Below are 55,981 nucleotides of genomic sequence, written 5' to 3'. Positions count from 1 at the left end.
ATCACCGCCCTGCGCCAGGTGCAGATCCAGGCCGATAGCCGCGCCGGCGGCCTGCTCGGCTCCGGCGGCGGTGCCGTGATCGGCGGCATCCTCGGCAACCAGGTGGGTGGCGGCACCGGACGCCAGCTGGCCACCGTGGCCGGTGCCATCGGCGGCGCCGTGGTCGGCACCAAGGCCGAGGAGGCGACCAACCGCATCACCGCCTGGGAAATGGAGATCCGCCAGGATAACGGCCGGAACGTGGTCGTGGTGCAGAAGGCCGACCAGAACTTCCAGGTCGGCCAGCGCGTCCGCCTGATCGGCAGCGGCAGCAGCGTCAGCGTGGCCCCCTACTGAGGGCGGCACTGCCCGCCGCCATGAACGGCTGGCCCGGATGAGCGGCCACCAATGAAGAAGGCCCGCGGTCTCGTTCCGCGGGCCTTCCTCGTATCGTACCGGTCGTGGTCTACGGCCCGACCGGGGACACCCTCAGTGAAGATCGACCTTGTTCGTGGCCCAGCCGGCCAGCTTGGTGGCGATCAGCGCCACCACGCCGATCACGATCACCGTGAACAGCAGGTCCACGGGGCGCACGATGAAGGTGGCGCCCAGCACCGCCAGGGCCGGACACCATATCCAGCGGTCATCCTCGCTGCGCAGCACGGCAGGCAGCAGCGTGTCGAGAATGCCGCTGACGGAGCTCTCCCAGCGCTTGAGGAAAAGGGTCAGAAACACGGCGAAGGCGATCAGCCAGATCAGGGTCAAGGTCATGGCACTCTCCATGCAAGGGTCGATCGAAGGGAATCGGGAAATCGGACTCCGGCAAGGGTATCCCTGCCCGGTAGGCCACGCAACCGTCCGAACGTCGCCCCGCGTGGGGGCATAAAGGCGTGAATGCGACTCAGGCTCGACCTTCACATCCTGAATTTCCTCCATGCCCCTGACAGTCGCTTGACTGCCGCGTTACCATGTCGCGCTACATGCACTCACCGAAAGGTTCATCAATGCAGATTGCGCAGAATTCCGTTGTCGCGTTCCACTACACCCTGACCAACGATACAGGTGAAGTGCTGGACAGCTCGGAAGGCCGCGAGCCGCTGACCTATCTCCACGGCGCCGGCAACATCATTCCGGGCCTCGAGAAGCAGCTGGAAGGTCGCGCCACCGGCGACAAGCTCCAGGCCAAGGTGTCTCCCGAAGAAGGTTACGGCGAGGTCCAGCCGCAGCTGGTGCAGGAAGTACCGCGTGACGCCTTCCAGGGCGTCGACAACGTCGAGCCGGGCATGCAGTTCCAGGCCCAGACCCAGGGTGGCCCGCTGATGGTCACCGTAACCCAGGTCGAGGGCGACACCGTTACCGTCGACGGCAACCACCCGCTCGCCGGCCAGTCGCTGAACTTCGACGTGGAGATCGCCGAGGTCCGCGAGGCCAGCGAGGAAGAAGTCGAGCACGGCCACGTGCACGGCGAGGGCGACCACGAGCACTAAACGCTCGTCCGACCGCAGCGGCCACCGAGAGGCACGGCCGAATTCACGAGGGGGCAGCCAGGGGCTGCCCCCTCGTCGTTCAGGGAGGCGCTCCTTCCTGGCGCTCCTGCTCGAAGGCCCGCAGGGTGCGGTGCCCACCCCAGAGCCGGGTGGCGGTGGTCACCAGGCAGGCTCCGCCGAAGACCATCGCCAGCAGCGGGAAATGCTCGGGAAACAGGCAGAAGAGCACGAAGGCCAGCACGGTCTCCGTGCCCTCGGTCAGGCCGTGAAGGTAATAGAAGGCCTTCTGCTGGAAGCGCGGCCGCTCCAGGCCATGGCGCGTGGCCATGATGGCGAAGGCCAGGAAGGAGGTCCCGGTGCCGATGAAGGCGAACAGCAGGAAGGCCGCCGCCAGGGCATTGGCCGGCGGGTCGGCCAGGGCGAAGCCCAGCACCACCGCCGCGTAGAAGACGAAGTCCAGGCCGATGTCGAGGAAGCCCCCGGCATCGCTCGCCTCCCCGGTCAGCCGGGCCAGGGCGCCATCCAGCCCGTCACCCAGGCGATTGAGCAGGATGGCCACCAGCGCCGGCAGGGTCCAGCCGAGGGCCAGCAACGGCAGGGCCAGCATCCCCACCAGGAAGGCGATGACCGTCACCTGATCGGGGCGCACCTTGCGCCTGGCGAGGCCACGGGCCAGCACCGACAGCGGCCCCTGGGTCAGTGGCATGGTCCAGCGATCGAGCATGCTATCTCCCTCTCTCCTCGGCCCCGTCGCCACCCCGCCGCCAGGCGAAGTAGCGCGCCAGCCAGCCCAGCAGGCGTTCCGGCTTGTGGGCATTCTTCCACACCCCGGCCGTGGCCTTGACCGCCTCGCTGTGGGTCGGATAGGGATGGATGGTGCCCAGCAGCCTGTTGAGCCCGATGCCGCGGGTCATCGCCAGGGTGAACTCGGCGAGCATCTCCCCCGCCCCCTGGCCGACGATGGTGGCCCCGAGGATCCGGTCACGACCGGGCACGGTCAGCACCTTCACGAAGCCGCGGGTGCTGCCCTCGGCGATGGCGCGATCCAGCTCGCTCAGGGCGTAGCGGGTAACCTCGACCTCGACGCCCGCCGCGAGGGCCTCCCGTTCGTTGAGCCCGACCCGGGCCACCTCGGGGTCGGTGAAGGTGACCGCCGGCAGGGCCCGATAGCTCACCCGGAAGCGCTTGAGCTCGCCGAACAGCGCATTCACCGTGGCATGCCAGGCCTGGTGGGCGCTGGCATGGGTCAGCTGATAGGGGCCCGCCACGTCGCCGCAGGCCCAGACATTGGGCAGTACGCTCTGCAGGGCCTCGTCCACGGCCAGGGTGCCGTCGGGCCGGGTCTCGACACCGAGGGCCTCGAGGCCCAGCCCCTCGACGTTGGCCTGGCGCCCCACCGCCACCAGCAGGTGGGAAAAGGGCAGCCTCTCGATCAGCGCCTCGCCACGGGCGTCATGCCGCTCGACCTCCAGGGCATGGCCACCACCCGCATCGGCCACCACCCGCAGCGCCTTGGTGGCGAGATGCACCGCCAGGCCCTCCTCACCCAGCCGCGCCTCGACCTCGCCGGCCACCTCCCGGTCCTCCCGGGGCAGCAGCTGGCCGCCCATCTCCACCAGTGAGACACGACTCCCCAGCCGCGCGAAGCTCTGGCCCAGCTCGCAGCCGATGGGGCCCCCGCCCAGCACCACCAGGCGCTCGGGAAGGGTCTCGAGCCGCCAGAGGTTGTCGGAGGTGAGCACCTCGATCTGCTCCAGGCCGGGCAGCGGCGGTACGCGCGGTCGCGCCCCGCTGGCGATGATCACATGACGCGTGGTCAGCACCCGCTCGCCCGAGGCCTCGCGGACACGCACCCGCCAGGGATCCTCGAGGACGGCCTCCCCGGCGATCACCTCGACGCCGAGCCCCTCGTAGCGCTCGCGACTGTCGTGGGGCTCCACCTCGCGGATGGCGCGATGGACATGGCCCATCACCGCGGCGAAGTCCACCTCGGGCTCTCCGACGCTGACCCCGTAGCGCGGGGCCTCACGAATCTCGCTGGCGACACGCGCGGCCCGGATCAGTGCCTTGGAGGGGACGCAGCCGGTGTTGAGGCAGTCGCCGCCCAGCTTGTCGCGCTCCACCAGGGCCACCCGGGCCTTCACCGCCGCGGCGATGTAGCTCACCACCAGGCCGGCCGAACCGCCGCCGATCACCACGATGTCCTGGTCGAAGTGTCGCGGGCGGTTGAAACGGCGGGCCAACTGGCGGCGCTTGCCGACGGCCACCAGGGCACGGGCCAGCCAGGGAAAGAGGCCGATCAGCACGAAAGAGCCGATCAGCCCCGGGGAAAGGACCCCGGAGAGCGACTCCAGGTTGCCCAGTTCGCGCCCCGCGTTCACGAACACCGCCGTGCCCGGCAGCATGCCGACCTGGCTGACCCAGTAGAAGGTCCGCAACCGCATGCGGGTCAACCCCATCACCAGGTTGATGACGAAAAAGGGAAAGAGCGGGATCAGGCGCAGGGTGAAGAGGTAGAAGGCCCCCTCGCGCTCGATGCCGGCATTGATGCGCGCAAGCTGGGTGGCAAAGCGACGCTCCAGGGGGGCCCGCGCCAGGGTGCGGGCGATCAGCGCGGCCAGCGTGGCTCCTAACGCGCTGGCGAAGGAGATCAGCAGCAGTCCCCAGCCGAAGCCGAACAGCGCCCCGCCGAGCAGGGTCAGCAGGGTCGCCCCGGGCAGCGAGACCGCCGTGATGGCCACATAGATCAGGAAGAAGCCGCCGGCGACGGTCAGCGGTTCGGCCGCCAGCCAGGCTTGGAAGCGCGCCTGCTCGGCCTGCAGGTTGTCGAGGGTCAGAGCCTGGTGGGCCCCGCTGAGGAAGTAGGCCGCGACCAGCAGGGCGATCACGGCGGCGAGTATCAGGCGTCGTCGGGTCAAGGGAGCACTCCCGTTAGTCAGTGGTGGTGGCACCGCATCTGCGGATGATGAAGTCGGCTCTCTGTCGTGATGGGCAGAGATACCTTACCCAGACGTGATCGCTGCATACTGTAAGGAAACGGATCGATGATGGAACTCAATATTTGTCCTCCACTCCAAGTTACCAATCACCCACACGGAGCCATACAATGCGCCTGCCGTCCTACTCCCCCCTTCGCCACTTCGCACTGTTCGTGCCACCGATCACACTTGCCATCGCCCTATCCGGGACTTCCCAGGCCGATGGCGAAATCGAAAGTGCCGTTTTCGCCGGTGGCTGCTTCTGGTGCATGGAGGAAGCCTACGACAAGATCGAAGGGGTACAGGCCACCACCTCCGGCTACAGCGGCGGCCACACCGAGGATCCGACGTATGAGCAGGTAACGGCCGGCGGTACCGGCCATGCCGAGGTGGTCAAGGTCGACTACGACCCCGACCAGGTGGACTACGAGACCCTGCTGCACGTGTTCTGGCGCAACATCGACCCCTTCGCCGTGGACCGCCAGTTCTGCGACAAGGGCGCCTCCTACCATAGCGCCATCTTCCCCATGGACGCGGAGCAGCGCGCCCTGGCCGAGGCCAGCCGGGACGCCGCCGCCGAGCGCTTCGACCAGCCCATCGCCACCGAGATCAATGACTTCGAGGCCTTCTACCCGGCCGAGGCGTATCACCAGGACTACTACCTCGAGAACCCGGTGCGCTACCGCTTCTACAAGTCGGCCTGCGGCCGCGTCGAGCGCCTCGAGGAGGTCTGGGGCGACGAGGCCGGCGCCAGCGCGGCATCCTGACCCTCGCGGCGTTCGCGCCGCCACAGCCAGGCGGCCAGCCCCAGGGTCACCGCCAGCATCAGCCAGGAGGCCAGCGCCACGCCCTGCCAGCCGGCGGCCCGCCAGAATGGCTCCAGCCAGAAGCCGCCCAGGCTGGCACCGCTGTAGTAGAACACCAGGTAGAGGGCCGAGGCGCTACCCCGCGCCGAGCGGGCCCGGCGCCCCACCCAGCTCGAAGCCATGGAGTGGGCCAGGAAGAAGCCGAAGGCATTGACGGTCAGCCCGGCGATGATCCACCACAGCGAGCCGGCCAGGGTCACCGCCGTGCCGACGATCAGGATCAGGATCCCCAGCATCATGCAGGCCGGCTGCGACCAGCGCGCCGCCAGCCGTCCGGAGAGCGAGGAGCCGAGGGTGCCGCCCAGGTAGGTCAGGAAGATCAGCCCCAGCACCCGGGTGCCTAGCCCGAAGGGGGCATCGGCCAGCCGGAAGGTGATGTAGCTGTACTGGTTGATGAAGATCAGGAAGTTGAGCCCGCCGAGCAGGTAGGCGCCGAGCAGCAGCGGGTTGCGCAGGTGACCGCCGAGGTCGGCCAGGGCACCGCGCAGCTCGAAGCGCCGCGGCGTGAAGGCGCGGGCGGCAGGCAACAGCTTCCAGAACAGCGCCAGCCCGACCAGCGTCATCGCCCCCACCGCCAGGAAGCTGGCCGGCGCCCCACCGACCTCGGCCACGGCGCCACCCACCACCCGGCCACTGATGCCGCCCAGGGAGTTGGCGCCGATATACAGCCCCACCGCCGAGAGCAGGGCCGGGCGCTCGAACTCGTCGCCCATCCAGGCAATCGCCACCGCCGGCAGCCCGCCCAGCACGAAGCCCTGCAGGGCGCGCATCGCCAGCAATGTCTCGAAGTTCGGCGCGAATGCCAGCCCCAGTGAAAGCAGGCCGGCCGCCAGCAGGGTCAGGCGCATGATGGCGCCCCGGCCGATGGCATCCGAGAGCGGGCCGAACACCAGCAGCGAGAGGGCAAGCGCCAGGGTGGCGACCGACATCACCAGGCTGATCCCCAGGGTCGAGACCGCGAAGGTCTCGCGCAGTGTCGGCAGCAGCGGCTGAGGAACATAGAGGTTGATAAAGACCAGAAAGGAGCCCAGGCACAGGGCCAGGGTCGCGCGCCACCAGGCGCGGGTATATGCGGCGATCATGGTGTCCTCCGACTTGGCAAGCCATGATCCAACGGCGAGAATGATAAGCCAAACAGAATATCCAGATCATTATCATCTGGTTTACTTATGATTCAGCGCCCGGAGAATCGATGAGCCTGCCCTTCGACCTGCGCACCCTCAAGGTCTTCCTGGACTTCGTGATGGCCCACCGCGAGGTGCTCTAGCAGGCCTCGCCCGGCCTTCAGCCCTCGCCGGTCTCGCCCAGGCGCCGGGCCAGCAGGGTCGGCTCCAGAGTGCGCCTCGCCTGCCAGAAGTGGCGCTGCCAGTAGCGGTTGTCAAGCTCGGAGATCATCACCCCCCGGGAGGTGGAGGCATGCAGGAAGCGGCCCTCGCCGACATAGATGCCCACGTGGCGGTAGACCCCGGGGGGACGGAAGAACACCAGGTCGCCGGGGCGTAGTGCATCACGCTCGACCTCGAGGCCGGCGCGCACCTGCTCCTCGGTGGTGCGCGGCAGGTCGAAGCGGAAAGTGTCGCTGAAGACGTTCTGCACCAGGGCCGAGCAGTCGACCCCGCTCGAGGAACTGCCGCCCAGCCGGTAGGGCGTGCCGACCCAGCGCTCGTGCTGGGCCAGCAGGGCCCGGCGGATCAGCGTGGGGGGCGGGTTGTGCAGGCCGCGGGCCTCCAGGATGGGATTGTCCACGGGAGACATCAGGGGGTCGGCGGGCATCCCCGGCAGGTCCCGGGCGAAGTAGGCACCCATGGCCTCCTCCTCGATGCCGCCCGAGGCGGCACAGCCCGCCAGCAGCGCCAGGGCTCCCCCCAAGGCGGTGATACGACATACGCGTTTGACCAGCATCCTGCGACGACCTCGTTCCCTGAGCCGCACCCGGGCCCTCGACGCCCTGCGTCGTCCGGTCCCCGGATGGTGTCGCTGTGGCAGTGCTGCCGGGAAGCGGTCCGGTGTCACTGCCAGAGCGGCCTGTCGGCGGCTCGCTGCGTGGCGAAGGCTCCCGACAGGAGGAGCCATGTCATCAATATCGTTGACTATAAACCATACTTTCTTATTCAGGGCGAGCCCTCAGTGGAGGGTACGACTGTCGCCCGGCAGCGTATCAATGTGCAGCGGCGCCCAGTGGCGCGGCCGCGCCCCGGGAAAGTCGAGGCTGGCCCAGGCCCCCGCCAGCGGCGGCGCCCCCGAGAGCCAGGCCACCAGGGCCTGGCGGAAGCCGGCCAGGAAGCTCTCGCGCTCCGGGGTCTCGCCCATGAAGAAGGAGAAGCCGGCGTGCAGGCCGCGGGCATACTCTTCCCAGCCCGCATAGTGCTCGCCGGCCAGGCCATGGGCACGCTCGAGCAGGACAAGGAACGCCGCCTCTCCGAGCCACCCCAGCTGGCGGCCGGCGATGGCCAGATCCACGGCCTGGGCAATGTCCCAAGCCGCCAGGTCGACCTCGTTGCAGCCGTCCTCGTTGTCCCTGACCCGCTGCAGGCGCAGCAGGTGAGCGCCCTCCTCCTCGCTGCACTCGCCGCTCTCCAGGGTGGCGATCTCGGAGGCCAGCCGCCCATGGTTGAGCGTATAGGGGGCATAGTTGATCTGATACTCCTGGCGATCGCCAACCCCGATCAGGTACTCGAGGAACTCGCTCAGCTCCGCTTCCCCATGGAGGGCATAGTGCCCATCGACCCACTCGCGGATGGCCGCACACTCGCGCTCGCTCTCCGGCTGCGGCAGACTCCAGGCCGGGCTGTTGAGCGGCCCAACCAGCGCCATGGCGGTGAAGTGGACCAGCGTCGGACGCGGCCCGGGCTCGAGCCATGCCCCGCCCCGCCAGTCAAGCCAGTGGAAGAGGCTCCCGGGGTCCTCCAGGTGCCAGCGGATCTCGGCGACCATGGGGGGCTGGTCGGGCTCGGGCAGCAGGCTCTCCCAGTGGGCCCAGGCCTGCAGCAGGCGACGGGCATCGGGGTAGAAGCGACACAGCGAGCCCTGCAGGGCCTCAGCCAGGTCGGCCAGGCGGGTCGCGTCGAACTCCCCGCTGTCCATGGCCATCTGCAGGTGGAAGGCGAACTTCTCGGCCATATGGATGGTGGCGGCATGGCGGCTCGCCTGCCGCAGGGCATCGCGGCTCGCCAGCTCGTCCGGGACCGGGTGGCCGAAGGGGGTCTCGGCCGGCGGCAGGGCGCCGTGGGCGGCATCCGCCGCCAGCTGGTTGAGGTGGTGAGCCTGGGCCGGCAGCCAGTAGCGGGAAAGCGCCTCGACGCCCTCGTCGGCATGCAGGTCGAGGGTCTCGACCAGGTAGCGGCGCGCCTCCTCGCGCCGCGCGACCGGCAGCTCGGGCACTGGCCCCTGGCGGGCGGCGAATTCGGGCTCGCGCACCGCGGCCAGCGCCAGCGTCCAGTGGCGGGGGTCGCCACGCCAGGCCCGCAGGGCAGCGCGCGAGGCCTCGATATCCGCCTCTGGAATCAGCCCCTGCAGGGCCGGGCGCCAGGGGCTCACCGGCGAATGCAGCAGCAGCGCCCAGTCCGCCTGGAGGGCGGGCAGCAGGTTGCGCCCCTCGAACAGGCTGCGTCCTCGCTGGTAGGCCCGGGCCAGGGCCGACCAGTCGCTGTAGCGGCGCAGCGCCAGGTCGGCGCCGTGCACGGCGAAGTCGCGGGCCTCCCGCACCTCGAGCCAGCCCAGGCAGGCGCCGGCCCAGGCCAGGTCGATCAGCCGCAGCCAGTCCCAGGCGGCCCACTCCAGTGGCTCGCCCTGATCGAGGAAGCCCAGCAGCACCCGGCCGTAGTCGCGCTCTCCGCCGGCCAGGGCCTCCTGCCACTGCCGGCGCACCTCGGCGTCCGCCTCGAGCAGCCGTCCGGCATCCAGGTCCCAGGCCTGGCGGTCGCCCTGGGAGGCCAGCCACAGCAGGCTGCGCACCAGCTCCTCGCGGTTGCGGATCTGCCAGGCCTCCTCCAGCCAGGCCGCCAGCCCCTGCCAGTCGTGGGGCCCGGCGGGCAGCTCGACGACCGGCGAGAAGGCGGCGCGCAGCCGCCAGACCTGCTCCTCGGGGGCCGTCGGCCAGAGCGCGAGCGGCGTGGCATGGGTAGCCAACCACTCCTGCAGCATCTCCCAGGTCACGCCCTCCCCGTCGTGCTCCAGGGCCGAGAGGGCCTCGCAGGCGTCGAAGAAGCCGTCGTCACCACGCACCCAACCCTCGGCGCTGCGGGCGTGCAGCAGCGCCTCCAGCCAGGCATCGAGGCTCGAGTGGTGCGCGCTGACCTCCTCGGCCAGCCGCTGGGCCCAGGCCCGTGCGCGTGCCTCGTCGAGCCAGCCCGCGGCGCCGCCCAGGGCGATGACCTCCAGGCCGGCCAGCAGCCGGGCCGGGTCGACGCCGGCACCGCCGGTCCCCAGGGCCTCCAGCAGGCACCAGCCCAGCTCGCCGCGGTCGGCCACCCCGAGGGCGGTCAGCCGCTCGACGGCCGCCTCGGCCTCCACCGTCAGGGGATCAGGCGTGAAGGCCCAGTCACACAGCACCAGCTGCTGGGCCCACCAGGCATTCAGGGGATCGACCAAGGCTCACCTCGCCATAAATCCGGAACAGGAACGTACCGCGCCGCGTACCGCGGCGAGTCGGCGCCACAGTGTAGCGGAAAGCGATGCCGACGCCGATGCCCGAGGAGCAACGGATCATGCAAATCGGGAAGGCCCGGGGCTTGGCGAGTTGTTTTAAATAATGCACACTCGTCCAACAAGATGATCAACCCCGACGAGGAATCCCCATGTCCGCGGAACCCCAGCTGCTGATCGATAAGGCCTATGTGGCCGGCCAGTGGCGCGATGGCACGCGCCGCTTCGCCGTGACCAACCCCGCCACCGGCGAGACCCTGGCAGAGGTCCCCGACCTCGACGCCGAGGCGGCCCGCGAGGCCGTGACTGCCGCGGCGGATGCCTGGCCGGCCTGGCGGCGACGCACCGCCAAGGAGCGTGCCGCCCTGCTGCGCGCCTGGTTCGACGCCATCATGGCCAACCAGGAAGCCCTGGCGAGGCTGATGACCCTGGAACAGGGCAAGCCGCTGGCCGAGTCCCGTGGCGAGGTGGCCTATGGCGCCTCCTTCGTGGAGTTCTATGCCGAGGAGGCCAAGCGCGTCGCCGGCGAGACCCTGCCCAGCCACGGGGTGGACAAGCGCATCCTGGTGTTCCGCGAGCCGATCGGCGTGGTGGCGGCCATCACTCCCTGGAACTTCCCGCTGGCGATGATCACCCGCAAGTGCGCCCCGGCCCTGGCCGCCGGCTGCCCGGTGGTGATCAAGCCCGCCGAGGCCACCCCGCTCACCGCCCTGGCCCTGGTCAAGCTCGCCGAGGAGGTCGGCTTCCCGGCCGGGGTGATCAACATCGTCACCGCCTCCCGGCCGGCCGAGATCGGAGAGGTGCTGACCACCGATCCGCGGGTGCGCAAGATCTCCTTCACCGGCTCCACCCCCGTGGGCAAGCGCCTGCTGGCCCAGTGCGCCGGCACCGTCAAGAAGGCCTCCATGGAACTCGGGGGGAACGCTCCCTTCATCGTCTTCGATGACGCCGATCTGGATGCCGCCGTGGAGGGCGCCGTGGCCTCCAAGTACCGCAACTCCGGCCAGACATGTGTCTGCACCAACCGCCTGCTGGTCCAGGCCGGGGTCTACGAGGCCTTCCTGGAGAAGCTGGCCAGACGCGTCGCCCAGCTCGAGGTCGGCAACGGCCTCGACGAGGGCGTGGTGCAGGGCCCGCTGATCAACCCCGCCGCCGTCGAGAAGGTGCAGAGCCACGTGCGCGACGCCCTGGACAAGGGCGGCCGGCTGGTCTGCGGCGGCAAGCCCCACGCGCTTGGCGGCACCTTCTTCCAGCCGACGATCATCGCCGACGTGACCGAGGAGATGAAGGTGGCCACCGAGGAGACCTTCGGCCCCCTGGCGCCGGTGTTCCGCTTCGAGTCCGAGGAAGAGGCCATCGCCATGGCCAACGCCACCGAATTCGGCCTGGCCGCCTACTTCTATGCCCGCGACTATCGCCGTATCTGGCATGTCATGGAAGGGCTGGAATATGGCATGGTGGCGGTGAACGAAGGCATTCTCTCTACCGAGCTGGCGCCCTTCGGTGGGGTCAAGGAGTCAGGGCTGGGACGCGAGGGCTCGCGCCACGGCCTGGATGAGTACACTGAGCTAAAATACGTCTGTGTCGGCGGCCTGTGATCGCCCGCAACGTCTGACCAAGGAGACAGGACCCATGAACAACGCAGAACTCAACGAACTCAAGCAGCGCTACGTGGCCAGCGGCGCGGCCAGCCCGGCCACCCAGTTTGCCGACCGCGCCGAGAACGCCCTGGTGTGGGACGCCGACGGCAATCGCATCATCGATTTCGCCGGCGGCATCGGCGTGCTCAACATCGGTCATCGCCACCCCAAGGTGGTCCAGGCGGTCAAGGACCAGCTCGACAAGGTGATGCACACCTGCCAGACCGTGATGCCCTATGAGGGCTACGTCAAGGTGGCCGAGAAGCTCAGCCAGGTCACCCCGGTGCGTGGCCATGCCAAGGTGATGCTGGCCAACTCGGGGGCCGAGGCGCTGGAAAACGCTGTCAAGGTCGCCCGTGCCGCCACTGGCAAGAACAACGTGATCTGCTTCGATGGCGGCTACCACGGCCGCACCTTCATGACCATGGCCATGAACGGCAAGGTCGCACCTTACTCCACCGACTTCGGCTCCATGCCGGGCAACGTCTTCCGCGCCCCCTACCCGGTGCCCTACCACGGCGTCAGCGAGGACGAGGCCCTGCGCGGCCTGAAGATGGCGCTCAAGACCGACGCCAACCCCCGCGACACCGCGGCCATCGTGCTTGAGCCGGTGCTCGGCGAGGGCGGCTTCTATCCGGCGCCGGCGAGCTTCCTAAAGGCGATCCGCGAGATCTGTGACGAGCACGGCATGCTGATGATCGTGGACGAGGTGCAGTCCGGCTTCGGGCGCACCGGCAAGCTGTTCGCCATCGAGCACAGCGGCGTCGAGCCCGACATCATCACCATGGCCAAGAGCATGGCCGACGGCATGCCGATCTCCGCGGTGGTCGGCACCGACAAGCACATGGACGCCTCCGGCGCCAACTCCCTGGGCGGCACCTATACCGGCAGCCCGGTCTCCTGCGCCGCCACCCTGGCCGTGCTGGAGGTCTTCGAGCAGGAGAACATCCTCGAGAAGAGCCAGGCGCTCGGCGACAAGCTGGCCAAGCGCTTCGCCCAGTGGCAGCAGACCTTCGACTGCGTCGACAACGGTCGCAACATGGGCGCCATGGCGGCCATCGACCTCGTCTCCGACAAGGCCAAGCACACCCCGGATGCCGACCTGGCCGGCGCACTGTGCAAGAAGGCCCGCGAGAAGGGCCTGATCCTGCTCTCCTGCGGCCTCTACGGCAACACCATCCGCTTCCTGATGCCGGTCACCATCGAGGACGAGGTGCTCGAGGAAGGCCTCGCCATCGTCGAGGAGTCCCTCAAGGAGCTGGTCGGCAGCAAGAGTGCCGCCACCGCCTGACCGGGCTCGACCTGAAACGGCGCACGACCCACCCCGCCCGGCTGGAGACAGCCGGGCGGTTCGCGTTGGCGCCCCGGGGCGTTGACGCCATGCGGCCGAAACCCTGCTATGGTCGCAGCCTGCAGCTCGACCCCTCGCTACTCGCTCGCAAATCGGTATGGCGCCATGATCCTTCGCACGCTCTCCCTGCTGCGCTCCCTGCAGGGCGCTCATCACACTGTCACCGATGCCCAGGCCCGTATCCAGCAGGCCTGTGACTATCGCTGGCTCCGGCGACAGCTGGGCCACGGGATGGTCGGTGCCCGACAGGTCTCGCTGGCAGACGGCACCCCCGCCGTATCGGTGGTGGTGCCCTTCGTGGCCACGCCGGCGCGGCGCCGCGGGGGGCGCTGGCCGGCGGATGCCGACGAGCGCGAGCGCTGCTTCGTGGAGGGGGCCCACGCCTGTCGGGCCGCCGGGGCTCCGGGCTACCGCAAGCTGGAGAGCCTCTCCCAGGGGCTGGCCCAGGGCGGCATGGCGATATTGAAGGACGCGGCACGCTTCCAGTACCTGCTCGACCAGCAGGCCCTGCGACTCACCTGGCGCCGTCCGGGCACCCTGCCGCCCGACCTGGCCCGGCAGCTCGGCCGCTGCCTGCCCGGCGGCGATGCCGAACGCCACGGCCTCTTCCTGCTGACCCTCAAGGTGCCCGCCTCTCCTCCCGAGGTCACGCCGGACGGCGCCTGGCTGGACGCCAGCCTGGACCGCTACCGGCGTATCCTGCCCACCCCGGCGGGCTGAGGGCCGACACGAAACCGCCCGGCCGAGGTCAGCCGGGCGGTCATCTCGCCACTAGATGGTGCCTGCTGCGTCAGGCCTTCCTGACCTTGGCGATCACCCACAGCAGCACCACGGCGCCGACGATGGCGGTAACCAGCGAGCCGATGAAGCCACCGGCCTGCAGGCCCAGCAGGCTGAACAGGCCACCGCCGATGACGGCCCCCACCACGCCGACCCCGATATTGCCGAGGATGCCGAAGCCGCCGCCGCGCATGATATGGCCGGCGATCCAGCCGGCCAGGCCACCGATGATCAACCAGGCAATGATTCCCATGCTGCTCACTCCTTTTCCTTGGTGAAGAACTGAAGAGATGAAGAGGTCTCGATGGTGCCTTGCCAGGCATCGGGAGAAAAGCCTCAGAATGCGGAACCCGGCTGCGCGAGGAAGGCCAGTTCCTCGCGGGTGGAGTCACGCCCGAGCACGGCATTGCGATGGGGGTAGCGGCCGAAGCGCTCGACCACCTCGCGATGGCGGTGCGCGTGGCGCAGGTTCTCCTCCAGCCCCGGCTGGGCGAACAGGCGCACCGCCTCGTCATGGATAGCCAGCGACTCGCTGTGCATGTAGGGCATGAAGAGAAAGGCCCGCCAGGGCACGTCCAGCAGCCGGTCCGCGCGCTGGGCAACCGCCTCCTGGGCCAGCACCAGGGCCACCGGGTCCCAGGCAAAGGCACGGGCCGACCCCCGATGGATGTTGCGCGCAAACTGGTCGAGCACGATCACCTCGGCCAGGCGGCCGCGAGCGGACGCCCGCCACTGCCAGAGCTCGCCCTGCCCGGCGGCCGTCAGCCAGTCGCCGAAGCGCCGTGTGATCTCGGCATCCAGGGCCGGGTCCTTGCGGAACCACTGGGCGGGCGCGAGCTCCCTGAACCAGAAGTCGATCACCGCCTCCGGGCGACGCTCTTCCATGATGGCCTCCTCTTCGCCCCGGGGTGGAGCTGATACCATCACAGGGTAGCCGCCCCACCCCCTGCCCACCACCGAAGGGAGCCCCATGACCACCTACGACCTGCTGCAGATGCTGGGTTACGTCTTCAACATCCTCGGCCTGCTGGTCTGCATCGGCGGCCTGACCCTGGCCCGCCGCCCCGACCGCCGCCTGCTCGGCCGCAGCCTGGCGGTGCTGGGGTTCGTGATCGCCGCGGCCCCCGTGCTGGTGCAGCTCCTCGGGCTGGTCGAACCCGTGCCGGTGGGTGCCCTGCCGCCACGCTAGACGGAGTGACAGCCTCCCTCTCAATGTCGGACAATTAGACGAAAGGTGAATGGCAGTGGTGAGTCACAGGATTAGACTCGCCCCCCAACGTAGTAATCTTACCTACATTCACGCCGCCAACACCGCTTGCGCGGCCGAATTCACGTCTCACAAGGATGTTTCCGACATGCATGCCCTGACCCTGGCGTCCTTCCTCTTCTTCACGGGGCTGGTCGCCTTCATCACCTGGCGCATCACGCGCCGCGACGACCACAAGACGCCCAACGGTTTCTTCCTGGCCGGGCGCAGCCTGACCTTCCCGCTGATCGCCGGCTCGCTACTGATGACCAACCTCTCCACCGAGCAGATGGTGGGGCTCAACGGTGCGGCCTTCAGCGACGGCCTCTCCGTGATGGCCTGGGAGGTCGTGGCGGTCATCGCCCTGGTGGCGCTGGCGCTGTTCTTCCTGCCACGCTTCCTGAGGAGCGGCATCGCCACCCTGCCCCAACTGCTGGAGCTGCGCTTCGACAAGACCACCCAGCTGATCACCAACATCATCTTCCTGATCGCCTATGCGGTGATCCTGCTGCCGATCATCCTCTACTCCGGCGCCATGGGGCTGCAGGGCATGCTCGACCTTCAGGGGCTCACCGGCATCGAATCGCCCACAGTGCTGCTGTGGCTGACGGTCTGGCTGGTGGGGCTGATCGGCTCCGTCTACGCCCTGTTCGGCGGCCTGCGTACCGTCGCCGTCTCCGACACCCTCAACGGCGTGGGCCTGCTGGTCGGCGGCTTCGTGATCGTCTACTTCGGCCTGCAGGCGGTGAGCGGTGACGGCGGCGTCCTGGAGGGCTGGGCACTCCTCAAGGAGAGCGACCCCGAGATGCTCAACTCCATCGGGAGCAGCGAGCAGCAGGTGCCCTTCGCGACCCTGTTCACCGGGGTCTTCCTGATCAACCTCTTCTACTGGACCACCAACCAGCAGATCATCCAGCGGACCTTTGCCGCCAAGACCCTCGCCGAGGGCCAGAAGGGCGTGCTGCTGACCGGCTTCTTCAAGCTGCTCGGCCCCCTCTACCTGGTGCTGCCGGGGATCATCGCCTACCACCTCTATGCCGACCAGGGCGTGCGCGCCGACGAGGCCTACGGCCACCTGGTGTTCAACGTGCTGCCCGCGCCGCTCACCGGCTTCTTCGCCGCGGTGATGGTCGGCGCCATCCTGTCGTCGTTCAACTCGGCGCTCAACAGCACCACCACCCTGTTCAGCCTGGGCTTCTACAAGGTGGTGCTCAACAAGAACGCCAGCGAGGCGCAGGTGGTGCGCTCGAGCAAGATCTTCGGCTGGATCATGGCCGTCGCCGCCATGACCATCGCCCCGCTGCTGGCCGGCCAGGAGAGCCTGTTCGGCTACCTGCAGAAGATGAACGCCATCTACTTCATCCCCATCCTGGCCGTGGTACTGGTGGGCCTGCTGACCCGTCGCGTGCCGCCCCTGGCGGCCAAGGTCGCCCTGGTGGGCGGCTGCCTACTGATCTTCGCCGGCTACTTCATCCCGCCCTTCGACAGGCTGCCGGTGGTGATGCACGAGTTCCACTTCGTGGCCAGCGTCTTCGCGCTGCTGGTGGCGGTGATGCTGCTGATCGGCCGGCTGCGCCCCCGCGAGACCCCCTGGGTCCACGAGGACAGCGGCGCCGTCGACCTGACCCCCTGGCGGGGCGCCATCCCCGCCGGCATCGTGCTGGTGATCCTGGTGATCGCCATCTACGCGGCCTTCGCCGGCTGACGCCGCCAGGCCTGCCTCTCGCTGCCCCGCCCCGCGGGGCAGCGTCGTTTCATGACCCCACGCCTTGTCAGGCGCGTGCCCGACCCGCACATTAGGTCAGCATACGACCCTGCAAGGATGCCCCATGCGCACCCCGCTGACCCGTGAACTCCATGACCTGCTCGAGCGCGGACGCGACCGCCAGCTGCGCCTGGCGGTGACCGGCCTGTCGCGCTCGGGCAAGACCGCCTTTCTCACCTCGCTGGTCAACCAGCTGCGCCATGCCGGCCTCGAGGCGCGACTCGACCTGCTGCCGGCCGCCCGCGAGGGGCGCCTGCTCGGTGCCCGTCGGGTGCAGCAGCAGGACCTCGCCGTGCCGCGCTTCCCCTATGACCAGGCGATGCTGGCGCTGGACGACCAGCCACCGCGCTGGCCGGAGCCGACCCGCGGCATCAGCGAGCTGCGCCTGGCGATCCGCTACCGGCCGGCGCGGCGCGGCCTGCTCGGCGCCGAGACCCGCCAGCTGACCCTGGATCTCTTCGATTACCCCGGAGAGTGGCTGCTCGACCTGCCGCTGCTGGCGCACGACTACCTGAGCTGGAGCGGGACCCAGCGCCATGACGTCGGCAGCGAGCGCGCCGCCCTGTTCGCCGATTGGCACCGCGCGGTGGCCGGCCTCGACCCGGCCGAGGAGGTCGACGAGGCGCGCCTGGCCGAGATCGCCGAGCTGTATGCCAGGGGACTGCGGGCCGCGCGGGAGGCCGGCTTCGCCGACCTGCAGCCGGGACGCTTCCTGCTGCCCGGGGAGCTCGAGGGGGCCCCGGTGCTGCAGTTCTTCCCCCTGCCGGGCATCATGGAGGCCGACCGCGATGCGCTCGCCGCCCTGCCCGCCGAGAGCCTCTACGCCACCCTCGCCCGGCGCTTTCGCCACTACCAGCAGCACATCGTCAAGCCCTTCTATCGCGAGCACTTTCGCCGCTTCGACCGCCAGATCGTGCTGGTCGACGTGCTCGGGGCCCTCAACGCCGGGCCTGAGCGTTTCGAGGACCTCTCCCGCGCCCTGTCGAACCTGATGCAGAGCTTCGACTACGGCCGGCGCAGCCTGCTCACGCGGCTGTTCGCCCCGCGCATCGACCGCCTGGCCATCGCCGCCACCAAGGCCGACCATGTCAGCCCCGAGCAGCACGGCCGCCTGGTCGGCCTGCTCGAGGCCCTGCTCGCCGACCCGCTGAAGGACCTGCGCTTCGCCGACGTGCCGGTCCGGGCCCTGTCGCTGGCGGCGATCCGTGCCACCGAGAGCCGCGAGGTGAACCAGCAGGGGCGACGCACCCCGGCCCTGCGCGGCACCACCCTGGCCGGCGAGTCGCTGCTGCTGTTTCCCGGCGAGGTCCCCGACCGGCTACCGGGGGCGGACTTCTGGGCCCGCCAGGGCTTCGACTTCACGGCCTTCCGCCCCCTGCCCCGCGACAAGGGCGCGCCGCTGCCCCATATCCGCATGGATGCCGCCCTGGAGTGGCTGATCGGAGACAAGCTGACATGACCCCTTCCCGCGAACAGGACCCACGCCCGGGCGAGCGCTTCACCCTCGACGACGCGCCGCCCCCGGAGGCCGACGCCCTGGATCCACGGCCCGGGCAGCACTTCGAGGCCGGGCTACCGAGCCAGCCGCTGGCCGATCCCCAGGCCGATGCACCCCCCGGCGAACGCGCGCTGGGGGATGGCCTGATGCGCCCGCGCAAGCGTCGCTGGGGGCTGCTCGCGCTGCTTGGCGGCAGCCTGGGCCTGGGCGCGGTGGAGGCCGGCCGGACCCTGCACGCCGCCAGCCTCGGCGGCGACTGGCTGGCCGGCGGCTGGAGCCTGCTGCTGCTGCTGGCCCTGGGGCTCGGCGGATCGGCCCTGCTGCGCGAGCTGTGGCGCCTGCGCCGCCTGAGCCGCCACGCCCGGCTGCGCGAGCACCTCGCCGCCCTGCCCGAGGCCACCCCGGCCCGGGCGCTGTCGCTGGCCGGCCAGCTGCGCCGCGACCTCGGACTGGACGACGACCACCCCCATTGGCAGGCCTTCCTGGCCGCTCACGAGCCGCATCATGACGGGCGCGATACCCGCGCGCTGCTCTCCCATCACCTGCTCGCCCCACGCGACCGGGAAGCCCGTCGGCTGATCTCGCGGATGTCCGGCGAGACCGCGGTGATGGTGGCGGTCAGCCCGCTGACCCTGGTCGACATGACGCTGGTCGCCTGGCGCCACCTGGCGATGATCGACCGCCTGTGCCGGCTCTACGGGCTGGAGCTGGGCTATGCGGCACGCCTGCGACTACTGCGCAGCGTGCTCTACCAGATGGCGTTCGCCGGGGCCAGCGAGATCGCCAGCGAGGCGAGCATGCAGATGCTATCGATGGACCTGGCCGGCAAGCTCTCGACGCGTGCCGCCCAGGGCCTCGGCGTCGGGCTGCTGGGGGCGCGCCTGGGGCTGCGCGCCCAGCGCCTGGCCCGGCCGCTGGACTTCGCCACGGACGAGGCCCCGCGCATGGCCGACCTGCGCCGCGACCTCTGGCAGCAGCTGCGTCGCCTGGAGGCCGGCGAGGATAAGGCGAAGGCGCGCCATCCTTGATCCGGATCATGACACCACGCGAGCGGGTGACTAGGCTCCTCGGTAGGTACTCCCACCATCACCCCTGAAGGATGCCCATCATGTTCCACTCCATCCTGGTGCCCGTCGACGGCTCCGAGCACGCCAAGAAGGCGCTCTCCGTGGCCTGCCAGCTGGCCCGACAGGAGAACGCCGCCCTGCACCTGCTGCACATTCCCGAGGAACTCGCCCACGAGACCACCCTGGTCTGGGGCATCGGCGCCATCGCCATCGAGGCCTCGCGGGAGGAGCGCGAGGCCGTCGGCAAGCAGGTCGTCGACCGGGCCGCCGAGGCCGCCCGCGAACTCGGCGCCACCAACCTCGAGACAATCATCGGCCAGGGCGACCCGGCCCGCACCATCATCAGCGAGGCGCGCCGCCGCGGCGTCGATGCCATCGTCATGGGCAGCCGGGGCCTGAGCGACCTCAAGGGGCTGGTGGTCGGCAGCGTCTCCCACAAGGTCAGCCACGCCGCCGACTGCACCGTGATCACGGTGCGCTGACCCGCCCCCGCACGGCTCAGGCGAGTCGCCGCTGGCTCTCGCTGTCGAAGAGCACGGCACGCCCCATGTCGACCCGCAGTGACAGCCGCTCCCCCGGCGCCACCCGGCACTTGGGGCCCACCCGGGCGGTGACCTCGCCCTCCCCCAGGGGAAGGCGCAGCAGGATGTCAGCCCCGGTGGGCTCGACCACGCTGACCCGCGCCTCCAGCAGGGTGCCCTCGGCCTGCGCGGTCAGGCGCCGGTCCTCTTCGCTGAAGTGCTCCGGCCGCAGCCCCAGGATCACCGGCTGGCCGACTCGCCCGGCCAGGGCCGGCGTCTCCCGCGATGCCGGCCAGGGCAGCACCAGGGCCTCCTCGCCCTCGGTGGCGACCCGCAGCCGATAGTCGCCGGCCCGCCCCTCCAGGGTCGTGGTGATGAAGTTCATCGAAGGTGAGCCCATGAAGCCGGCGACGAAGATGTCGACCGGGTCGTTGTAGACCTCGTCCGGCGTGCCCAGCTGCAGGATATGGCCATCGCGCATCACGGCGATGCGATCGGCCAGGGTCATGGCCTCGATCTGGTCGTGGGTGACGTAGACGATGGTGGTACCGAGGCGCTGGTGGAGCTTCTTGATCTCGGTGCGCATGTCCACGCGCAGCTTGGCATCCAGGTTGGAGAGGGGCTCGTCGAACAGGTAGACCGCGGGTTCCCGGGCCAGGGCCCGGCCCATGGCCACCCGCTGACGCTGCCCCCCGGAGAGCTGGGAGGGCTTGCGATCGAGCAGGGAGGTGATCTGCAGCAGGTCGGCCACCCGCTCGACCGCCGCCTCGCGCTCGGCCCTGGGCACCTTGCGCATCTCCAGGCCGAAGCTGATGTTGCCGCGCACCGTCATGCTCGGGTAGAGCGCATAGGACTGGAAGACCATGGCGATGTCGCGCTCCGCCGGGGTGAGCCAGGTGACGTCGCGGTCGGCGATGCGGATCTGGCCATCGGTGACCGGCTCCAGGCCGGCGATGGCATTCATCAGGGTCGACTTGCCGCACCCCGAGGGGCCGACCAGGATCAGGAACTCGCCGGACTCGATGGCCAGGCTGACGTCCTTGAGGACGCGTTCGTTGCCGAAGTCCTTGCGGACCTCGTGGATCTCGAGAGCTGACATGGCGGATTACCTTGGTTGTTCATTGTTCATGGGGCGCGGGCTCAGCCCTTGACGGAGCCCGCGGTGAGCCCGCGCACGAAGTACTTGCCGGCCAGCACGTAGACCACCAGGGTCGGCAGCGCCGCGATCATGGCGGCGGCCATGTCGACGTTGTATTCGCGCACCCCCGTCGAGGTGTTGACCAGGTTGTTCAGGGCCACCGTCACCGGCTGGGTGTCATGGGCCGAGAAGGCCACCCCGAACAGGAAGTCGTTCCAGATCTGGGTGAACTGCCAGATCACCGAGACCACGATGATCGGCGCCGAGACGGGCAGCAGAATGCGCCAGAAGATGCGGAAGAAACCCGCGCCATCCAGCTTGGCCGCCGACACCAGCTCGGTGGGGACCGCGACATAGAAGTTGCGGAAGAACAGGGTGGTGAAGGCGATGCCGAAGATCACATGGACCAGGATCAGCCCCGCCCGGGAGCTCGAGAGCCCCAGCCAGCCCAGCGTCTGGGCCATGGGCAGCAGCACCACCTGGAAGGGGATGAAGCAGCCGAACAACATCAGCGCGAAGAGCAGCTCCGAACCCCTGAAGCGCCACTTGGTCAGGGCATAGCCGTTGAGCGCGCCGACCACGGTGGAGATCACCACCGCCGGGATGACGATGGCGAAGGAGTTCCAGAAGTAGCCGCCCACGCCCTCGCAGCGCATCCCGGTGCAGGCCTCGCCCCAGGCCTTGGCCCAGGGGGCCAGGGTCGGCGCCTGCGGCAGTGCCAGCAGGCTGCCGGCGCTGATCTCGTCGAGGGGCTTGATTGATGTGATCAGCATCACCGCCAGCGGCAGGAGGTAGAAGAGTGCGGCCAGCAGCAGCATGGCATGGAGCGCCAGGCGCGCCATCCGGGCACCGGGGGTGCGGCGTCGAATCACGTTATCCATGCTTGCGGCTCCTCAGCTCCGAGTAGAGGTAGGGAATCAGGATCGCCAGCACGCCGCCCAGCATCAGCATGGCGCTCGCCGAGCCCAGGCCGACCTGTGCCCGGGTGAAGGCGTGGGTATACATGAAGGTGGCCGGCAGGTCGGAGGCATAGCCGGGGCCGCCGCCGGTCAGGGCCACCACCAGGTCGAAGCTCTTGATGGCGATGTGGGCGAGGATCATCACCGCACTGAACATCACCGGCCGCAGGCAGGGGATCACCACCCGCCAGTAGATGCGCGGCAGGCTGCCGCCGTCGAGCTGGGCCGCCTTGATGATGCTGTCGTCGATGCCGCGCAGTCCCGCCAGGAACAGCGCCATGACGAACCCCGAGGCCTGCCACACGGCGGCGATCACCAGGGTGTAGACCGCCATGTCGGGGTCGATGAGCCAGTCGAAGGTGAACGACTCGAAGCCCCAGCTGCGCACCATCGCCTGGAGACCGAGCCCGGGGTTGAGCAGCCACTTCCAGACCACCCCGGTGACGATGAAGGAGAGCGCCATGGGGTAGAGGTAGATCGTGCGCAGGGTACCCTCCCGGCGGATGCGCTGGTCGAGCAGGATGGCCAGGAAGGCGCCCAGCACCAGGCAGATCACCACGAAGAGGCCACCGAAGATCACCAGATTGGTCGAGGCGACCCACCAGCGCTCGTTCTCCATCAGCCGGCCGTACTGGGCGAAGCCGATGAAGTCGTAGCTCGGCAGCATGCGCGAGCTGGTCAGGGAGAGGATGAAGGTCCATAGCATGAAGCCGTAGACGAAGAACAGCGAGATGGCGACGGAGGGGGCCAGCACCAGGCGTGGCAGCCGGTCCTGGAGGCGGCCGGACGACGAGCGTCGGCGCGCCGCCTGCCCGTCCTGTCGGAGGGAGGTCGAGAGTGTCATGGGAGGCGTCCTCGTGGATGAACACGGGCGCCGCCGCGGCGGCGCCCCGGGCCTGCGACGGGTGCTAGAGGGCGGCCTGGGCCGTGTTGACCATGCGCCGGGCGGCCTCCTCGGCCTCCATGTCACTGTCGTTGAAGTAGTTGGTGACGACATCGAAGATGGCGCCCTGGACGGCGGCGCGCACGGCCATGCCGTGCGCCATGCTGGGCACCAGGCCGCCCTCGTCAGCGGTGCGCTGGAAGTCGGCCAGCGACTGCTGGGCACAGCGGTCGAACTCGCTCATGTCCAGGTCGGGGCGCGCCGGGATCGAGCCCTTGGCGAGGTTGAAGGCCTCCTGGAAGGTCGGCTCCAGCACCAGCCGCGCCAGGTCCTGCTGGGCCTCGCGCTCGCCCTCGTCGCTGACCCGGAACATCGCCAGGCTGTCGATATTGAAGGTGAAGGCCTGCTGCGTGCCGGGGGCCGGCGCGCACAGGTAGTCCTCGCCGGCGGTCAGGCCCGCGGCGGTGAACTCGCCCTTGGCCCAGTCGCCCATCAGCTGCATGGCCGCATCGCCCTCGATGACCATGGAGGTGGCGATGTTCCAGTCGCGACCGGACATGTCGTCGTCCATCAGCTCGCGCAGGCGCTTGAAGGTCGCGAGCGCCTCGATCATCTGCTCGCCCCCCAGGGCCTCGGGGTCCAGGTCGACCAGGGCACGCCGGTAGAAGTCCGTGCCGCCGGTGGCCAGCACGATGTCCTCGAAGAGGGTGGCGTCCTGCCAGGCCTGGCCGCCGTGGGCCAGCGGGATATAGCCTGCCGCGCGCAGCGGCTCGGCCGCGGCGAACAGCTCATCGAGGGTGGCGGGCATCTCGACCCCGGCATCGTCGAGCACCTCGGGGTTGGCCCACAGCCAGTTGACGCGGTGGACGTTCACCGGCACGGCCACGTACTGGCCGTCATGGCGCATGACCTCGGCCACGGTCTCGGGCAGCAGCGTCTCCCACTGCTCGGCCTCGGCCACGGCGTCGAGATCGCCCAGCAGGCCGAGCTCGCCCCACTCCTGGATCTCCGGCCCCTTGATCTGGGCCGCGGAGGGCGGGTTGCCGGACATCGCACGCGACTTGAGCACGGTCATGGCGGTCTCGCCGCCACCGCCGGCCACCGCGAAGTCCTCCCAGGTGTGTCCCTCGGCCTCCATCAGCTCCTTGAGCACGTTGGCCGCCCGGGCCTCGCCGCCGGAGGTCCACCAGTGCAGGACCTCGACGTCGCCGGCCTGGACGCTGGAGAGGGTCAGGGAGGCCGCCAGGCCGGTGGCCAGGGCGAGCGCGGTCTTGCGGGGCGCGTGGAGTCGCTTGGATGCGTGCATGACGTGGATTCCTCGTGTCGTATTGTTATGGTCCCCCGGTGCACCGGGATAGCGACACGCTACGCCAGTCGTCGCGCTATGAGGCGTTACCGAGTCCTGCAAAGTGTTCGCCCTCTATTGCAGGTCGGTAACATTGGCCTGGCGAGGCAGGGTCAGGGTGACCAGCAGCCCGCCGCCGGGCGCATCGGCGAGCGCGATGTCGCCGCCATGGGCCCGCACGATGTGTCGCGCGATCCCGAGCCCCAGGCCGCTGCCGCCGGTATGCCGGCTGCGCGAGGGCTCCAGGCGCACGAAGGGCGAGAAGACCCGCTCGCGCTGCGCCTCGGGAATGCCGGGGCCGTGGTCGCGGATGGTGACGACCAGCCGGTCCCGGGCATCCGCGAGCCGCACCTCGGCGAAACGCCCGTAGAACAGGGCGTTCTCCAGCAGGTTGGCCAGGCAGCGCCTGAGGGCCAGCGGCTTGGCGGCGATGGGCAGTGCTGTCCCCTCGATGACCACCTCGCCACCATGCAGCCGCAGCTCGGCCGCCAGGTCGTGCAGCAGGGCAACGGGCTCGACCATGACGACCTGCTCCTGGAGATCCAGCCCCTTGACCGAGGCCAGCGCCCCCTTGACCAGCGCATCCAGCTCATCGAGGGAAGCGCAGAACCGCTCACGCTGCAGCGGGTCGTCGAGCATCTCGGCGCGCAGGCGCATGCGGGTGATCGGCGTCTTGAGATCGTGGGAGATCGCCGAGAAGAGCCGCTCGCGCTCCTCCACCTGCTCGCGGATGCGTCGCTGCATGCGGTTGAAGGCCACGGCCGTCGCCACCACCTCGCGAGGTCCGGTCTCGCGCAGGGGCGGGGCGTCGAGGTCGTCGCCCAGCTGGCGAGCGGCCCGCGAGAGCCGCGACAGCGGTCGCGTCATGCTGCGGATGCCCAGCAGGGAGAGCCCCAGCACGGTCAGCAGCACCATCAGCCCGGCCAGCAGGCGCTCCCCGGAGAGCCAGCTGCGCTCCTCGAACACCTCGGCGATCGGCAGGATGGTGGCCAGGTAGAGCCAGGTCCCGGGCTCCAGCTCGAGCTGCACGACCAGGATCGGCGGCGAGAGGGGCTCCATCAGCAGGCTGTGCTGCCCCCAGCGCGGGGGCAGGTCCTCCAGCAGCACCTCGTTGTTGAAGACGCGCAGATCCTCAGGGCGGGAGAACTCCACCAGCACCTCGTCGATGTCGAGTTGCTCGGTGAGGATGCGCTGGAAGGTGTCGACCACCAGGGCCTTCCCGGGTCCCTCGCCGATGTCGGCCACGTCGAGGCGCTTCTCGTTGACGCTGACGAAGAAGCGGGAACCGCCCATCTCGCGCAGCTGGTCCAGGACGATATGCCGGTACTCCCTCGGCAGCGAACGGAAGAAGCGCATGGTGGACGCCACGCTGTAAGCGACATTGCTCGACAGCTCGTCGAGCTGGGCCAGGCGGCTGTCGCGCACCTGGGAGGTCCAGATCACGTAGCTGGCCAGCTGCGCGGCCAGCACCCCGACGACCATGACCAGCACGAAGCGTCCGCGCAGGGTGCCCGGCAGGCCGCGCGCCAGCCGCCGGCGCAGCCGTCTCCACGGACCGTCTGCCGTCACGGCAGGGCCTCGACCCGGGCGGTGAGCACATAGCCCGCCCCGCGCACCGTGCGAATCAGCTGGGAGTGCTGGGCATCCTCGCCGAGGCGCTGTCGCAGGCGGCACACGTGCACGTCGATGGAGCGGTCCAGGGGCGGCGCCGGTCGCCCGCGGGTCAACTCGAAGAGCGCGTCGCGCGACAGCACCTGCTCGGGATGCGCGAGGAACACCTGTAGCAGCTGGAAGTCCGCGCCGGAGAGCGGAAGGTGCTGCCCCTCGATGTCGACCAGTTCGCGGGTCAGGCGATCCAGTCGCCAGTTGCCGAACGCCACCAGCCGCGCCTGGGCCGGATTCGTCGCCTCCTGATGGCCCCTGGCGCGACGCAGCACGGCCTTGATCCTCGCCAGCAGCTCGCGGGGATTGAAGGGCTTGCCCAGGTAGTCATCGGCGCCCAGCTCGAGACCCAGGATGCGATCGGTCTCGTCGGCGCTGGCGGTCAGCATGATGATCGGCACGTCGCTCTCGCGACGCAGGTCCCGGCAGAGGGTGAAACCGTCGTCGCCGGGCATCATGAGGTCCACGATCAGCAGGTCCGGCGTCTCGACCTCCAGCAGCCGGCGCAGCGCCTCGGCATCCTCGGCCAGCAGGGCGCGCATGCCGTGGCGGCCGAGGTAGTCGGCCAGCAGCTCACGGATCTCGGGGTCGTCGTCGACCACGATCAGGGTCACGGGTGCGGCAGTCATCCCGGCACTCCGAAGCGCTCGCGCAGCCGCGCGGCCACGGCCTGCTCATCGTGATGGCCGATGCGCTCGGCTCCGGGCACCCGGCCGGCCAGTTCGGGATGGGCATTGGCCATGACGTGGGCCTCGCCGGCCAGGGCGAGCATCTCGGTATCGTTGAGGTTGTCGCCGAAGGCCAGGCACGCCTCGGGGCCGAGTCCCAGGCGCTCGAGCAGCGCGGCGAGCGCGGTGCCCTTGTTCACCCCCGCGGCCATGATCTCCAGCGACGTGGCCATCGACCAGGTCAGGTGCAGCCGCTCGCCATGGCGGGCGCGGATCCTCGCCTCCAGGCGCCTGACCTCACCCGGGTCGCCGATGTAGAGCACCTTGCCGACCCCTTCGCCGTCGAGCTCGCCAGGGCCGGCGACCCGGTAGCCGAAGCCGGTGTGGGCATGCAGCGCCAGCAGGCCAGGCGCCTCGGCATCGATCAGCCACTCGTGCTCGTGGTAGAGGTTGAGGCGCACCTCGGGGGGACGCGGCAGGTCGATCAGCTCCCGGGCCAGCGAGGCCTCCAGGTGGCGGGCGCTGACCAGGCGATCTTCGGGGTCGTGGAGATAGGCGCCATTGGTGCTGATCACGTGCACCGGCACGCCCAGGCGCTCGCGGAAGCGCTGCATGTCCCGGAAGTGGCGTCCCGAGGCAAACGCCAGGTGGTGCCCCTGTCCCGCCAGGGCGCGCAGGGTGTCGACGGTCGTCGGGTGCAGGTCATGGTCGGCCCCGAGCAGGGTGCCGTCGAGGTCGGAGACGATCAGTCGTGGGGTCATGGGGGCTTCCGCGTGTCGTGAAGCCTTCAAGGCTACCGAAGGCACCCCCGCCTGTCTTCCCTGCCGCGCGCCGACCGCCCCTGCCCGCGGGAAGTGCCCGGTGGGCGTCCCACCCTCGCCTCCCGCCGGGCGCCTTCGCAAGCGCTTGATTCCACGTGGTGCCCAGCACGCCGTTTGGCGCCGGGGTCGCGAATCCGTATAGTGAGCCCCCTACTCGCCAACCGATCGTGACCATGCTGCAGAACAACTCGGCGCTTGCCCAGCTCAAGCAACAGATCCGCTCCAACACCCCTCGCGTCGAGGGCGTGATCAAGGCCACCGACAGGGGCTTCGGCTTCCTCGAGACCGACGACGGCAACTCCTACTTCGTGCCGCCCCCCGCCATGAAGCTGGTGCTCCATGGTGACCGCGTCGAGGCCATCCTCCACGAGGAGGGTGAAAAGAAATCGGTCGAGCCCGATACCCTGATCGAGACCGGCATGCAACGCTTCATCGCGCGGGTACAGAAGCGCGACGGACGCCTGGCGGTGGTTCCCGATCACCCCTCGATCAAGACCGCCCTCAAGGCCCGCATCAAGCGCAGCCTCGACGAGGCCAGCATCGCCGACGGCGACTGGGTGGTGGCCCGCCTGGTGCGCCACCCGCTCAAGCCCGACGACCGCGCCTTCTTTACCCAGATCGACGAGCTGGTGGCCAAGACCGACGACCCGGCCGTGCCGTGGCGCGTGACCCTGGCCCGCCATGCCCTGGAGCAGGAGTGCCCGGACGCCGGCGACGACTGGCCGCTGCGCGACGAGGGCCTCGCGCGCGAGGATCTGACCGCCGAGCCCTTCTTCACCATCGACGGCGAGAAGACCCGCGACATGGATGACGCCCTGCGCATCCGCTCCCGCGAGGATGGCGGCTGGTCGCTGACCGTGGCCATCGCCGACCCCACCGCCTACGTGGAGGAGGGGCATGCCGCCGACCTGGAGGCCCGTACCCGTGCCTTCACCGTCTACCTGCCGGGCCAGAACGTTACCATGCTGCCCGAGCAGCTGGCCGATGACCTCTGCTCGCTGTGGGTGGACAAGGATCGCCCGGTGCTGGCCTGCACCCTGGAGGTCGGCGCCGACGGCAGCCTCGGCGACTACCGCTTCTTCGCCGCTACCGCGCGCTCCCACGCCAAGCTCGCCTACGACCGGGTCTCCGACTGGCTCGAGGGCCAGGGCGACTGGGCGCCGGTTGATGCGATCGGCGATCAGCTCAAGGCCCTGGCGGCCATGACCGAAGCGCGCAGCGCCTGGCGGGCGGCCCACGCCCTGGTGTTCAAGGACCGGCCCGACTTCGTCTTCGACCTGGACGATGCCGGCAACGTGCTGGACATCCGCACCGAGCATCGGCGCATCGCCAACCGCATGATCGAGGAGTCGATGATCGCCGCCAACGCCTGCTGCGCGCACCTGCTCGCCGAGCATGTCGGCCACGGCATCTTCAACGTCCACCGCGCCTTCGAGCCGGAAAAGGCAGAAGCCGCCCAGGAGTTCCTGGCCAGCCAGGACATCCAGGTGGAGCAGGAGCAGCTCACCGAGCTGCCCCGCTACACCGAGCTCAAGCGCGAGCTCGAGGGCCGCGACGACGCATGGCTGGATGCCCGCCTGCGCCGCTTCCAGGGCTTCACCAGCATGTCCGCCCAGCCCGGGCCACACTTCGGCCTGGGGCTGGCCGCCTATGCCACCTGGACCTCGCCGATCCGCAAGTACGGCGACATGGTCAACCATCGCCTGATCAAGCGGGTCCTCAAGGGTGAGCAGGCCCCGGCCGAGGCCAGCCAGCAGCTCACCGAGCAGCTCACCGAGCGCCGCCGGCTGAACCGCATGGCCGAACGCGACGTCAAGGACTGGCTCTACGTGCGCTACCTGACCCCGGCCGCCGAGGCCCAGGAGACCTTCGAGGCCGAGATCGTCAACGTCAACCGCGGCGGCATGCGGGTGCGCCTGACCGCCAACGGCGCGACCGCCTTCATCCCCGCACCGCTGATGCACAGCGACCGCACCAAGGTGGCGATCGATGACAAGGAGGGCCGCATCCAGATCGACGGCGAGGAGCGCTTCAAGCTCGGCGACGTGATTCGCGTGGCGCTGACCGAGGCCCGCGAGGAGACCCGCTCGCTGGTGGGCCGCCCCGCGGACTGACCGCCCGGCAACGACAGGCAGCACAGGACGGCGACCCTCGGGTCGCCGTCACTCGTTGCGGCTGTCGCAAAACTGTCGCATGGCCGCCCTAGGCTGGCAGGGTACACCCGCGCCAGGAGGGCTCCTTGCATATCGTCGACGTCACCATGTTCCACGCGCCTGCCAGCGGTGGCGTGCGCACCTACCTCGAGGCCAAGCATCGCGTGCTGGCCAGGCAATGGGGGTACCCACGGTCGGCTTCTTCCACTCCGACCTGCCGAGGCTGATGGGGGATCGCTTCGGGACTGCTGTCCGCCACCGCTTGCAACGCTACGTGGGCGACCTCTATGGCCACTTCGACAGCGTGCTGGCGCCCTGCACCGCCATGGCCGAGCGACTGGCCGACTGGGGCGTGGAACATGCTGTCGGGACTGGTGGCCTACTCCCTGCTGGGAGAGACCCAGTGGCCCCACCAGACGCTGGTCCAGATGGCCCTGGCCGCATTGGCCATGGGCGTTACGCTGGTGATGGGCTGCCTGCCAGGGCTGGTGCACTATACCGCATCGCCGGGTGCGCGCTGGCTGAGCGGCTATCGGCGCCGCTGGCTCGTCCGCCGCCTGCTGACGTGTCGGCATGGACTGCAGGCCACGTTGCGGCTCCCCATCGCTACGCTGCTGGCGATGCTGGTGCTCACCACGGCGCATTGGCTGCTGCGTTACAGCCTGCTCTACCTGGCGGTGCTGGGCGCCGGGGGACATGCCGACTGGCTATGGACCTTCCTGACCCAGATGCTGGCCATGGCCGCGAGCCAGTTCAGTTTTCTGCCCGGCGGAGCCGGTGCCGCCGAGTTGGGGGTCGGCGGGCTGCTACTGCCGCTGATGGAGCGCGAGCAGGCCGCCGCCGCGGTGCTGGTCTGGCGCCTGGTCTCCTACCACCTTTACCTGGCCGCGGGTGCCCCGCTGTTTCTGCTCTCGGCCTACCGGCTGATGCGACGTTCATCCCCCGGGGGAGCCTAAGGGCCTTCCCAGCTGTCGAGGCGACGCTGCTTCTCCGCCGCCCAGTCGATGGCGGGGCCGCGAAGGCCGTGCCCGCCCCGGTAAGGCGCATAGGCTGGTGACTCCCAGCCGGCCAGCAGTGACGGCGCAAGCCGATAGACCTCGACCCCGATGGGATGGCAGGTTTCCAGGGGGTCGCGGGCATCAGGACCCCACAGGTCGACCGACAGGTCCCCGCCCGGGCAGCACGACAGCGCACACAGCAGGTCGACCTCGGCGAACAACTCGATATGGTCGCCTTCCCGGGCCGGACAGGCCTTCATGAAGTACTGGTCATCGTCGTTGAGGCCGGTGCACTGGAAGACATTGAGCACGTCATGCACGTCGAACTCGGTGAGCCCGAAGGGAGCCACCGCACGCACCAGGTTGGAGTGACAGTGATGGTCGAAGTCCTCGCCGGTCAGCAGCTTGTTGACGTAAGGGTCGCAGCGCGTGCCCAGCAGGTCATGCACGCGTCCCCCCTCGGCGTCCATGCCGTACTCCGCCAGGGTATCGTCGATGATGGTCGCCATGGGCCGCAGGTAGGGGAGCGTCGACCACAGACGATCGAAGGTCGATACATGGGCCCGCTGCAGCTGGCGAGTACGTGAGGCCCAGAAGCGCTCTCGCGGGTTATGGAGATGCCAGAGATTGAGATCTCCCACCTGGGGCCCCTCCAGCGTCGAGAGTCGCAGCACATGGCCGGCCGGCACCTCCCAGGCCAGCCCCTCGCGAATCGGGACGACCAGCCGATTGATGCGCACCCTCGCCTCTGGCGTCGTCAGCCGGGCATAGAAGTCGCGGTCCACGTCGAGAATGGAGCCCTGCGTGGCGCGATAGGCGGCGGGCACCTTTGCCATTACCCTGTCTCCCCGGTTTCAGCGAGCGATAACCGACATGCTAGCGGACCATGTCCGAGGGTGCTCCCCCCCCTCGGGCGAGGCTTCAACTCGGGTCATGTGCCTCCTGCCGATGGCTGTAGAAGAAGCGCAGCATCTCCTTCGCGGCATCGGGGCCCCTGGGGTCGGTATAACTTCCATGCGCGCTCCCTCCCGACCAGGCATGACCCGCCCCATGTACCTGCCAATGCTCCAGGCGTGGCTCGCCCTTCGCATCGTAATGTGTGGTACGGGTATAGTCATGGCCGTTGGCCACCTGCCCCTGCTCCACCGTAACCCTGGCGTTGCCCATTCCGGGTCTGGCCGGCTCGTCCTTTCTGCGCGTGGCGGCATACTGGGCGGCAACGCGATCCGCATTGCTGGGGTGAACGGTCGTGTCCCGATCGCCATGAAAGATGATGGCAGGCACCTCAGAGGCCCATCCGGAAGTTCGCGCTTCGCCGCCGCCACCCAGGGGACCCGTGCCCCCCTGCATCGCCCCCAGGGCATCGGGGAGACTCTGGGCAACGCCATGGGGCAGCCCGGAGTGTATGCCAACCGCCGCAAGAAGATCCGGATAAGTCATCGCCAGTGTCGTTGCCATGGCCGCACCCGCCGAGAGTCCTGCGACATAGACCCGGCTAGCATCGAGGCCATGCGCGTCGATGACCTGGCGGGCCATGCCGGCGAGAATCGCGGGCTCACCGCCCTCACGCTGCTGGTCTTCGGCCTTGAACCAGTTCCAGCACTTCGAACTGTTGGCGGTCATCGGCTGGGCCGGATAAAGCACACAACACAGCTGCTCTTCGGCCAGCCGGTTCATGGTGGTCCCGGCAGCGAAGTCGTCGGGATCCTGCGTGCAGCCATGCAGCATGACCACCAACGGCAGTGCCTGGCCGTGATAGCCGCTGGGAAGATACAGCTTGTACTCGCGCGTGCCGGCATGATTGGAAAAGCAACCGGCGGTGAACGTGCCGGGCTCTGCTGGCTGGCTGGTGCGTCGTGCCGGCTTTGGCTGCTGCACCACGGTCTCACGCAACTGGCGCCACTTGTCGCGCCATGCAGAAGGCAGCCCGATATCACCGCCCGGGAAAGGCCCAGTGGTCGCCTGAGGGGCATGGCCAGATGCCGAGGATGGCGCCGCTCCCGCTGAGGGTTCTCGTGTCCGGTGCGCTTCCGACTCAGCAGAGGCCGACCTCGATACCGCCACCTCCTCGTCGATGGTCTGGCAGCTCCCCTCGAAAGTGTTGCCCGCGCGGTAGGAGTTATCCGGCGTTTCCTTGCTCCTGGCCTCGGGCACGGCGCCCTGGAGGATGGCCATGGCCTCGTGCAGCTTCCCGGCGCGGGTGAGCCGCGTCGCTTCTTCCATTCGTCGCGTCATGGTGGCGCCGATCATCGTCGATGTCTCTATTCAGTGATTCAGTGGATTCGATCCGCCAGGGCGGCCTTGACCGCCGCGCTGGCATGCAGGGCACCCAGCACGACCACCGATTCGATGGTGGCGAGGGCGAGCTCAGGTGATACGTCGTCGGCGATGCTGGCCATGCCCAGGACCTGTATCTGCAACGTCTCTCCAGACGACTGGAGGGCTTCCAGGTCCGCGCGGCTGTAATGCTCGAGCCCCAGCACGAAGGCCTTGCGGGTCACGGTTTCCCTGACTACCTCGGCATGGGTCGCCAACTGGTTGCGGATCGCCGTGCGGATCAGGTCGGTACGATTGGAATAGAACCCTTCCTGGACCAGCAGATCGATCTGCCCCAGGTCGACCACTCCCAGGTTGATGGTGATCTTCTCGCTGGAGTCGCCGGTCTTGCGGCGAAGCTCATGCACGCTCATTTGCTATGCCTCGTTGACCTTTGAGCGGGACCCTCTCTTAGCGTCCCTTAACATCCCTATGGCATCCATTTACCATCCGTATGGATGGCATAATAAGCCAGCTGGGCCAATAGTCAAGACACGGACAGATGAAAAACGACCCACCGATAGGCGGGCCGTTTCAAGGAGGGCTTAGAGTGGGGTAGCAGGAAATCAAACGCCACTAACATCAAGGGCACCTGATAGGTGCCCTTGATGAATATCGTGCCTTAAGGCGGCACTAGTGACTTACACCGACCTTACCAGCCGGTCGCTGCCTTCAGCGCATCGCCGATCTCGGCCAGCGACCGCACGGTCTTCACGCCTGCGGCTTCCAGGGCGGCGAACTTCTCGTCCGCGGTGCCCTTGCCACCGGCGATGATCGCCCCGGCGTGGCCCATGCGCTTGCCGGGAGGCGCGGTAACGCCGGCGATATAGGAGACCACCGGCTTGGAGACGTTGGCCTTGATGTAGGCCGCTGCCTCTTCCTCGGCGGTGCCGCCGATCTCGCCGATCATCACGATCGCCTCGGTCGCCGGATCCTTCTCGAACAGCTCGAGGATGTCGATGAAGTTGGAGCCCGGGATCGGGTCGCCGCCGATGCCCACGCAGGTGGACTGGCCGAAGCCGTGGTCGGTGGTCTGCTTGACGGCTTCATAGGTCAGGGTGCCGGAACGCGACACGATGCCGACCTTGCCCGGCTGGTGGATATGGCCCGGCATGATGCCGATCTTGCTCTCGCCGGGGGTGATCACGCCGGGGCAGTTCGGGCCGATCAGCCGCACGCCCAGCTCGTCGCACTTCACCTTCACGTCCAGCATGTCCAGCGTCGGGATGCCCTCGGTGATGCAGACGATCAGCTTGATGCCGGCATTGGCGGCCTCGAGGATGGAGTCCTTGCAGAACGGGGCTGGCACATAGATCACGCTGGCCTTGGCGCCGGTCTCGGCCACGGCCTCCTTGACGGTGTTGAACACCGGCAGGCCCAGGTGCTCCTGGCCGCCCTTGCCCGGGGTCACGCCGCCGACCATCTGTGTGCCGTAGGCGATCGCCTGTTCGGAGTGGAAGGTCCCCTGTCCGCCGGTGAAGCCCTGGCAGATGACCTTGGTGTTCTTGTCGATCAGGATGCTCATTACTTGCCCTCCGCTGCCTTGACGACCTGCTGAGCCGCGTCGGTCAGACTGGTAGCAGCGATGATGTTCAGACCGCTGGACGCCAGCTTCTCGGCACCCAGCTCGGCGTTGTTACCTTCCAGACGCACCACCACCGGCACGTTGACACCGACCTGCTCGACGGCACCGATGATGCCCTCGGCGATCATGTCGCAGCGCACGATGCCGCCGAAGATGTTGACCAGCACGGCCTTCACGGAATCGTCGGAGAGGATGAGCTTGAAGGCCTCGGCCACGCGCTCCTTGGTGGCACCGCCGCCCACGTCGAGGAAGTTGGCCGGCTGGCCACCGTTGAGCTTGATGATGTCCATGGTGCCCATGGCCAGGCCGGCGCCGTTGACCATGCAGCCGATGTTGCCTTCCAGGGCCACGTAGTTGAGCTCCCAGGCGGCCGCCTCGGCCTCGCGCTCGTCTTCCTGGGACGGGTCGCGCATCGCCTGCAGGTCCGGGTGGCGATACAGGGCGTTGCCGTCCAGACCGATCTTGGCGTCGAGGCAGTGGAGGTTGCCCTCGTCGGTCACCACCAGCGGGTTGATCTCGAGCAGCGCCAGGTCCTTGTCATGGAACAGCTTGGAGAGGCCCAGGAAGATCTTGGTGAACTGCTTGACCTGGTTGCCGGTGAGGCCCAGGGCGAAGGCCAGCTCGCGCGCCTGATAGGGCTGTGCGCCGACCAGCGGGTCGATCTCGGCCTTGAGGATCTTCTCGGGGGTCTCTTCCGCGACCTTCTCGATCTCCACGCCACCCTCGGTGGAGGCCATGAACACCACGCGACGGGTGCCACGATCGACCACCGCGCCCAGGTAGAGCTCGTTGGCGATGTCGGTAAGCGTCTCGACCAGGATCTTGGTGACCGGCTGACCGTGCTCGTCGGTCTGGAAGGTCACCAGGTTCTTGCCCAGCCAGGATTCGGCGAAGGCCTGGGCCTCCTCCGGGCTCTTGATCAGCTTGACGCCACCGGCCTTGCCGCGGCCACCGGCGTGGACCTGGGCCTTGACCACCCACTTGTCGCCACCGATCTTCTTGCAGGCCTCGAGGGCCTCCTCGGGGGTGTCGACGGCGAAGCCCTTGGAGACCGGCAGGCCATAGTCGGCAAACAGCTGTTTGCTCTGATACTCGTGAAGGTTCATCGATTCATGCCATTGGTTGCATGTGACTCGAACGATGACACGGCTCGCAGCCTCTGGGCAGCGGTCGCCGTGTCACCACCGTTCGCTTCCGATACTTGGCCGGAAGCGATGCGCCACCTGCCGGTGGCGCTTGTTGTCCTTACTTCTTCTTGCGGTTGACCATGTGGATGGCATGGCCCTCCACCGCCAGGGCGGCCTCGTGCACCGCCTCCGACATGGTCGGGTGGGCATAGCAAGTCAGCGCCAGGTCCTCGGCGCTGGAGCCAAACTCCAGGGCGATCACGCCCTGGGCAACCATCTCGCCGGCGTGCTGGCCGACGATATGCATGCCCAGCACGCGGTCGGTCTCGGCGTCGGCGATGATCTTGGCCTGGCCTTCGGTGGCGTTGTTGGCCATGGCACGGCCGCTGGCGGCGAACGGGAAGGAACCCGTCTTGACCTCGATGCCCTTGGCCTTGGCCTCCTGCTCGGTCAGGCCCACCCAGGCCACTTCCGGGAAGGTGTAGATGACGTTGGGGATGGCGTCATAGTTCATCTCGGCCTTGTGGCCGGCGATGATGTCGGCGACCATCACGCCCTCTTCCGAGGCCTTGTGCGCCAGCATCGGGCCGCGCACGCAGTCGCCGATGGCGTAGACGCTCGGCACGCTGGTGCGGCACTGGTCATCGACCTGGATGAAGCCGCGCTGGTCGGTCTCGATGCCCACGCCCTCGGCGATCACGCCCTCGGTGTAGGGCTTGCGACCCACGCAGACGATCAGCTTGTCGAAGGTGACCTCCTGCTCGCCCTTGGCGTCGGTGTACTTGACGACCACCTCTTCGCCCTTGACCTCGGAGCCGGTGACCCTTGCCCCCAGCTTGATGTCCAGGCCCTGCTTCTTGAGCAGCTTCTGGGTCTCCTTGGCGATGGCCCCATCGACCATCGGCAGGAAGTCATCCATGGCCTCGAGGACGGTGACCTCGCTGCCCAGGCGGTTCCACACGCTGCCGAGTTCCAGGCCGATGATGCCGGCGCCGATCACCCCCAGGCGCTTCGGGGTCTCCTGGAACTCCAGGGCGCCGGTGGAATTGACCACCATGCCGTCGACCAGCGGCGTCGGCGGGATCTCCACCGGCACGGAGCCGGCCGCGACGACGATGTTGTCGGCGTCATAGGTGGTCGCCTTGCCGTCCTGATCGGTCACCTCGACCTGCTTGGAGGAGACCACCTTGCCGGTGCCCTGGATGGCCGTGACGCCATTGCCCTTGAGCAGGCCGGCAACGCCTCCGGTGAGGTTCTTCACGATGGTGTCCTTGCGGGCCATCATCTTCTTGACGTCCATGCTGACGTCACCCGCCTGGATGCCCATGCCGTCGAAGTCGTGCTTGGCCTCGACGAACTTGTGGGAGGCCTCGAGCAGCGCCTTGGAGGGGATGCAGCCCACGTTCAGGCAGGTGCCACCGAAGACGGGCTTGCCGTCCTCGCTGATCCACTTTTCGACGACAGCGGCCTTGAGCCCCATCTGGGCGGCACGGATGGCGGAGACGTAGCCGCCGGGGCCCGCACCGATCACGATCACATCAAACTTGTCAGCCATGTTGGCTCCTTCGTTGCTTGTCGCTGAAGAACGTAGTGGGTCCCGTGGCTCAGATGTCCAGCAGCAGGCGCGCCGGATCCTCGAGCAGCTCCTTGATGGTGACCAGGAACTGTACCGCATCCTTGCCATCGATCATGCGGTGATCGTAGGAGACCGCCAGGTACATCATCGGGCGGATCTCCACCTTGCCGTTCACCGCCATGGGCCGCTCCTGGATCTTGTGCATGCCCAGGATCGCGGTCTGCGGCGGGTTGATGATCGGCGTGGACATCAGCGAGCCGAAGATGCCGCCGTTGGTGATGGTGAAGGTGCCGCCCTGCATCTCGTCGATGCCGAGCTTGCCGTCACGGGCCCGCTTGCCGAAGTCGACGATGCCCTTCTCGACGTCGGCGATCTTCATGCTGTCGGTATCGCGCAGCACCGGGACCACCAGGCCACGGTCGGTGGAGACGGCGACGCCGATGTCCTGGTAGCCGTGATAGACGATGTCGGTGCCATCGATGGAAGCGTTGACGTCCGGGAAGCGCTTGAGGGCCTCGCTGGCCGCCTTGACGAAGAAGCCCATGAAACCGAGCTTGGTGTCGTGGGCCTTGAGGAAGGTGTCCTTGTACTGGGCCCGGAGGTCCATCACCGCGCCCATGTCCACCTCGTTGTAGGTAGTCAGCATGGCGGCGGTCTGCTGGGCCTGGACCAGGCGCTTGGCGATGGTCTGGCGCAGGCGGCTCATCGGCACGCGCTTCTCGGGGCGCTCGCCCTCCACGGCCGGGGCCGGGGCCGCGGCGGCGGCTGCCTGGGCGCCGCCGGCCGGCTTGGCCGACTTCTTGGCGGAGCCTTCCTTCACGGCCTTCTGCACGTCCTCCTTGAGGATGCGGCCGCCTTTGCCGGTGCCCTCGATCCGGCTGACGTCGAGATCATGCTCGGCGACCAGCTTGCGCGCGGCCGGGGCGAGGATCTTGTCGCCCAGTTTCTCGTCGCTGGCGCCGTCGTCGGCGGAGGCCGGGGCCTTCTCCTCGCTGCCGCTCTCGGCAGCAGCACCGCCGGCACCCTCGCTGAAGGTCGCCAGCAACTGCTCTGAGGTGACCTGGCTGCCCTCCTCGGCGTTGATCTCGGCGAGGGCACCATCGGCCGGGGCGACTACCTCGAGCACCACCTTGTCGGTCTCGATCTCGGCCAGCACCTCGTCGCGCTTGACCGCCTCGCCGACCTGCTTGTTCCAGCTGGCCACGGTGCCTTCCTGGATCGACTCGGGGAAAGTCGGCGCCTTGACCTCGTGGGTCTTGCCACCGGCCGCCGGCTTGGCCTCGGCGGCATCCTTCTGCTCGGCCTTGGCTTCGGCCTTCTTGGCCGCCGGCTTGTCGCCGCCCTCGGCCTTGCCCTCGCCGATCCTGCCCAGCACCTGCTCGGACTCCACGGTGTCGCCCTCTTCCACCAGCACCTCGCTGAGGGTGCCGGCCTCGGGGGCCACCACCTCGAGCACCACCTTGTCGGTCTCGATCTCGACGATCAACTCGTCACGCTCGACGCTGTCGCCGGGCTTCTTGTGCCAGGCCGCCACGCTGCCCTCGGCGACGGATTCCGGAAAGGTGGGTGCCTTGATATCGGTAGCCATGTCGTATCCCTTGTCTGTTCTCTCTCGTCCCGGTGGGCGCCTCAGAGGTTGAAGGCGTCTTCCACCAGCTGGCGCTGCTGTTCGGTGTGCACGGACATGTAGCCCGCCGCGGGTGCCGCGGATGCCGGGCGACCGGCGAACTTGAGCTTGCCGCCCAGGCCGTCACGCAGCATGTCGGCCACGGCCCGCATGTGGTGCTGGCTCGAATACCAGGCGCCCTGGTTGAGCGGCTCCTCCTGGCACCACACCACGTCGGTGACGTTGGTGTAGTCCTTGATGACCTCCAGCAGTTCCTCCTTGGGGAAGGGATAGAGCTGCTCGATGCGCAGGATCGCCACGTCGTCGCGGGCGTTCTCCTCGCGCCAGTTGGCCAGGTCATAGTAGACCTTGCCGGCGCAGAGGATGATGCGCTCGACCTTGCTGGCCTCGAGTTTACCCTGGTCGGGGAGCACCATCTGGAAGCCGCCATGAGCCAGCTCCTCGAGGGTGGAGGTCGCCGACTTGTGGCGAAGCAGGCTCTTGGGCGACATCACCACCAGCGGCTTGCGCAGCGGGCGGATCACCTGGCGGCGCAGCAGGTGGAAGATCTGCGCCGGGGTGGTCGGCACGCAGACCTGCATGTTGTGCTCGGCACACATCTGCAGGAAGCGCTCGAGACGCGCCGAGGAGTGCTCCGGGCCCTGCCCCTCATAGCCATGGGGCAGCAGCATGGTCAGGCCGCACAGCCGCTCCCACTTGGTCTCGCCGGAGGAGATGAACTGGTCGACCACCACCTGGGCGCCGTTGAAGAAGTCGCCGAACTGAGCCTCCCAGACGATCAGCGCATTGGGCATGGTCGTGGCGTAGCCGTACTCGAAGGCCAGCACCGCCTCTTCCGAGAGGAAGGAGTCGTGGATGGTGAAGCGCGGCTGGCCGTCGGCCATGTGCTGCAGCGGCACGTAGGCGCTGCCATCCTTCTGGTTGTGCACCACCGCGTGGCGGTGGGAGAAGGTGCCGCGCCCCACGTCCTGTCCGGTGATACGCACCGGATGCCCCTGGTCGAGCAGCGTGGCATAGGCCAGGGTCTCGGCGAAGCCCCAGTTGACCGCCAGGCCACCGGCCTGCATCTTGCGCCGGTCGTCGTAGATCTTGGCCACCTGGCGCTGCACCTCGACCCCGTCGGGGATCTCGCACATCCTGCCGGCGAGACGCTGCAGGCGCTTCATGTCCACGGTGGTATCGGCATGGCCGGTCCACTCATGGCCCAGATAGGGGGTCCAGTCGACGAACAGCGACTTGTTGGGCTCCTGCACCAGGGCGTTGGCCACGTGGTTGCCGGCCATCAGGTCGTCCCGGTACTTCTCCATCATCGCCTTGGCGTCGTCGTCGCTGAGCAGCCCCTCATTGACCAGACGCTCGATGTAGCGGGCCCGCGAGGACGGGTGGTCCTTGATCTTGCTGTACATCATCGGCTGGGTGCCGGAGGGCTCGTCGGCCTCGTTGTGGCCGCGGCGGCGGTAGCACACCAGGTCGATGACCACGTCGCGATTGAACTGCTGGCGATAGTCCAGGGCCACCTGAGTGGCATGCAGCACGGCGTCGGGGTCGTCGCCGTTGACGTGGAAGATGGGCGCCTGGACCATCTTGGCGATGTCGGTGCAGTACTCGGTGGAGCGCGAGTCCTGGGGATGCGAGGTGGTGAAGCCCACCTGGTTGTTGATCACGATGTGCACCGTGCCGCCGGTCTTGTAGGCACGGGTCTGGGACATCTGGAAGGTCTCCATGACCACGCCCTGGCCGGCGAAGGCCGCGTCGCCATGGACGTTGATGGGCAGCACCTTGTTGCCGACCGGATCATCGCGACGGTCCTGGCGGGCCCGCACCGAGCCCTCGACCACCGGCGCCACGATCTCCAGGTGGGAGGGGTTGAACGACAGCGCCAGGTGCACCTCGCCGCCCGGCGTCATGACGTTGGAGCTGAAGCCCTGGTGGTACTTGACGTCACCCGAGCCGCGCTCGATGACCTTCTTGCCGTCGAACTCGTCGATCAGATCCGAGGGGTTCTTGCCGAGGATGTTGACCAGCAGGTTGAGGCGCCCGCGGTGGGCCATGCCGATCACCACTTCCTTGGTGCCGTAGCCGCCGGCGCGCTGGATCAGCTCGTCCATCATCGGGATGAAGGCTTCGCCGCCCTCTAGGCCGAAGCGCTTGGTGCCCGGGTACTTGGAAGCCAGGTAGCTCTCCAGGCCTTCGGCTGCCGTCAGCCGCTCCAGCACGTGCTTGCGCACCTCGGGGCTGAACTTGGGTGCCGAGCGCACCGACTCGAAGCGCTGCTGCAGCCAGCGCTTCTCCTCGGTGTCGACGATATGCATGACCTCGCAGCCGATGGAGCGGCAGTAGGTCTGCTCCAGGGCGCTGATGATCTCTTTGAGCGGCGCCTTGTCCAGGCCCATGAAGAAGGAGCCGGTCTGGAACTCGGTGTCCAGGTCGGCCTTCGAGAGCTGGTGGAAGGAGAGGTCGAGATCGGGGACGGGAGTAGGACTGCGCAGGCCGAGCGGGTCGATGTCGGCCTTCTGGTGCCCGCGGAAGCGGTAGGCGTTGATCAGCTGGAGAACCTTGACCTGCTTCTTGTTCTCGCCACTGTCGGCAACCGCCTGGGCCGTGCGCCGATGGCGGCCCAGCTGGTAGAACTGCTCGCGGACCGGGGAAAGCGGGACGTCGTGGCTGGCGCCGCCCTCGGGTCGCGGCAGCTGGTCGAAGTACTGGCGCCATTCGTCGGGAACGGCGGAGGGGTCATCGAGGTACTGTTCGTAGAGCGCTTCCACATAGTGGGCGTTGCCGCCACTCACGTGGGAGGAGCGCCACATCAACTCCATTATGCCTTGTTGCATCTCTTGGTCACCCTGCACTGATGGGGTGGTATCGGCGCCGACACGACTCGACCGCATCGACATCGGTGGTGCCCTGCCGGAGGGAGGGCATCCTGAATTCCATGGTCAAGAGCCGGTGCCCTGGGCACCGGCTCTATGCATCATGCTCCGCACCGGGCTCGGCTGCGACGTCTCGCCGCAGCCCGAGAGCGATGCACATGATAACAAGCTGGACGCCACGATTTAAGTGGCATTGGCCAGCAGCATCTCGCGGATCTTGCCGATCGCCCGTGTCGGGTTGAGCCCCTTGGGGCAGACAGCGACGCAGTTCATGATCCCGCGGCAGCGGAAAACGGAGAACGGGTCCTCGAGCTCCGCCAGGCGGTCGCGGGTGGCCGTGTCACGGGAATCCGCCAGGAACCGGTAGGACTGCAGCAGGCCGGCCGGGCCGACGAACTTGTCCGGATTCCACCAGAACGATGGGCAGGCAGTGGAGCAGCAGGCACAGAGGATGCACTCGTAGAGGCCATCGAGCTTGTCGCGCTCCTCCGGCGACTGCAGGCGCTCGATGGCCGGCGCCGGCTCGTCGTTCTGCAGGTACGGCTGGATGCGCTCGTACTGCTGGTAGAACAGCCCCATGTCGACCACCAGGTCGCGGATGACCGGCAGGCCCGGCAGCGGGCGCAGGGTCAGCTTGTTGCCCTTGACCACCTCGGAGAGCGGGGTGATGCAGGCCAGGCCGTTCTTGCCGTTCATGTTCATGCCGTCGGAGCCGCACACGCCCTCGCGGCAGCTGCGGCGATAGGCCAGGCCGTTGTCCTGCTCCTTGGCCAGGTGCAGGACATCGAGCACCATCAGGTCGCGGCCCTGGGTGTCGACCTGGAACTCCTGCATGTAGGGTGCGGAGTCGGTTTCCGGGTTGTAGCGGTACAGGGATACCTGAAGCTTGGACATCGTGACTCCCCCTCAGTAGGTGCGGACTTTCGGCTCGAACATGTCGACGGTCTTGGGTGCGAAGTTCACATCGCGCTTGCCCAGGCGCTTCTCGGCCGGGAAGTAGAGCGAGTGCTTCAGCCAGTTGACGTCGTCGCGGTCCGGGTAGTCGTAGCGGGAGTGGGCGCCGCGGCTCTCCTTGCGCTCCAGGGCCGCGATGGCGGTGGCCTCGGCCACTTCCATCAGGTTGTCCAGCTCCAGCGCCTCGACGCGCGCGGTGTTGAAGGTGTTGGACTTGTCCGGCAGGTAGGCGTTGGCGATGCGGCCGCGCAGCTCCTCGAGGCGCTTGACGCCCTCGACCATGTTCTTCTCCTCGCGGAACACGCCGAAGGAGGTCTGCATGATGTCCTGCAGGTCGCGCTTGAGCTCGGGGACCGTCTCGCCGCCCTCGGACTCGTTCCAGCGCGTGATGCGCTTCATGGCGGACTCGACGTCGGACGCGGAGGCGTCGAGGTACTCGATGCCCTCGTTGAGCGCGCCCTCGATGAACATGCCGGCCGCACGGCCGAACACCACCAGGTCGAGCAGCGAGTTGCCGCCCAGGCGGTTGGCGCCATGGACCGACACGCAGGCCGCCTCGCCGCAAGCGAACAGGCCGTTGACGATCTGGTCGTTGCCCTCGGCGTCCTGCATGATCGCCTGGCCGTGCACGTTGGTCGGGATCCCGCCCATCATGTAGTGGCACGTCGGGACGACCGGGATCGGCTCCTTGGCCGGGTCCACGTGGGCGAAGGTCTTGGAGAGCTCGACGATGCCGGGCAGGCGCTTGCCGAGGACCTCCTCGCCCAGGTGATCCAGCTTGAGGAAGACGTGGTCGCCCTTCTCGCCGCAGCCACGGCCCTCGAGGATCTCCATGACCATGGAGCGCGCGACCACGTCGCGGCCCGCCAGGTCCTTGGCGTTGGGGGCATAGCGCTCCATGAAGCGCTCGCCGTCCTTGTTGATCAGGTAGCCACCCTCGCCGCGGCAGCCTTCTGTCACCAGGGTGCCCGCGCCGTAGATGCCGGTCGGGTGGAACTGCCACATCTCCATGTCCTGCATCGGGAAGCCGGCGCGCAGCGCCATGCCGATGCCGTCACCGGTGTTGATCAGGGCATTGGTGGTGGAGGCGAAGATGCGCCCCGCCCCGCCGGTGGCCATCACGGTGGCCTTGGACTTCACGTGCACCACTTCGCCGGTCTCGATGTCCATGGCGATGCAGCCCACCACGTCGCCGTTGGCATTCTTGACCAGGTCGACGGCGTACCACTCGTTGAGGAAGGTGGTGTTATTTTTCAGGTTGTTCTGATAGAGCGTGTGCAGCAGGGCGTGGCCGGTACGGTCGGCGGCGGCACAGGTCCGCGCCGCCTGGCCGCCCTTGCCGAAGTCCTTGGACTGGCCACCGAACGGGCGCTGGTAGATGCGGCCGTTGTCGAAGCGGGAGAATGGCAGGCCCATGTGCTCGAGTTCGAACACCGCCTTGGGGCCCTCGGAGCACATGTACTCGGAGGCGTCCTGGTCGGCGATGTAGTCGCCGCCCTTGACGGTGTCGTACATGTGCCAGCGCCAGTCGTCATCGGGGTCCGCGGAGGCGATGGCACAGGTGATGCCGCCCTGGGCGGAGACGGTGTGCGAGCGGGTCGGGAAGACCTTGGACAGCACGGCGGTCTTCTTGCCGGACTTGGCCAGCTCGAGGGCGGCCCGCAGGCCAGCACCGCCCCCGCCGATGATGATGGCGTCGAAAGACAGGCTACGCATGGTGGACATGTATCAGGCTCCCCACAGAACGATGATGCCCCAGACCAGGAACACGAAGATGGCCAGGATGATGATGAGCTGCACGGCGACGCGAACGCCGGTCGACTTAAGGTAGTCGGTGGTCACGGTCCACAGGCCGACCCAGGCGTGGGCCGCCAGGGAGATGAAGGCCAGCAGCGAGAAGATTCGCATCCAGGTAGCGGAGAAGAGGCCGCTCCAGGCCGCGTAGTCCAGGCCGGGGCTGAGCAGCAGGAAGCCGACGATGAAGAGAGTGTAGAGCGCCAGGATGACGGCGGAGACGCGCTGGAGCAGCCAGTCGGAGAGACCGCTGCGCCCGAGATTCGTGATGTTGGTTACCATACCCAGACTCCAGCCAGAATGATCAGGACCGCGCTCACCACCACGGTGATCTGCGCCTTCTTGACGCCCCCCTCGAGGGTCACGCCGATATCCATGTCCATCAGCAGGTGCTTGATGCCGGCCGCGAAGTGAAAGGCCAGGGCGGACAGCAGCCCCCAGGCGATCAGCTTGGCCAGGAAGTTGTGGGCCAGGGCGTCACTCACGGCCGCGAAGCCGGCCGGCGAGGAGAGCGACGTGTCGAGCGCCCAGAAGGCGAAGATCAGGCCGATGAAGAGGATGACGCCGGTGATGCGGTGAGCGATCGACGTCAGGGCGGGAAGGGGGAACTGTATCGTGGACAGATCCAGATTTACGGGTCGTTTGCTATTCACGGCTCTACACACTCTCTTGGCCCGCTGTTCGGTCGTCGGACAAGGCCCGAGCGGGCGGTGGTTTCGGGAAGGGACACGGTCGTGGCCGAGTTGGACACGACCACCGGTTCCTGCCAGTCGCGCGCTGAGATTATAGGGACATCGCCCTGGCATGACAAATGGACACAGAACGTACTCGACCATGGTGGAAGGCCGATTTCTCGGCGTTGGCGGCGTCTCCCCGGGCATCCGGGCACGTTGACCGGGCCCGCGGCGCACCGCCATGGTGCAGAGCACCATTTCCATTACAAGTATTATCCATTTAACAGGCTAATGTACAATGCTGTCGGCGCAATGGTGGAATTGACAATCGCTGGCACGCTTCTATAGTGGGCGAACCTTTTCGCCGGCACCATCAGCGGAATAGCGACTTATCGTCCCACCATGAACTCGAGAGGAGGCCAGCATGGCTGACAGGAAAGCGACATTGACGGTAGACGGTCTGGAAAAGCCGATCGACCTGCCGATCTACTCTGGCACCCTTGGCCCCGACGTCATCGACGTCCGCGGCCTGGGTGCCGAAGGCCTCTTCACCTATGACCCCGGCTTCATGGCGACCTCCTCCTGCCAGTCGGCGATCACCTATATCGACGGCGGCAAGGGGGTCCTGCTGCACCGCGGCTACCCGATCGACCAGTTGGCGAAGGAGTCCAACTTCGTCGAGCTGAGCTACCTGCTGATGTTCGGCGAGCTGCCCGACGCAGCCCAGTACGCCGACTTCGAGTCGCGGATCAGCAACCACACCATGGTCCACGACCAGATCAACAACTTCTTCAAGGGCTTCCGCCGCGACGCCCACCCGATGTCGATCCTGTGCGGCGTGGTCGGAGGCCTGGCCGCCTTCTACCACGACCACCTTGACATCAGCATACAGGAGGACCGCGAGATCAGCGCCATCCGCCTGATTGCCAAGATGCCGACCATCGCTGCGATGTCCTACAAGTACAATATCGGCCAGCCGTTCAACTATCCGCGCAATGACCTGAACTATGCAGAGAACTTCCTCTACATGATGTTCAGCAACCCCTGCGAGGAGTACAAGATCAATCCGGTCTACGCCAAGGCCATGGACCGCATCTTCATGCTGCATGCGGATCACGAGCAGAATGCCTCCACCTCCACGGTGCGCCTGGCGGGCTCTACCGGCGCCAACCCCTTCGCCTGCATCAGCGCCGGCATCGCGGCGCTCTGGGGCCCGGCCCACGGTGGCGCCAACGAGGCGGTGCTGAACATGCTCGACGAGATCGGCGACGACTCCGAGGAGAACATCCAGCGCTTCGTCGACAAGGCCAAGGACAAGGAAGACCCGTTCAAGCTGATGGGCTTCGGCCACCGCGTCTACCGCAACTTCGACCCGCGCGCCAAGGTGATGAAGGAGACCTGCGACGAGGTGCTGGCCGAGTTGGGCCTGGCCGACGACCCGCAGCTGAAGATCGCCAAGCGCCTGGAGCAGATCGCCCTGGAGGACGACTACTTCATCGAGCGCAAGCTCTACCCGAACGTCGACTTCTACTCCGGCATCATCCTCAAGGCCATGGGTATTCCCAAGAACATGTTCACGGTGATCTTTGCCGTGTCCCGCACCATCGGCTGGATCTCCCACTGGCACGAGATGCTCAGCGACAGCTACAAGATCGGTCGCCCGCGCCAGCTCTACACCGGCCATGCCCAGCGCGACTATCCTGCCAAGTAAGGCCGTCACGGCGGCGCGCATGCCGACACCACCAGGAAGGCCGCCCAAGGGCGGCCTTCCGCATTTGCGGGCCACGGCGGCCGCTCAGCGACCCCTCAGCGACTTAGTACCGAAGAACTAGAATTCTCCTTTATTCAGATTGACTTTATTACAGAAACGCTTTCCCCTCCGGCGCCACCCGTTTTCCACACATTCTGTGGATAAACCTGTTCAAAACCTCTCGAAAAGGTCGCAGAATCGCCATGAGAAGCGGGGCCGGCTTAGATTGGTCAATTTTTGATCTATTGTAAGATATTGAAATAAAAGAATTAAACTGGGAGGCCAGTAACCATGCGGGTTCGGGGCGAGACTATGCACAGGTCGACCCGACAGGCGCGAGAAAGTGGACAAGTCAAGGGGGTTGTCAAGCCAATATCGCCCCGGATGAGGTGACCGCAGCGATGGATCATCCAGACACGACGAAACACCAGGCGAGATAGCTGGCCGGCTGATAATGAAAAAGAATGAGGAAGGTAGAGCGGTAGAAGGTGGCGTCCCATAGGGGGTTCAAACCCCTGTTACCGCCGTGAAAGGGCGGTGTCCTGGACCACTAGACGAATGGGACGCAGCATCCTCGATGGGAGATGATGGTGGAGCCTAGCGGGATCGAACCGCTGACCTCGACACTGCCAGTGTCGCGCTCTCCCAGCTGAGCTAAGGCCCCGCATCTCTCGAAGACGGGGCGTATGTTACTGATAAGCCCCGCCTTCGTCAACAGGGAATCACGCAAGCTCGCGGAATTCCTTCTCGAAGCGCTTGGCCTGCTTCTTGGAGACGCCGCCCAGCACCTCGATGGCATGGCGCAGGCGCGCCCGGGTCATGTCGGAGCCCAGGATCGCCATGGCATCCATCACCGAGGTGCTCGAGCTGGAGCCGGTGATGGCGATAAACACCGGTGCCAGGAAGGCCTTCATCTTCAGCTCGAAGTGGCCGGCCAGCGTCTTGACCTCCTCCAGCAGCGCCGCCTTGTGCCAGGCCGGGACGCCTTCGAAGCGCCACACCAGGAACTGCAGCAGCCTGAGCAACTCCTCGCGGGAGAGCTTGACCTCGTCGAAGCTCTCCTCCTCGATGGCCGGCAGGCCCGAGAAGAAGTGCCCGGCCAGAGGCACCACCTGGGAAAGCGTCTCCACCCGCGGGCGCACCTGGGGCAGGATCTGGCTGACGTACTCCTCGTTGAAGGCCCACTCCATCAGTGCCTTGAGGAAGGCCCTGTCATCGAGCTCCTCGCGGATGTAGACGCCGTTGAGCCAGGTCAGCTTCTCCAGGTCGAACACCGGCCCGCCCAGCGACACGCGCTGAACATCAAAGTGGCTCATCATCTCGTCGAGCGAAAATTTCTCGCGCTCGTCGGGCATCGACCAGCCCATGCGGCCCAGGTAGTTGATCACCGCCTGAGGCAGGAAGCCCATGCGCCGGTAGTAGTTGATGGAGGTCGGGTTCTTGCGCTTGGAGAGCTTGGACTTGTCGGGATTGCGCAGCAGCGGCATATGGCAGAGTTGCGGCATCTCCCAGCCCAGATACTCGTAGAGCAGCTGGTGCTTGGGCGCCGAGTTGATCCACTCCTCGCCGCGCAGCACGTGGGTGATGCCCATCAGGTGGTCGTCCACCACGTTGGCCAGATGGTAGGTGGGCATGCCGTCGGACTTGAGCAGGATCTGGGCATCCACCTGGGCCCAGTCGACCTCGATCACGCCACGCAGCATGTCATCGATCACGCAGCTGCCGCTGGCAGGCACCTTCATGCGCACCACGTAGGGCCAGCCCTCCCTCTCGCGGCGCGCCTGCTCCTCGGCGGACAAGGCGAGATCGGAAGGCTTGAGGGCCAGGTGCATGCCGGCAGTCTTGCGCGCCTCGCGCAGCTTGTCGAGCTCATCGCTGGTGCGATAGCACTTGAAGGCATGGCCGGCCTCGATCAGCTGGCGGGCGTATTCGCCGTAGATGTCGCCGCGCTCGCTCTGACGGTAGGGGCCATGGGGGCCACCCACATCGGGGCCCTCGTCCCACTCCAGCCCCAGCCAGCGCAGCGAGTCGAGGATCATCTGCTCGGACTCGGGGGTAGAGCGCACCCGGTCGGTGTCCTCGATGCGCAGGATGAACTGGCCGCCGTGCTGGCGGGCGAAGCAGAGATTGAACAGGGCGATATAGGCGGTGCCCACATGGGGATCGCCGGTGGGTGACGGCGCGATACGAGTGCGTACGGTCATGTCGTCCTTGGTCCTGTCGATGGTGTGGGGCTTGCCCTGCCGGGCGGGCGAATGCCACGCATTATACGCACCTGGTCGGCCCCGGGCAGCCGTGACCGGGAATCATTCCCCCGTCTCGTGGTCCATGCTGGAGCCCGAATTTACCGCACGAGGATCCTCATGCTCTCGCGACTCCCCGACGGCTTCACGGCCCTGGTGACCGGCGCCTCCGGTGGTATCGGCCGCGCGGTGGTCGATGCCCTGCTGAAGAGCGACCGCCCCGGCCGGGTGATCGGCGTCAGCCGCACCGACCGCTCGCACCCCGACCCGCGCTTCGAATCCCTGGCTCTGGACGTCAGCGAACCGGAGGGGCTGGCGGCCCTGGAGCAGGCCCTGGACGCCACTCCGCTGCACCTGGTGTTCAATGCCATCGGCATGCTGCATGACGAACGGCGCGACATCGGCCCCGAGAAGAAGCTCGACGACCTGGACGCCGAGGCCATGGCCCGACTCTATCATGTCAATGCGATCACCCCGGCGCTGCTCCTCAAGGCCCTGCAGCCCAGCCTCAAGGGGCGCCATCCGGCACAGGTCGCCAGCCTCTCGGCACGGGTCGGCTCCATCGGCGACAACCGGCTGGGCGGCTGGTACGCCTACCGGGCCAGCAAGGCCGCTCACAACATGCTGATGAAGACCGCCGCCGTGGAACTGCGCCGCCTCAACCCCGAAGCCTGTATCGCCTGTCTACACCCGGGCACCACGGATACCGCGCTTTCGAAGCCCTTCCAGGCAAGGGTCCCGGACGACAAACTGTTTACCGCGGCGTTTGTTGCCGAGCGGCTGCTGGCGGTACTGGATACGTGCGGCCCCGAGCAGAGCGGGGTCTTCCTCGACTGGGCCGGCGACCCCGTGGCGTGGTGAGGCCGGGGCGTGGAGTCAGCGTTTATGAAGGGGATTAAGGCAGAATTAGCGTTGATGCGCGCCCTTGCACGCTGATAATCGATCGCAGATTATCGGCCAACTCATTTACCCACAGGACGCTGCAATGGACACACTCGGCCCTCGGATCAAGGAACTTAGGCTGGAGGCCAAGCTCAACAAGGCCGCCCTGGCGCGCCGGGTCGGTGTGTCCGATGTGACCATCTCCTACTGGGAATCCGGCGCCATCCGGCAGATCGGCCACGAGCGGCTGGTGGCCCTGGCCCAGGCCCTGAACTGCCCGCTGTCGCGGCTGCTCGAGGAGAGCGGCACCCAAGCCTCGCCGCTCTACCTGCGCAGCCGCCTGCCGCTGCCCTGGCAGGATGGCCGGCAGAAGGGCATCGACCTGCCGATCGAGATGGTGCCCGGCCAACGCTGGGACGGCGACTGTCACCTGGTCACCCCCGCCCCGGGCGAGCACTTCGACTTCCTCGCCGATGGCGACCTGGTCGCCATCGCTCCCAGCGACATCTTCCGCCAGCCCGGCTTCTACTTGGTCGACGTTGACGGCACCCTGGCCATCCGCCGGGTCTTCCAGGGGCCCACCGGAGAGCTGATGTTCCAGCGCGATAACAGCGACGAGGCGATGCCCTGGACCCCAGCTTGCCGCCTGGTCGGCAAGCTGGTGGCCCATTGGCGCGTCCAGCCGCTGTAAGGGATCACTCCACCTCCAGCACCTCGACATGATCGAGGGTGCGGCGTGTCTCGCTACCCACCAGGAAACGCTGGCTGTAGCTGGCAACCTGCCCCAGGCCATGGCGGGACTGCTGTACCAGGGGCCCGCTGAGATGCTCGTTCTGCTCGCCCAGGCGGTCGCGCACCGACCGCGGCTGCACGCTGCCCTCCTGCACGTCGACCGTGACGCGATAGCCGCCATCGGGTAACCCGCTGCCGGGGCCGAAGGGGCCGGCCATGAAGCGGCCCTCCTCCACCGACACGCGTTCGCGCCAGCGCACTCCGCTGAGTTCGCGCTCCACGATGACCTGCAGGCGGGTCGCCTCGGGCAGGTTGGTCTCACCTTCCACCGTCAGGCGTCGATCGCTGCCCAGGCGGGAGGAGACATCGATCATCACCGGCTGGTCGAAGGGTGGCACCTCGGGGGCTTCCGGCGTCGCCTCCGGCGGTGGCTCACGGGTCTCGGCGGCAGTGCTCGTCTCGGCTGGCTCGGATGCCGCCTCCTCCTCGCCACCGGTGCAGCCGGCCAGCCACACCAGCAGCAGGCCGGCTCCCATTGCTCGATACCACGCCGTCATGCACGCCTCCCGCCCGGTAGATGAGAGACCAGACTACCATCATTCCCGGCCACGGCGCGTGCGCTCAGCGCAGCTCGGCACAGTCGCGACAGAGCGTGGTATAGGGCACCGCCGCCAGCCGACGGGCATCGATGGGCTCGCCGCACTGCTCGCAGAGATCGCCCTCACCCTCGTCGATGCGCTTGAGCGCATGCATCACCTGGCGAAGCTCGTCCTCGGCCTCCTGCTGCAGGGCCTCGATCACGTCATCGTTCTGAAGCTCGATGGACTGGTCCTCCATGTCCTTATCCAGCGGGCCGCCGCGCTGCTCCTTGTGGGCCTTGTAACGCTCGAACCGGTCGATCAGCTCGTCGCGCAGCACTTCCAGTTCCTGCTTCCGATCCGCCATGGCGTTGCCTCCTGTGATGGCCGGCAGTCCCGAGGGGCACTGCCCTGCTTCCCTCTAGATAGCACATCGCGCCTTGCCCCACGGTGATGAGGGTCAAGCCGCCGCTCACATGTCGAGGGCGAGCGTGCAAGAGTGCTACGGGAGCCCTTGACGAGAGCTCACGCTCAGAACATGCCCAGGGCGTCATAGCCTTCCTGGGTCAGGGAGATGCGCTCGGGCTCATCGCTGCCCCGCGTCCGGTCGACGGTGATCAGCCCCCTGGCCTCCAGGGTGTCGATGTCCTCCAGCACCTCCTCCAGCAGGCTGTCCTCGCCCGGGTGTCCGAAGGGCGATGCAAGCACTGCGCCGTGCTGCAGTACGCGCGACAGAAGCTCCATCTGATGTTCCGTGAGATCGCCGCTCATGCTCTGCTCCTTCCTGATGGCAATGGTTAGAGGGCAGTATGGACGAAAGACACCGGTTACGGCTCGGCTCCTCCTCTTCTGCCCTGTCGTGATGATCGATACCACACATGGCATTGACGACGACGGACATCCATGACACTATGCCGTCAGTTGGTTAGCAAGACGCATATTGTCAGTAGTAGTCGAATCCTTTCGGTTGTCTGGTTATATCCCCTTGTTTGACCCACTAGCACTCGGGGCATTACCCGGTAATTCGTAACAAGCGCACAGCGCGAAAGGAGACAGAATATGTCTACTGGCACAGTCAAGTGGTTCAACGACGCAAAAGGCTTTGGCTTCATCACCCCGACCGACGGTGGCGATGACCTCTTTGCCCACTTCTCCGAAATCAAGGCAGACGGCTTCAAGTCCCTCCAGGACGGCCAGCAGGTCTCCTTCGATGTGGTTCAGGGCAAGAAAGGCCTGCAGGCTTCGAACATCGAAGTCATCTGATCGCCGATCAGACAGACCTATCGCGTCGCAAGACGTCGAGCACCAAGGCCCGCTGATGCGGGCCTTGGTGTTTCTGCGTGTCGGCTTTTCCGTCGCCAGCCACGGTCTCCAAGGCTGGCGGGCATACCACCCTGTCGACATTGGCCAGAAATTGACCAGTGCTGATAGAATAATCGCCTTCCGACCGATACCCCCGTGATGCCGATGCCCCAGCTCGACCGCACCTTCTCCGTGGCCCCCATGATGGACTGGACGACCCGCGACTACCGTGCGTTCGCCCGGACCCTGACCCGGCGCGCCCTGCTCTATACCGAGATGGTGACCACCGGCGCCATCCTGCACGGCAGCCCGCGCGAGCGGTTTCTGGGCCATGACGACGTCGAGCATCCCCTCGCCCTGCAGCTGGGCGGCAGCGACGCCGGCGAGCTCGCCGAGTGCGCGGCCATCGCCGAGGCGTGGGGCTATGACGAGGTCAACCTCAACGTCGGCTGTCCCAGCGACCGGGTGCAGAACAACCTTATCGGCGCCTGCCTGATGGGCCACCCGGAGAAGGTCGCCGCCGCCGTGCGCGCCATGCGGGGCGCGGTGTCGATCCCGGTCACGGTCAAGTGTCGCATCGGCATCGACGACCAGGACGAGGATGCCGATCTCGAACGCTTCATCGCCAGCGTGGCCGACGCGGGCTGCGATACCTTCATCGTCCATGCGCGCAAAGCGTGGCTCGAGGGGCTCTCCCCCAAGGAGAACCGCGACGTGCCGCCGCTCAACTACGCTCGCGTGCATCGGCTCAGGGCGAGCCATCCCGAGCTGCATATCGGCATCAACGGTGGCATCAAGACCCTGGACGAGTGCCGAGCGCAGCTCGAGCTCGTGGACAGCGTGATGGTCGGCCGCGAGGCGTACCAGAACCCCTGGCTGCTGGCCGGCGTCGACGAGACCCTCTTCGGCGTGCCAGGCCCGGCAGCGAGCCGCCATGCGGCGGCCCATGCGCTGCGCCCCTATATCGCCCGCCGCCTCCAAGATGGGGCGAAGCTCAACCACGTCACCCGCCACCTGCTGGGGCTCTTCCAGGGCCAGCCGGGCGGGCGCAAGTTCCGCCGCCACCTCTCCGAGCACGCCCACCGCGAGGGCGCGGGCCTGGCGGTCTTCGATGATGCCCTGGGCCTGGTCCCCGAGCGCGAGGCCGCCGCCGTGGCCTGAGGCCGGCAGTCGCCACCAGAACGCAGACGGCGCCGATCGCTCGGCGCCGTCTGCGTTTCTGGCCGCGGCTCAATAGAGTGGGTCGGGTGGCGGTTCCAGGCTGGAGTGGAAGTCCTCGATGGCGCTCTCGGCCTCCTCGATGGCGTCGAAGCGGGCGATATGGAACAGCGCCTCGCCCTCGTTGGCCAGCGGCAGTCGGCTCATGCCGATCACGATGCCATCGGCCACCGAGCGCACCTCGCCCTCGGCGTTGCCGAAGGGGTCCGCCACGCGCCCCAGCAGCTCGCCTATGGCCACACGGGCCCCGAGCCGCACCTTGGGACGCAGGATGCCATCGATGGGCGCCCGGGCCCAGCTCGAGCCGTTGGCGACCTCCGCGGCCGGCACCGAGCGGCGGCGATGCTCGCCGGTCAGCATGCCCAGCCGGCGCATCACGCGCAGCACGCCCCGCACCCCTGGGGTGATCGCCCACTGGTCGAAGCGCAGCGCCTCGCCGGCCTCGTAGGTGAGCACCGGGATCCCGCGGTTCTGGGCGTAGTGGCGCAGGCTACCCTCGCGCAGCTCGGCGTTGAGGATCACCGGCGCGCCGAAGGCATTGGCCATGCGCTCGGTCTCACCGCCCGTCACCAACTGGGCGCGGATCTGCGGCAGGTTGGTGCGGTGGATGGCGCCGGTATGCAGGTCGATGATATGGCTGGCGTGGTCGACGATCTGCTCGCGGAACAGGGCCGCCACCCGGCCGCCCAGCGAGCCCGACTCGCTGCCCGGGAAACAGCGGTTGAGGTCACGGCGGTCGGGCAGGTAGCGGCTGTGCTGCACGAAGCCGAAGACGTTGACGATGGGCACCGCTATCAGGGTGCCACGCAGCCCCTGGAGCTGCTTCGAGCGCAGCAGGCGACGCACGATTTCCACGCCGTTGATCTCGTCGCCGTGGATCCCGCCGCAGACCAGCAGCACCGGGCCCGACTGGCGGCCATGCACTACCTCGACGGGAATGTAGAGCGGGGCATGGGTGTAGAGGCGCGCCACCGGCACGTCGATCTGGGTCCGCGAGCCCGCCGCCACGCGGGTACCGGCGAGTTCGAAGGGGGCACGGGCCATGGGCGCTCCTTGCGTCACGAAACGGTGTTTTTCTGGCTTCCTTATACGCCACTGCCGCGCCGAACACGAGCCCGGGCGGCAGGTCGTCATCCATACAAGGGTGTATGTAAAAGGCGAGGCGACTCGCGTAGAATAGGGCCATTACCAGAACGCTGGAGAGTCCGCTTTCATGGCCAGACGCACCAAGGCCGAGGCCGCCGCTACCCGGGAAGCCCTGCTGGATGCCGCCGAGGAGGTCTTCCTCGAGAAGGGCGTGGCTCGTACCTCCCTGGAACAGATCGCCCGCCACGCCGACATGACCCGCGGCGCCCTCTACTGGCACTTCCGTAACAAGGCCGACCTCTTCCAGGCCATGCTGCAGCGCGTGCGCATGCCCTTCCAGGAACTGGTGGAGGAGATCGGCGACCCGAGCGTCACCGAGCGTCCCCTCGAGGCGATCCGCCTGGCCTGCCTGAAGGGCTTCGAGCGCCTCGAGCAGCCCCGCTACCGGCGCGTGCATGCCATCCTTATCCATCACTGCGAGGTCTTCGGCGACATCGACCCGCTGGCCATGCAGAACGAGATGGCCGAGGAGGCGTGCGGGGCGTTGATCGACTATTGCGGCTGTGCGGCGAGGCTGGGCCACCTGCGCCCGGGGCTCGACCCGGAGGTGGCCGGTGAGCTGCTGCAGGCGATGCTCGGCGGGCTCTTCCACGACTGGCTGCGCAACCACGAGCGCTTCTCGATCCTCGAACGCGGCACCCTGCTGCTGGACACCCAGCTGGAACTGATGCGCGCCCCGGCGTCAGGATGAGGCCGCGGCGCCGCCGTTGCGACCCGGCCCGCCATGTCCCTGGCGCAGGCGCAGCCGGCTGAGGTGGGCCCGTGCCTCGCGGTAGTCGCCCTCCGCCACGCTGCGGTAGGCGTCCTCCCCGGCCACGTACTTGACCAGCACACGACGCTCGCCGACCTGCGGCAGGTTGCCGGGCTTACCGTGCAGGCGCACCTGCCATTGTGGGTCGTCAACCAGCACCGCCGTGGCCCAGCCGTCGGCATCCGCTTGCTCCCTCACCTCCACCTTCTCGCCGAGCAGGCAGCGCCGCTGCTGCGGGGCATGGCGATGGAACCAGCGATGCAGGCCATGGCAGAGCGCTGCGGCCGGCGGCGAGGCGAGCGCGAAGGCCCCCCACAGCACCGCCACCCCGACCGGGATGCGGAACAGCCCCAGCGGCAGCCAGCGCAGCACGGCGAGTTCCACCGCCAGGGTAATGGCCCCCGCCA

Annotated in this window: 52 protein-coding genes and 2 tRNA genes (2 of these 54 only partly in view); 19 read left to right on the top strand and 35 right to left on the bottom strand. The window is 67.7% G+C overall.

What is annotated here, in order from left to right; translation table 11 throughout:
- On the top strand, nt 1-336 hold the 3' portion of the coding sequence (locus M8009_RS10120; RefSeq protein WP_250060715.1) for an outer membrane lipoprotein. Its footprint begins 132 nt before the window's first position; the window shows 336 of its 468 coding nt (coding positions 133-468); the start codon falls outside the window, past its left edge; its stop codon occupies nt 334-336.
- Between the two features lie 132 nt (nt 337-468).
- On the opposite strand, the gene M8009_RS10115 is transcribed toward M8009_RS10120, so the two are convergent.
- Nucleotides 469-750 carry a hypothetical protein gene (locus M8009_RS10115; protein ID WP_250060714.1) on the bottom strand — a complete coding sequence of 94 codons (282 nt, stop codon included), beginning with the start codon at nt 748-750 and terminating at the stop codon, nt 469-471.
- A gap of 233 nt (nt 751-983) precedes the next feature.
- On the opposite strand from M8009_RS10115, the gene slyD reads away from it, so the two are divergent.
- Nucleotides 984-1,466, top strand: a complete 483-nt coding sequence (gene slyD / locus M8009_RS10110; RefSeq protein WP_250060713.1) for a peptidylprolyl isomerase — start codon at nt 984-986, stop codon at nt 1,464-1,466.
- A 79-nt stretch (nt 1,467-1,545) separates the two neighbouring features.
- Here slyD and M8009_RS10105 read toward each other — a convergent pair whose 3' ends face one another.
- Together M8009_RS10105 and M8009_RS10100 are read right to left on the bottom strand one after the other, a co-directional pair.
- A complete protein-coding gene (locus M8009_RS10105; protein ID WP_250060712.1) occupies nt 1,546-2,190 on the bottom strand; it encodes a CDP-alcohol phosphatidyltransferase family protein in 645 nt (214 codons plus the stop codon).
- 1 nt (nt 2,191) lies between these two features.
- Entirely contained in the window at nt 2,192-4,384 is a 2,193-nt protein-coding gene (locus M8009_RS10100; protein WP_250060711.1) for a dihydrolipoyl dehydrogenase family protein, read from the bottom strand.
- Between the two features lie 188 nt (nt 4,385-4,572).
- Between M8009_RS10100 and msrA the strand changes: the two genes are divergently transcribed.
- Complete coding sequence (gene msrA, locus M8009_RS10095) at nt 4,573-5,211, top strand: peptide-methionine (S)-S-oxide reductase MsrA (protein ID WP_250060710.1); 639 nt, start codon at nt 4,573-4,575, stop codon at nt 5,209-5,211.
- Here msrA and M8009_RS10090 read toward each other — a convergent pair.
- The 3 genes from M8009_RS10090 to M8009_RS10080 form a co-directional block, all read right to left on the bottom strand.
- Nucleotides 5,133-6,392 carry an MFS transporter gene (locus tag M8009_RS10090; protein WP_250060709.1) on the bottom strand — a complete coding sequence of 420 codons (1,260 nt, stop codon included), beginning with the start codon at nt 6,390-6,392 and terminating at the stop codon, nt 5,133-5,135. The genes msrA and M8009_RS10090 overlap by 79 nt on opposite strands.
- Nucleotides 6,393-6,594: 202 nt before the next feature.
- On the bottom strand, nt 6,595-7,212 hold the full coding sequence (locus tag M8009_RS10085; protein WP_250060708.1) for a C40 family peptidase: 618 nt from the start codon (nt 7,210-7,212) through the stop codon (nt 6,595-6,597).
- A gap of 222 nt (nt 7,213-7,434) precedes the next feature.
- Nucleotides 7,435-9,900: a DUF1266 domain-containing protein gene (locus tag M8009_RS10080; protein WP_250060707.1), complete on the bottom strand. Its 2,466-nt coding sequence runs from the start codon at nt 9,898-9,900 to the stop codon at nt 7,435-7,437.
- A 206-nt stretch (nt 9,901-10,106) separates the two neighbouring features.
- Between M8009_RS10080 and M8009_RS10075 the strand changes: the two genes are divergently transcribed.
- The 3 genes from M8009_RS10075 (at nt 10,107) to M8009_RS10065 (ending at nt 13,665) form a co-directional block, all read left to right on the top strand.
- Nucleotides 10,107-11,552: an NAD-dependent succinate-semialdehyde dehydrogenase gene (locus tag M8009_RS10075; protein ID WP_250060706.1), complete on the top strand. Its 1,446-nt coding sequence runs from the start codon at nt 10,107-10,109 to the stop codon at nt 11,550-11,552.
- A gap of 34 nt (nt 11,553-11,586) precedes the next feature.
- Nucleotides 11,587-12,885 carry a 4-aminobutyrate--2-oxoglutarate transaminase gene (gene gabT, locus M8009_RS10070; protein WP_250060705.1) on the top strand — a complete coding sequence of 433 codons (1,299 nt, stop codon included), beginning with the start codon at nt 11,587-11,589 and terminating at the stop codon, nt 12,883-12,885.
- A gap of 165 nt (nt 12,886-13,050) precedes the next feature.
- Nucleotides 13,051-13,665: a hypothetical protein gene (locus M8009_RS10065; protein ID WP_250060704.1), complete on the top strand. Its 615-nt coding sequence runs from the start codon at nt 13,051-13,053 to the stop codon at nt 13,663-13,665.
- A gap of 70 nt (nt 13,666-13,735) precedes the next feature.
- Here the strand turns inward: M8009_RS10065 and M8009_RS10060 are convergent, their stop codons facing one another.
- Together M8009_RS10060 and M8009_RS10055 are read right to left on the bottom strand one after the other, a co-directional pair.
- Nucleotides 13,736-13,978 (bottom strand): GlsB/YeaQ/YmgE family stress response membrane protein, encoded by a 243-nt coding sequence (locus tag M8009_RS10060; RefSeq protein ID WP_250060703.1) that lies wholly within the window; start codon nt 13,976-13,978, stop codon nt 13,736-13,738.
- An 83-nt stretch (nt 13,979-14,061) separates the two neighbouring features.
- Nucleotides 14,062-14,610, bottom strand: a complete 549-nt coding sequence (locus M8009_RS10055) for a DUF924 family protein (RefSeq protein WP_250060702.1) — start codon at nt 14,608-14,610, stop codon at nt 14,062-14,064.
- A gap of 85 nt (nt 14,611-14,695) precedes the next feature.
- Here M8009_RS10055 and M8009_RS10050 point away from each other — a divergent pair, with 85 nt between their 5' ends.
- The 5 genes from M8009_RS10050 to M8009_RS10030 all read left to right on the top strand — a co-directional run bounded on the left by M8009_RS10050 (nt 14,696) and on the right by M8009_RS10030 (nt 19,783).
- Nucleotides 14,696-14,914: a hypothetical protein gene (locus tag M8009_RS10050; protein ID WP_250060701.1), complete on the top strand. Its 219-nt coding sequence runs from the start codon at nt 14,696-14,698 to the stop codon at nt 14,912-14,914.
- A 166-nt stretch (nt 14,915-15,080) separates the two neighbouring features.
- Nucleotides 15,081-16,676: a solute:sodium symporter family transporter gene (locus tag M8009_RS10045; protein WP_250060700.1), complete on the top strand. Its 1,596-nt coding sequence runs from the start codon at nt 15,081-15,083 to the stop codon at nt 16,674-16,676.
- A gap of 124 nt (nt 16,677-16,800) precedes the next feature.
- Complete coding sequence (locus tag M8009_RS10040; protein WP_250060699.1) at nt 16,801-18,195, top strand: YcjX family GTP-binding protein; 1,395 nt, start codon at nt 16,801-16,803, stop codon at nt 18,193-18,195.
- The gene (locus tag M8009_RS10035; protein ID WP_250060698.1) at nt 18,192-19,262 is read left to right on the top strand and encodes a TIGR01620 family protein; all 1,071 of its coding nucleotides are present in this window, start codon (nt 18,192-18,194) and stop codon (nt 19,260-19,262) included. The genes M8009_RS10040 and M8009_RS10035 overlap by 4 nt, the downstream gene beginning before the upstream one ends.
- A gap of 80 nt (nt 19,263-19,342) precedes the next feature.
- Nucleotides 19,343-19,783, top strand: coding sequence for a universal stress protein (locus M8009_RS10030; protein WP_250060697.1), 441 nt, complete (start codon nt 19,343-19,345; stop codon nt 19,781-19,783).
- Between the two features lie 16 nt (nt 19,784-19,799).
- On the opposite strand, the gene M8009_RS10025 is transcribed toward M8009_RS10030, so the two are convergent.
- The 7 genes from M8009_RS10025 to M8009_RS09995 form a co-directional block, all read right to left on the bottom strand.
- A complete protein-coding gene (locus M8009_RS10025) occupies nt 19,800-20,921 on the bottom strand; it encodes an ABC transporter ATP-binding protein (protein WP_250060696.1) in 1,122 nt (373 codons plus the stop codon).
- 41 nt (nt 20,922-20,962) lie between these two features.
- Nucleotides 20,963-21,841 (bottom strand): carbohydrate ABC transporter permease, encoded by an 879-nt coding sequence (locus M8009_RS10020; protein WP_250060695.1) that lies wholly within the window; start codon nt 21,839-21,841, stop codon nt 20,963-20,965.
- Nucleotides 21,834-22,763, bottom strand: coding sequence for a carbohydrate ABC transporter permease (locus M8009_RS10015; RefSeq protein WP_250060694.1), 930 nt, complete (start codon nt 22,761-22,763; stop codon nt 21,834-21,836). The genes M8009_RS10020 and M8009_RS10015 overlap by 8 nt, the downstream gene beginning before the upstream one ends.
- 64 nt (nt 22,764-22,827) lie before the next feature.
- Nucleotides 22,828-24,108, bottom strand: coding sequence for an ABC transporter substrate-binding protein (locus M8009_RS10010; protein ID WP_250060693.1), 1,281 nt, complete (start codon nt 24,106-24,108; stop codon nt 22,828-22,830).
- 114 nt (nt 24,109-24,222) lie between these two features.
- The gene (locus M8009_RS10005; RefSeq protein ID WP_250061167.1) at nt 24,223-25,629 is read right to left on the bottom strand and encodes an ATP-binding protein; all 1,407 of its coding nucleotides are present in this window, start codon (nt 25,627-25,629) and stop codon (nt 24,223-24,225) included.
- A gap of 83 nt (nt 25,630-25,712) precedes the next feature.
- Nucleotides 25,713-26,438 carry a response regulator gene (locus M8009_RS10000; protein ID WP_250060692.1) on the bottom strand — a complete coding sequence of 242 codons (726 nt, stop codon included), beginning with the start codon at nt 26,436-26,438 and terminating at the stop codon, nt 25,713-25,715.
- A complete protein-coding gene (locus tag M8009_RS09995; RefSeq protein ID WP_250060691.1) occupies nt 26,435-27,238 on the bottom strand; it encodes a Cof-type HAD-IIB family hydrolase in 804 nt (267 codons plus the stop codon). Before M8009_RS09995 ends, M8009_RS10000 begins: the two co-directional genes overlap by 4 nt.
- Before the next feature lie 233 nt (nt 27,239-27,471).
- Between M8009_RS09995 and M8009_RS09990 the strand changes: the two genes are divergently transcribed.
- Together M8009_RS09990 and M8009_RS09980 are read left to right on the top strand one after the other, a co-directional pair.
- The gene (locus tag M8009_RS09990; protein ID WP_250060690.1) at nt 27,472-29,412 is read left to right on the top strand and encodes an exoribonuclease II; all 1,941 of its coding nucleotides are present in this window, start codon (nt 27,472-27,474) and stop codon (nt 29,410-29,412) included.
- A gap of 398 nt (nt 29,413-29,810) precedes the next feature.
- On the top strand, nt 29,811-30,407 hold the full coding sequence (locus M8009_RS09980) for a flippase-like domain-containing protein (protein WP_430886906.1): 597 nt from the start codon (nt 29,811-29,813) through the stop codon (nt 30,405-30,407).
- Here the strand turns inward: M8009_RS09980 and M8009_RS09975 are convergent.
- The 12 genes from M8009_RS09975 to sdhC form a co-directional block, all read right to left on the bottom strand.
- Nucleotides 30,404-31,285: an urea carboxylase-associated family protein gene (locus M8009_RS09975; protein WP_250060689.1), complete on the bottom strand. Its 882-nt coding sequence runs from the start codon at nt 31,283-31,285 to the stop codon at nt 30,404-30,406. The two genes, M8009_RS09980 and M8009_RS09975, sit on opposite strands and share 4 nt — an antisense overlap.
- An 85-nt stretch (nt 31,286-31,370) precedes the next feature.
- Nucleotides 31,371-32,699 carry an extracellular catalytic domain type 1 short-chain-length polyhydroxyalkanoate depolymerase gene (locus M8009_RS09970; protein WP_250060688.1) on the bottom strand — a complete coding sequence of 443 codons (1,329 nt, stop codon included), beginning with the start codon at nt 32,697-32,699 and terminating at the stop codon, nt 31,371-31,373.
- Between the two features lie 23 nt (nt 32,700-32,722).
- Nucleotides 32,723-33,139 carry a CopG family transcriptional regulator gene (locus tag M8009_RS09965; protein WP_250060687.1) on the bottom strand — a complete coding sequence of 139 codons (417 nt, stop codon included), beginning with the start codon at nt 33,137-33,139 and terminating at the stop codon, nt 32,723-32,725.
- A gap of 278 nt (nt 33,140-33,417) precedes the next feature.
- Nucleotides 33,418-34,290 (bottom strand): succinate--CoA ligase subunit alpha, encoded by an 873-nt coding sequence (gene sucD, locus M8009_RS09960; protein ID WP_250060686.1) that lies wholly within the window; start codon nt 34,288-34,290, stop codon nt 33,418-33,420.
- On the bottom strand, nt 34,290-35,456 hold the full coding sequence (sucC, locus tag M8009_RS09955) for an ADP-forming succinate--CoA ligase subunit beta (protein ID WP_250060685.1): 1,167 nt from the start codon (nt 35,454-35,456) through the stop codon (nt 34,290-34,292). The genes sucD and sucC overlap by 1 nt, the downstream gene beginning before the upstream one ends.
- A gap of 139 nt (nt 35,457-35,595) precedes the next feature.
- Nucleotides 35,596-37,032: a dihydrolipoyl dehydrogenase gene (gene lpdA / locus M8009_RS09950; protein WP_250060684.1), complete on the bottom strand. Its 1,437-nt coding sequence runs from the start codon at nt 37,030-37,032 to the stop codon at nt 35,596-35,598.
- Between the two features lie 49 nt (nt 37,033-37,081).
- Nucleotides 37,082-38,641 carry a 2-oxoglutarate dehydrogenase complex dihydrolipoyllysine-residue succinyltransferase gene (odhB, locus tag M8009_RS09945; RefSeq protein ID WP_250060683.1) on the bottom strand — a complete coding sequence of 520 codons (1,560 nt, stop codon included), beginning with the start codon at nt 38,639-38,641 and terminating at the stop codon, nt 37,082-37,084.
- A gap of 41 nt (nt 38,642-38,682) precedes the next feature.
- Nucleotides 38,683-41,511, bottom strand: a complete 2,829-nt coding sequence (locus M8009_RS09940) for a 2-oxoglutarate dehydrogenase E1 component (RefSeq protein ID WP_250060682.1) — start codon at nt 41,509-41,511, stop codon at nt 38,683-38,685.
- Between the two features lie 222 nt (nt 41,512-41,733).
- Nucleotides 41,734-42,444, bottom strand: coding sequence for a succinate dehydrogenase iron-sulfur subunit (locus tag M8009_RS09935; protein WP_250060681.1), 711 nt, complete (start codon nt 42,442-42,444; stop codon nt 41,734-41,736).
- Between the two features lie 12 nt (nt 42,445-42,456).
- Nucleotides 42,457-44,229 (bottom strand): succinate dehydrogenase flavoprotein subunit, encoded by a 1,773-nt coding sequence (gene sdhA, locus M8009_RS09930; protein WP_250060680.1) that lies wholly within the window; start codon nt 44,227-44,229, stop codon nt 42,457-42,459.
- A gap of 3 nt (nt 44,230-44,232) precedes the next feature.
- Nucleotides 44,233-44,580, bottom strand: coding sequence for a succinate dehydrogenase, hydrophobic membrane anchor protein (gene sdhD / locus M8009_RS09925; RefSeq protein WP_250060679.1), 348 nt, complete (start codon nt 44,578-44,580; stop codon nt 44,233-44,235).
- Nucleotides 44,574-44,951, bottom strand: coding sequence for a succinate dehydrogenase, cytochrome b556 subunit (gene sdhC / locus M8009_RS09920; RefSeq protein ID WP_250060678.1), 378 nt, complete (start codon nt 44,949-44,951; stop codon nt 44,574-44,576). Before sdhC ends, sdhD begins: the two co-directional genes overlap by 7 nt.
- 445 nt (nt 44,952-45,396) lie before the next feature.
- On the opposite strand from sdhC, the gene gltA reads away from it, so the two are divergent.
- Nucleotides 45,397-46,683 (top strand): citrate synthase, encoded by a 1,287-nt coding sequence (gene gltA / locus M8009_RS09915; protein WP_250060677.1) that lies wholly within the window; start codon nt 45,397-45,399, stop codon nt 46,681-46,683.
- A 528-nt stretch (nt 46,684-47,211) separates the two neighbouring features.
- Here gltA and M8009_RS09910 read toward each other — a convergent pair.
- The 3 genes from M8009_RS09910 to gltX form a co-directional block, all read right to left on the bottom strand.
- A tRNA-Glu gene (locus M8009_RS09910) sits at nt 47,212-47,287 on the bottom strand.
- A gap of 23 nt (nt 47,288-47,310) precedes the next feature.
- Nucleotides 47,311-47,386: transfer RNA gene (locus M8009_RS09905), tRNA-Ala, on the bottom strand.
- A 58-nt stretch (nt 47,387-47,444) separates the two neighbouring features.
- Nucleotides 47,445-48,926 carry a glutamate--tRNA ligase gene (gltX, locus tag M8009_RS09900; protein ID WP_250060676.1) on the bottom strand — a complete coding sequence of 494 codons (1,482 nt, stop codon included), beginning with the start codon at nt 48,924-48,926 and terminating at the stop codon, nt 47,445-47,447.
- A gap of 159 nt (nt 48,927-49,085) precedes the next feature.
- Between gltX and M8009_RS09895 the strand changes: the two genes are divergently transcribed.
- Entirely contained in the window at nt 49,086-49,826 is a 741-nt protein-coding gene (locus M8009_RS09895) for an SDR family NAD(P)-dependent oxidoreductase (protein ID WP_250060675.1), read from the top strand.
- A 124-nt stretch (nt 49,827-49,950) separates the two neighbouring features.
- Nucleotides 49,951-50,538, top strand: a complete 588-nt coding sequence (locus M8009_RS09890) for a helix-turn-helix domain-containing protein (protein ID WP_250060674.1) — start codon at nt 49,951-49,953, stop codon at nt 50,536-50,538.
- A gap of 4 nt (nt 50,539-50,542) precedes the next feature.
- Here the strand turns inward: M8009_RS09890 and M8009_RS09885 are convergent, their stop codons facing one another.
- The 3 genes from M8009_RS09885 to M8009_RS09875 form a co-directional block, all read right to left on the bottom strand.
- On the bottom strand, nt 50,543-51,136 hold the full coding sequence (locus M8009_RS09885) for a hypothetical protein (RefSeq protein ID WP_250060673.1): 594 nt from the start codon (nt 51,134-51,136) through the stop codon (nt 50,543-50,545).
- A 64-nt stretch (nt 51,137-51,200) separates the two neighbouring features.
- Entirely contained in the window at nt 51,201-51,524 is a 324-nt protein-coding gene (locus tag M8009_RS09880; RefSeq protein ID WP_250060672.1) for a TraR/DksA family transcriptional regulator, read from the bottom strand.
- A 164-nt stretch (nt 51,525-51,688) separates the two neighbouring features.
- The gene (locus M8009_RS09875) at nt 51,689-51,928 is read right to left on the bottom strand and encodes a hypothetical protein (RefSeq protein ID WP_250060671.1); all 240 of its coding nucleotides are present in this window, start codon (nt 51,926-51,928) and stop codon (nt 51,689-51,691) included.
- A 288-nt stretch (nt 51,929-52,216) separates the two neighbouring features.
- On the opposite strand from M8009_RS09875, the gene M8009_RS09870 reads away from it, so the two are divergent.
- Together M8009_RS09870 and dusA are read left to right on the top strand one after the other, a co-directional pair.
- Nucleotides 52,217-52,420 (top strand): cold-shock protein, encoded by a 204-nt coding sequence (locus tag M8009_RS09870; protein WP_089714596.1) that lies wholly within the window; start codon nt 52,217-52,219, stop codon nt 52,418-52,420.
- Between the two features lie 204 nt (nt 52,421-52,624).
- Nucleotides 52,625-53,620 carry a tRNA dihydrouridine(20/20a) synthase DusA gene (gene dusA, locus M8009_RS09865; RefSeq protein WP_250061164.1) on the top strand — a complete coding sequence of 332 codons (996 nt, stop codon included), beginning with the start codon at nt 52,625-52,627 and terminating at the stop codon, nt 53,618-53,620.
- 69 nt (nt 53,621-53,689) lie between these two features.
- Here dusA and M8009_RS09860 read toward each other — a convergent pair whose 3' ends face one another.
- Nucleotides 53,690-54,721 (bottom strand): succinylglutamate desuccinylase/aspartoacylase family protein, encoded by a 1,032-nt coding sequence (locus M8009_RS09860; RefSeq protein WP_250060670.1) that lies wholly within the window; start codon nt 54,719-54,721, stop codon nt 53,690-53,692.
- A 169-nt stretch (nt 54,722-54,890) separates the two neighbouring features.
- On the opposite strand from M8009_RS09860, the gene M8009_RS09855 reads away from it, so the two are divergent.
- Nucleotides 54,891-55,514, top strand: coding sequence for a TetR family transcriptional regulator (locus M8009_RS09855; protein ID WP_250060669.1), 624 nt, complete (start codon nt 54,891-54,893; stop codon nt 55,512-55,514).
- Here the strand turns inward: M8009_RS09855 and M8009_RS09850 are convergent.
- On the bottom strand, nt 55,506-55,981 hold the 3' portion of the coding sequence (locus M8009_RS09850; protein WP_250060668.1) for a hypothetical protein. 220 nt of this gene lie beyond the right edge of the window; the window shows 476 of its 696 coding nt (coding positions 221-696); its start codon lies beyond the right edge, outside the window; it ends in the stop codon at nt 55,506-55,508. The two genes, M8009_RS09855 and M8009_RS09850, sit on opposite strands and share 9 nt — an antisense overlap.

It is taken from the genome of Halomonas gemina, from assembly GCF_023554995.1.
GTDB lineage: Bacteria > Pseudomonadota > Gammaproteobacteria > Pseudomonadales > Halomonadaceae > Halomonas > Halomonas gemina.
Note: the sequence above shows the minus strand (reverse complement) of the source record. Positions and strands in the feature narration are given on the sequence as shown.

Coding starts and splice junctions, on each gene's coding strand:
- odhB (WP_250060683.1), bottom strand. CDS start 38,641: ATGGCTACCGATATCAAGGCACCCACCTTTCCGGAATCCGTCGCCGAG.
- sdhA (WP_250060680.1), bottom strand. CDS start 44,229: ATGTCCACCATGCGTAGCCTGTCTTTCGACGCCATCATCATCGGCGGG.
- M8009_RS10050 (WP_250060701.1), top strand. CDS start 14,696: ATGACCACCTACGACCTGCTGCAGATGCTGGGTTACGTCTTCAACATC.
- M8009_RS10045 (WP_250060700.1), top strand. CDS start 15,081: ATGCATGCCCTGACCCTGGCGTCCTTCCTCTTCTTCACGGGGCTGGTC.
- M8009_RS10035 (WP_250060698.1), top strand. CDS start 18,192: ATGACCCCTTCCCGCGAACAGGACCCACGCCCGGGCGAGCGCTTCACC.
- M8009_RS10015 (WP_250060694.1), bottom strand. CDS start 22,763: ATGACACTCTCGACCTCCCTCCGACAGGACGGGCAGGCGGCGCGCCGA.
- msrA (WP_250060710.1), top strand. CDS start 4,573: ATGCGCCTGCCGTCCTACTCCCCCCTTCGCCACTTCGCACTGTTCGTG.
- M8009_RS09860 (WP_250060670.1), bottom strand. CDS start 54,721: ATGGCCCGTGCCCCCTTCGAACTCGCCGGTACCCGCGTGGCGGCGGGC.
- M8009_RS10000 (WP_250060692.1), bottom strand. CDS start 26,438: ATGACTGCCGCACCCGTGACCCTGATCGTGGTCGACGACGACCCCGAG.
- M8009_RS10060 (WP_250060703.1), bottom strand. CDS start 13,978: ATGGGAATCATTGCCTGGTTGATCATCGGTGGCCTGGCCGGCTGGATC.
- gltX (WP_250060676.1), bottom strand. CDS start 48,926: ATGACCGTACGCACTCGTATCGCGCCGTCACCCACCGGCGATCCCCAT.
- M8009_RS09940 (WP_250060682.1), bottom strand. CDS start 41,511: ATGCAACAAGGCATAATGGAGTTGATGTGGCGCTCCTCCCACGTGAGT.
- lpdA (WP_250060684.1), bottom strand. CDS start 37,032: ATGGCTGACAAGTTTGATGTGATCGTGATCGGTGCGGGCCCCGGCGGC.
- gabT (WP_250060705.1), top strand. CDS start 11,587: ATGAACAACGCAGAACTCAACGAACTCAAGCAGCGCTACGTGGCCAGC.
- M8009_RS09975 (WP_250060689.1), bottom strand. CDS start 31,285: ATGGCAAAGGTGCCCGCCGCCTATCGCGCCACGCAGGGCTCCATTCTC.
- M8009_RS10075 (WP_250060706.1), top strand. CDS start 10,107: ATGTCCGCGGAACCCCAGCTGCTGATCGATAAGGCCTATGTGGCCGGC.
- M8009_RS10055 (WP_250060702.1), bottom strand. CDS start 14,610: ATGGAAGAGCGTCGCCCGGAGGCGGTGATCGACTTCTGGTTCAGGGAG.
- slyD (WP_250060713.1), top strand. CDS start 984: ATGCAGATTGCGCAGAATTCCGTTGTCGCGTTCCACTACACCCTGACC.
- M8009_RS10105 (WP_250060712.1), bottom strand. CDS start 2,190: ATGCTCGATCGCTGGACCATGCCACTGACCCAGGGGCCGCTGTCGGTG.
- M8009_RS10090 (WP_250060709.1), bottom strand. CDS start 6,392: ATGATCGCCGCATATACCCGCGCCTGGTGGCGCGCGACCCTGGCCCTG.
- M8009_RS09970 (WP_250060688.1), bottom strand. CDS start 32,699: ATGATCGGCGCCACCATGACGCGACGAATGGAAGAAGCGACGCGGCTC.
- M8009_RS09855 (WP_250060669.1), top strand. CDS start 54,891: ATGGCCAGACGCACCAAGGCCGAGGCCGCCGCTACCCGGGAAGCCCTG.
- M8009_RS10065 (WP_250060704.1), top strand. CDS start 13,051: ATGATCCTTCGCACGCTCTCCCTGCTGCGCTCCCTGCAGGGCGCTCAT.
- M8009_RS10025 (WP_250060696.1), bottom strand. CDS start 20,921: ATGTCAGCTCTCGAGATCCACGAGGTCCGCAAGGACTTCGGCAACGAA.
- M8009_RS10010 (WP_250060693.1), bottom strand. CDS start 24,108: ATGCACGCATCCAAGCGACTCCACGCGCCCCGCAAGACCGCGCTCGCC.
- M8009_RS10115 (WP_250060714.1), bottom strand. CDS start 750: ATGACCTTGACCCTGATCTGGCTGATCGCCTTCGCCGTGTTTCTGACC.
- M8009_RS09935 (WP_250060681.1), bottom strand. CDS start 42,444: ATGTCCAAGCTTCAGGTATCCCTGTACCGCTACAACCCGGAAACCGAC.
- sucD (WP_250060686.1), bottom strand. CDS start 34,290: ATGAGCATCCTGATCGACAAGAACACCAAGGTCATCTGCCAGGGCTTC.
- M8009_RS09990 (WP_250060690.1), top strand. CDS start 27,472: ATGCTGCAGAACAACTCGGCGCTTGCCCAGCTCAAGCAACAGATCCGC.
- gltA (WP_250060677.1), top strand. CDS start 45,397: ATGGCTGACAGGAAAGCGACATTGACGGTAGACGGTCTGGAAAAGCCG.
- M8009_RS09995 (WP_250060691.1), bottom strand. CDS start 27,238: ATGACCCCACGACTGATCGTCTCCGACCTCGACGGCACCCTGCTCGGG.
- M8009_RS09890 (WP_250060674.1), top strand. CDS start 49,951: ATGGACACACTCGGCCCTCGGATCAAGGAACTTAGGCTGGAGGCCAAG.
- M8009_RS09885 (WP_250060673.1), bottom strand. CDS start 51,136: ATGACGGCGTGGTATCGAGCAATGGGAGCCGGCCTGCTGCTGGTGTGG.
- M8009_RS09980 (WP_430886906.1), top strand. CDS start 29,811: ATGCTGTCGGGACTGGTGGCCTACTCCCTGCTGGGAGAGACCCAGTGG.
- sucC (WP_250060685.1), bottom strand. CDS start 35,456: ATGAACCTTCACGAGTATCAGAGCAAACAGCTGTTTGCCGACTATGGC.
- M8009_RS09880 (WP_250060672.1), bottom strand. CDS start 51,524: ATGGCGGATCGGAAGCAGGAACTGGAAGTGCTGCGCGACGAGCTGATC.
- M8009_RS10005 (WP_250061167.1), bottom strand. CDS start 25,629: ATGGTCGTCGGGGTGCTGGCCGCGCAGCTGGCCAGCTACGTGATCTGG.
- M8009_RS10030 (WP_250060697.1), top strand. CDS start 19,343: ATGTTCCACTCCATCCTGGTGCCCGTCGACGGCTCCGAGCACGCCAAG.
- dusA (WP_250061164.1), top strand. CDS start 52,625: ATGCCCCAGCTCGACCGCACCTTCTCCGTGGCCCCCATGATGGACTGG.
- M8009_RS09875 (WP_250060671.1), bottom strand. CDS start 51,928: ATGAGCGGCGATCTCACGGAACATCAGATGGAGCTTCTGTCGCGCGTA.
- M8009_RS09965 (WP_250060687.1), bottom strand. CDS start 33,139: ATGAGCGTGCATGAGCTTCGCCGCAAGACCGGCGACTCCAGCGAGAAG.
- M8009_RS10040 (WP_250060699.1), top strand. CDS start 16,801: ATGCGCACCCCGCTGACCCGTGAACTCCATGACCTGCTCGAGCGCGGA.
- sdhD (WP_250060679.1), bottom strand. CDS start 44,580: ATGGTAACCAACATCACGAATCTCGGGCGCAGCGGTCTCTCCGACTGG.
- M8009_RS10085 (WP_250060708.1), bottom strand. CDS start 7,212: ATGCTGGTCAAACGCGTATGTCGTATCACCGCCTTGGGGGGAGCCCTG.
- M8009_RS09895 (WP_250060675.1), top strand. CDS start 49,086: ATGCTCTCGCGACTCCCCGACGGCTTCACGGCCCTGGTGACCGGCGCC.
- M8009_RS09870 (WP_089714596.1), top strand. CDS start 52,217: ATGTCTACTGGCACAGTCAAGTGGTTCAACGACGCAAAAGGCTTTGGC.
- M8009_RS10020 (WP_250060695.1), bottom strand. CDS start 21,841: ATGGATAACGTGATTCGACGCCGCACCCCCGGTGCCCGGATGGCGCGC.